The sequence below is a fragment of the Geobacillus sp. CAMR5420 genome (genome assembly GCF_000691465.1).
Lineage (GTDB): Bacteria > Bacillota > Bacilli > Bacillales > Anoxybacillaceae > Geobacillus > Geobacillus thermoleovorans.
This window is the reverse complement of record NZ_JHUS01000063.1, coordinates 1-54,831: the sequence shown is the minus strand read 5'-3', so window position 1 is coordinate 54,831 and position 54,831 is coordinate 1. Positions and strand designations below refer to the sequence as shown.

67 protein-coding genes and 1 riboswitch (1 of these 68 only partly in view) are annotated in these 54,831 nt (G+C 53.8%); of the genes, 52 read left to right on the top strand and 15 right to left on the bottom strand.

Translation table 11 applies throughout. The features are described 5' to 3' along the window. The 10 genes from DI44_RS01985 to DI44_RS02030 form a co-directional block, all read left to right on the top strand. Positions 1–1,169 carry the 3' portion of an acyl-CoA dehydrogenase family protein gene (locus DI44_RS01985; RefSeq protein ID WP_033026181.1) on the top strand. 616 nt of this gene lie to the left of the window's left edge, so 1,169 of the gene's 1,785 nt are visible here — the last part of the coding sequence; its start codon lies beyond the left edge, outside the window; the stop codon is at positions 1,167–1,169. A gap of 77 nt (positions 1,170–1,246) precedes the next feature. Further along, positions 1,247–1,612, top strand: coding sequence for an arsenate reductase family protein (locus DI44_RS01990; RefSeq protein ID WP_011232475.1), 366 nt, complete (start codon positions 1,247–1,249; stop codon positions 1,610–1,612). Between the two features lie 96 nt (positions 1,613–1,708). After that, positions 1,709–2,092, top strand: a complete 384-nt coding sequence (gene gcvH / locus DI44_RS01995; protein ID WP_011232474.1) for a glycine cleavage system protein GcvH — start codon at positions 1,709–1,711, stop codon at positions 2,090–2,092. A 75-nt stretch (positions 2,093–2,167) separates the two neighbouring features. Further along, on the top strand, positions 2,168–2,404 hold the full coding sequence (locus DI44_RS02000) for a YusG family protein (protein ID WP_011232473.1): 237 nt from the start codon (positions 2,168–2,170) through the stop codon (positions 2,402–2,404). Between the two features lie 98 nt (positions 2,405–2,502). Then, a complete protein-coding gene (locus DI44_RS02005; RefSeq protein WP_011232472.1) occupies positions 2,503–2,862 on the top strand; it encodes a toprim domain-containing protein in 360 nt (119 codons plus the stop codon). Then, on the top strand, positions 2,859–3,176 hold the full coding sequence (locus DI44_RS02010; RefSeq protein ID WP_011232471.1) for a thioredoxin family protein: 318 nt from the start codon (positions 2,859–2,861) through the stop codon (positions 3,174–3,176). The genes DI44_RS02005 and DI44_RS02010 overlap by 4 nt, the downstream gene beginning before the upstream one ends. Positions 3,177–3,321: 145 nt before the next feature. Continuing rightward, positions 3,322–3,669, top strand: coding sequence for a hypothetical protein (locus tag DI44_RS02015; RefSeq protein WP_014196685.1), 348 nt, complete (start codon positions 3,322–3,324; stop codon positions 3,667–3,669). Between the two features lie 73 nt (positions 3,670–3,742). Then, positions 3,743–3,852, top strand: a riboswitch (SAM riboswitch). A gap of 87 nt (positions 3,853–3,939) precedes the next feature. Further along, positions 3,940–4,968: a methionine ABC transporter ATP-binding protein gene (locus tag DI44_RS02020; RefSeq protein ID WP_021321764.1), complete on the top strand. Its 1,029-nt coding sequence runs from the start codon at positions 3,940–3,942 to the stop codon at positions 4,966–4,968. Beyond that, positions 4,958–5,626 (top strand): methionine ABC transporter permease, encoded by a 669-nt coding sequence (locus DI44_RS02025; protein WP_021321765.1) that lies wholly within the window; start codon positions 4,958–4,960, stop codon positions 5,624–5,626. The genes DI44_RS02020 and DI44_RS02025 overlap by 11 nt, the downstream gene beginning before the upstream one ends. Positions 5,627–5,641: 15 nt before the next feature. Further along, on the top strand, positions 5,642–6,493 hold the full coding sequence (locus tag DI44_RS02030; protein WP_014196684.1) for a MetQ/NlpA family ABC transporter substrate-binding protein: 852 nt from the start codon (positions 5,642–5,644) through the stop codon (positions 6,491–6,493). 127 nt (positions 6,494–6,620) lie between these two features. On the opposite strand, the gene DI44_RS02035 is transcribed toward DI44_RS02030, so the two are convergent. After that, positions 6,621–6,812, bottom strand: coding sequence for a hypothetical protein (locus DI44_RS02035; RefSeq protein WP_014196683.1), 192 nt, complete (start codon positions 6,810–6,812; stop codon positions 6,621–6,623). Positions 6,813–7,392: 580 nt separating this feature from the next. Here DI44_RS02035 and DI44_RS02040 point away from each other — a divergent pair. From DI44_RS02040 to DI44_RS02070, 7 genes are all read left to right on the top strand, one after another. Continuing rightward, positions 7,393–7,755: a carboxymuconolactone decarboxylase family protein gene (locus DI44_RS02040; RefSeq protein ID WP_031205993.1), complete on the top strand. Its 363-nt coding sequence runs from the start codon at positions 7,393–7,395 to the stop codon at positions 7,753–7,755. A gap of 254 nt (positions 7,756–8,009) precedes the next feature. Then, positions 8,010–8,789, top strand: a complete 780-nt coding sequence (gene sufC, locus DI44_RS02045) for a Fe-S cluster assembly ATPase SufC (protein ID WP_014196681.1) — start codon at positions 8,010–8,012, stop codon at positions 8,787–8,789. Between the two features lie 17 nt (positions 8,790–8,806). Next, the gene (gene sufD / locus DI44_RS02050) at positions 8,807–10,117 is read left to right on the top strand and encodes a Fe-S cluster assembly protein SufD (protein WP_014196680.1); all 1,311 of its coding nucleotides are present in this window, start codon (positions 8,807–8,809) and stop codon (positions 10,115–10,117) included. Further along, positions 10,114–11,334, top strand: a complete 1,221-nt coding sequence (locus DI44_RS02055; protein ID WP_021321769.1) for a cysteine desulfurase — start codon at positions 10,114–10,116, stop codon at positions 11,332–11,334. The genes sufD and DI44_RS02055 overlap by 4 nt, the downstream gene beginning before the upstream one ends. Then, on the top strand, positions 11,324–11,773 hold the full coding sequence (gene sufU / locus DI44_RS02060) for a Fe-S cluster assembly sulfur transfer protein SufU (protein WP_013144310.1): 450 nt from the start codon (positions 11,324–11,326) through the stop codon (positions 11,771–11,773). The genes DI44_RS02055 and sufU overlap by 11 nt, the downstream gene beginning before the upstream one ends. A 6-nt stretch (positions 11,774–11,779) precedes the next feature. Beyond that, entirely contained in the window at positions 11,780–13,177 is a 1,398-nt protein-coding gene (gene sufB, locus DI44_RS02065) for a Fe-S cluster assembly protein SufB (protein WP_011232461.1), read from the top strand. 484 nt (positions 13,178–13,661) lie between these two features. Then, positions 13,662–13,862 (top strand): transposase, encoded by a 201-nt coding sequence (locus DI44_RS02070; protein ID WP_223810853.1) that lies wholly within the window; start codon positions 13,662–13,664, stop codon positions 13,860–13,862. Between the two features lie 836 nt (positions 13,863–14,698). Here the strand turns inward: DI44_RS02070 and DI44_RS02080 are convergent. Beyond that, the gene (locus DI44_RS02080) at positions 14,699–14,851 is read right to left on the bottom strand and encodes a distal tail protein Dit (protein WP_110107825.1); all 153 of its coding nucleotides are present in this window, start codon (positions 14,849–14,851) and stop codon (positions 14,699–14,701) included. 209 nt (positions 14,852–15,060) lie between these two features. Here DI44_RS02080 and DI44_RS02085 point away from each other — a divergent pair, with 209 nt between their 5' ends. After that, positions 15,061–15,960 (top strand): hypothetical protein, encoded by a 900-nt coding sequence (locus DI44_RS02085; protein ID WP_235607694.1) that lies wholly within the window; start codon positions 15,061–15,063, stop codon positions 15,958–15,960. 110 nt (positions 15,961–16,070) lie between these two features. On the opposite strand, the gene DI44_RS02090 is transcribed toward DI44_RS02085, so the two are convergent. Beyond that, on the bottom strand, positions 16,071–16,562 hold the full coding sequence (locus DI44_RS02090; RefSeq protein WP_020278433.1) for a LysE family translocator: 492 nt from the start codon (positions 16,560–16,562) through the stop codon (positions 16,071–16,073). Positions 16,563–16,793: 231 nt separating this feature from the next. Beyond that, on the bottom strand, positions 16,794–16,943 hold the full coding sequence (locus DI44_RS02095; RefSeq protein ID WP_014196672.1) for a homoserine/threonine efflux protein: 150 nt from the start codon (positions 16,941–16,943) through the stop codon (positions 16,794–16,796). Between the two features lie 195 nt (positions 16,944–17,138). On the opposite strand from DI44_RS02095, the gene DI44_RS02100 reads away from it, so the two are divergent. The 10 genes from DI44_RS02100 to DI44_RS02145 all read left to right on the top strand — a co-directional run bounded on the left by DI44_RS02100 (position 17,139) and on the right by DI44_RS02145 (position 26,727). Then, positions 17,139–17,987 carry a DUF72 domain-containing protein gene (locus tag DI44_RS02100; protein ID WP_031205997.1) on the top strand — a complete coding sequence of 283 codons (849 nt, stop codon included), beginning with the start codon at positions 17,139–17,141 and terminating at the stop codon, positions 17,985–17,987. Between the two features lie 19 nt (positions 17,988–18,006). Beyond that, positions 18,007–18,894 (top strand): sulfite exporter TauE/SafE family protein, encoded by an 888-nt coding sequence (locus DI44_RS02105; protein ID WP_021321775.1) that lies wholly within the window; start codon positions 18,007–18,009, stop codon positions 18,892–18,894. A 17-nt stretch (positions 18,895–18,911) separates the two neighbouring features. Continuing rightward, complete coding sequence (locus DI44_RS02110; protein WP_021321776.1) at positions 18,912–20,294, top strand: bifunctional UDP-sugar hydrolase/5'-nucleotidase; 1,383 nt, start codon at positions 18,912–18,914, stop codon at positions 20,292–20,294. Positions 20,295–20,355: 61 nt separating this feature from the next. After that, entirely contained in the window at positions 20,356–20,658 is a 303-nt protein-coding gene (locus DI44_RS02115; RefSeq protein WP_011232452.1) for a DUF1805 domain-containing protein, read from the top strand. 53 nt (positions 20,659–20,711) lie between these two features. Further along, positions 20,712–21,458 (top strand): sporulation protein YunB, encoded by a 747-nt coding sequence (gene yunB / locus DI44_RS02120; protein ID WP_011232451.1) that lies wholly within the window; start codon positions 20,712–20,714, stop codon positions 21,456–21,458. Between the two features lie 634 nt (positions 21,459–22,092). Further along, entirely contained in the window at positions 22,093–23,289 is a 1,197-nt protein-coding gene (locus tag DI44_RS02125; protein WP_025039318.1) for an ABC transporter substrate-binding protein, read from the top strand. 105 nt (positions 23,290–23,394) lie between these two features. Next, positions 23,395–24,273 (top strand): branched-chain amino acid ABC transporter permease, encoded by an 879-nt coding sequence (locus DI44_RS02130; protein ID WP_011232449.1) that lies wholly within the window; start codon positions 23,395–23,397, stop codon positions 24,271–24,273. 16 nt (positions 24,274–24,289) lie between these two features. Further along, positions 24,290–25,264, top strand: coding sequence for a branched-chain amino acid ABC transporter permease (locus DI44_RS02135; protein ID WP_021321780.1), 975 nt, complete (start codon positions 24,290–24,292; stop codon positions 25,262–25,264). Further along, positions 25,239–26,018: an ABC transporter ATP-binding protein gene (locus DI44_RS02140; RefSeq protein ID WP_021321781.1), complete on the top strand. Its 780-nt coding sequence runs from the start codon at positions 25,239–25,241 to the stop codon at positions 26,016–26,018. The genes DI44_RS02135 and DI44_RS02140 overlap by 26 nt, the downstream gene beginning before the upstream one ends. A gap of 1 nt (position 26,019) precedes the next feature. Beyond that, a complete protein-coding gene (locus tag DI44_RS02145) occupies positions 26,020–26,727 on the top strand; it encodes an ABC transporter ATP-binding protein (RefSeq protein ID WP_021321782.1) in 708 nt (235 codons plus the stop codon). 248 nt (positions 26,728–26,975) lie between these two features. Here DI44_RS02145 and DI44_RS02150 read toward each other — a convergent pair whose 3' ends face one another. Next, complete coding sequence (locus DI44_RS02150; protein ID WP_011232445.1) at positions 26,976–27,965, bottom strand: M23 family metallopeptidase; 990 nt, start codon at positions 27,963–27,965, stop codon at positions 26,976–26,978. Positions 27,966–28,131: 166 nt separating this feature from the next. On the opposite strand from DI44_RS02150, the gene lipA reads away from it, so the two are divergent. Further along, entirely contained in the window at positions 28,132–29,028 is an 897-nt protein-coding gene (gene lipA / locus DI44_RS02155) for a lipoyl synthase (RefSeq protein ID WP_013144325.1), read from the top strand. 122 nt (positions 29,029–29,150) lie between these two features. Here the strand turns inward: lipA and DI44_RS02160 are convergent, their stop codons facing one another. Next, positions 29,151–29,837, bottom strand: coding sequence for a YhcN/YlaJ family sporulation lipoprotein (locus tag DI44_RS02160; RefSeq protein WP_011232443.1), 687 nt, complete (start codon positions 29,835–29,837; stop codon positions 29,151–29,153). 112 nt (positions 29,838–29,949) lie between these two features. Here DI44_RS02160 and DI44_RS02165 point away from each other — a divergent pair, with 112 nt between their 5' ends. Further along, positions 29,950–30,225 carry a YutD family protein gene (locus DI44_RS02165; protein ID WP_013144326.1) on the top strand — a complete coding sequence of 92 codons (276 nt, stop codon included), beginning with the start codon at positions 29,950–29,952 and terminating at the stop codon, positions 30,223–30,225. A 38-nt stretch (positions 30,226–30,263) separates the two neighbouring features. On the opposite strand, the gene DI44_RS02170 is transcribed toward DI44_RS02165, so the two are convergent. Both DI44_RS02170 and DI44_RS02175 read right to left on the bottom strand, forming a co-directional pair. After that, positions 30,264–30,548 carry a hypothetical protein gene (locus DI44_RS02170; RefSeq protein ID WP_013144327.1) on the bottom strand — a complete coding sequence of 95 codons (285 nt, stop codon included), beginning with the start codon at positions 30,546–30,548 and terminating at the stop codon, positions 30,264–30,266. 58 nt (positions 30,549–30,606) lie between these two features. After that, positions 30,607–30,879: a DUF3055 domain-containing protein gene (locus DI44_RS02175; protein ID WP_011232440.1), complete on the bottom strand. Its 273-nt coding sequence runs from the start codon at positions 30,877–30,879 to the stop codon at positions 30,607–30,609. A gap of 98 nt (positions 30,880–30,977) precedes the next feature. Here DI44_RS02175 and DI44_RS02180 point away from each other — a divergent pair, with 98 nt between their 5' ends. After that, positions 30,978–31,415 (top strand): DUF86 domain-containing protein, encoded by a 438-nt coding sequence (locus DI44_RS02180; protein WP_011232439.1) that lies wholly within the window; start codon positions 30,978–30,980, stop codon positions 31,413–31,415. Positions 31,416–31,439: 24 nt separating this feature from the next. Next, a complete protein-coding gene (locus tag DI44_RS02185; RefSeq protein WP_011232438.1) occupies positions 31,440–32,210 on the top strand; it encodes a TIGR01457 family HAD-type hydrolase in 771 nt (256 codons plus the stop codon). Between the two features lie 83 nt (positions 32,211–32,293). Here DI44_RS02185 and DI44_RS02190 read toward each other — a convergent pair whose 3' ends face one another. Further along, complete coding sequence (locus DI44_RS02190; RefSeq protein WP_011232437.1) at positions 32,294–32,791, bottom strand: phosphatidylglycerophosphatase A; 498 nt, start codon at positions 32,789–32,791, stop codon at positions 32,294–32,296. Between the two features lie 295 nt (positions 32,792–33,086). Here DI44_RS02190 and yutH point away from each other — a divergent pair, with 295 nt between their 5' ends. From yutH to thrB, 5 genes are all read left to right on the top strand, one after another. Then, on the top strand, positions 33,087–34,088 hold the full coding sequence (gene yutH, locus DI44_RS02195) for a spore coat putative kinase YutH (RefSeq protein WP_033026205.1): 1,002 nt from the start codon (positions 33,087–33,089) through the stop codon (positions 34,086–34,088). Positions 34,089–34,233: 145 nt separating this feature from the next. Further along, complete coding sequence (locus DI44_RS02200) at positions 34,234–35,208, top strand: D-glycerate dehydrogenase (RefSeq protein ID WP_021321784.1); 975 nt, start codon at positions 34,234–34,236, stop codon at positions 35,206–35,208. Between the two features lie 92 nt (positions 35,209–35,300). After that, positions 35,301–36,599 (top strand): homoserine dehydrogenase, encoded by a 1,299-nt coding sequence (locus DI44_RS02205; protein WP_011232434.1) that lies wholly within the window; start codon positions 35,301–35,303, stop codon positions 36,597–36,599. Continuing rightward, entirely contained in the window at positions 36,599–37,660 is a 1,062-nt protein-coding gene (thrC, locus tag DI44_RS02210) for a threonine synthase (protein ID WP_021321785.1), read from the top strand. Before DI44_RS02205 ends, thrC begins: the two co-directional genes overlap by 1 nt. Further along, entirely contained in the window at positions 37,657–38,571 is a 915-nt protein-coding gene (gene thrB, locus DI44_RS02215) for a homoserine kinase (protein ID WP_020278449.1), read from the top strand. Before thrC ends, thrB begins: the two co-directional genes overlap by 4 nt. 236 nt (positions 38,572–38,807) lie before the next feature. Here thrB and DI44_RS02220 read toward each other — a convergent pair whose 3' ends face one another. Then, complete coding sequence (locus DI44_RS02220) at positions 38,808–39,050, bottom strand: NifU family protein (RefSeq protein ID WP_011232431.1); 243 nt, start codon at positions 39,048–39,050, stop codon at positions 38,808–38,810. Positions 39,051–39,134: 84 nt separating this feature from the next. On the opposite strand from DI44_RS02220, the gene DI44_RS02225 reads away from it, so the two are divergent. After that, positions 39,135–39,488: a YuzD family protein gene (locus DI44_RS02225; protein ID WP_021321786.1), complete on the top strand. Its 354-nt coding sequence runs from the start codon at positions 39,135–39,137 to the stop codon at positions 39,486–39,488. A gap of 38 nt (positions 39,489–39,526) precedes the next feature. On the opposite strand, the gene DI44_RS02230 is transcribed toward DI44_RS02225, so the two are convergent. Further along, entirely contained in the window at positions 39,527–40,597 is a 1,071-nt protein-coding gene (locus tag DI44_RS02230) for an NAD(P)/FAD-dependent oxidoreductase (protein ID WP_011232429.1), read from the bottom strand. A 171-nt stretch (positions 40,598–40,768) separates the two neighbouring features. On the opposite strand from DI44_RS02230, the gene DI44_RS02235 reads away from it, so the two are divergent. The 4 genes from DI44_RS02235 (at position 40,769) to DI44_RS02250 (ending at position 43,054) form a co-directional block, all read left to right on the top strand. Continuing rightward, the gene (locus DI44_RS02235; RefSeq protein ID WP_011232428.1) at positions 40,769–41,008 is read left to right on the top strand and encodes a YuzB family protein; all 240 of its coding nucleotides are present in this window, start codon (positions 40,769–40,771) and stop codon (positions 41,006–41,008) included. A gap of 133 nt (positions 41,009–41,141) precedes the next feature. Next, positions 41,142–42,014 carry a diaminopimelate epimerase gene (gene dapF / locus DI44_RS02240; RefSeq protein ID WP_014196660.1) on the top strand — a complete coding sequence of 291 codons (873 nt, stop codon included), beginning with the start codon at positions 41,142–41,144 and terminating at the stop codon, positions 42,012–42,014. 151 nt (positions 42,015–42,165) lie between these two features. Continuing rightward, positions 42,166–42,531, top strand: coding sequence for an iron-sulfur cluster assembly accessory protein (locus tag DI44_RS02245; RefSeq protein WP_011232426.1), 366 nt, complete (start codon positions 42,166–42,168; stop codon positions 42,529–42,531). A gap of 220 nt (positions 42,532–42,751) precedes the next feature. Continuing rightward, entirely contained in the window at positions 42,752–43,054 is a 303-nt protein-coding gene (locus DI44_RS02250; RefSeq protein WP_011232425.1) for a LapA family protein, read from the top strand. A 161-nt stretch (positions 43,055–43,215) separates the two neighbouring features. Here the strand turns inward: DI44_RS02250 and DI44_RS02255 are convergent, their stop codons facing one another. Continuing rightward, positions 43,216–44,214, bottom strand: coding sequence for an NAD(P)/FAD-dependent oxidoreductase (locus DI44_RS02255; RefSeq protein WP_011232424.1), 999 nt, complete (start codon positions 44,212–44,214; stop codon positions 43,216–43,218). A gap of 275 nt (positions 44,215–44,489) precedes the next feature. Here DI44_RS02255 and DI44_RS02260 point away from each other — a divergent pair, with 275 nt between their 5' ends. From DI44_RS02260 to DI44_RS02275, 5 genes are all read left to right on the top strand, one after another. Next, entirely contained in the window at positions 44,490–45,713 is a 1,224-nt protein-coding gene (locus DI44_RS02260; RefSeq protein ID WP_013524525.1) for an NAD(P)/FAD-dependent oxidoreductase, read from the top strand. A 119-nt stretch (positions 45,714–45,832) separates the two neighbouring features. After that, the gene (locus DI44_RS02265) at positions 45,833–46,336 is read left to right on the top strand and encodes an NUDIX domain-containing protein (RefSeq protein WP_011232422.1); all 504 of its coding nucleotides are present in this window, start codon (positions 45,833–45,835) and stop codon (positions 46,334–46,336) included. Between the two features lie 124 nt (positions 46,337–46,460). After that, positions 46,461–46,598: a YuiA family protein gene (locus tag DI44_RS19020; protein WP_011232421.1), complete on the top strand. Its 138-nt coding sequence runs from the start codon at positions 46,461–46,463 to the stop codon at positions 46,596–46,598. A 126-nt stretch (positions 46,599–46,724) separates the two neighbouring features. Then, positions 46,725–47,048: a YuiB family protein gene (locus tag DI44_RS02270; protein ID WP_014196657.1), complete on the top strand. Its 324-nt coding sequence runs from the start codon at positions 46,725–46,727 to the stop codon at positions 47,046–47,048. 227 nt (positions 47,049–47,275) lie between these two features. Continuing rightward, positions 47,276–47,914, top strand: coding sequence for a 3D domain-containing protein (locus tag DI44_RS02275; RefSeq protein WP_011232419.1), 639 nt, complete (start codon positions 47,276–47,278; stop codon positions 47,912–47,914). A gap of 17 nt (positions 47,915–47,931) precedes the next feature. Here the strand turns inward: DI44_RS02275 and DI44_RS02280 are convergent, their stop codons facing one another. Beyond that, positions 47,932–48,741, bottom strand: a complete 810-nt coding sequence (locus tag DI44_RS02280) for a cobalamin-binding protein (RefSeq protein ID WP_011232418.1) — start codon at positions 48,739–48,741, stop codon at positions 47,932–47,934. Positions 48,742–48,925: 184 nt separating this feature from the next. Here DI44_RS02280 and DI44_RS02285 point away from each other — a divergent pair, with 184 nt between their 5' ends. The 3 genes from DI44_RS02285 (at position 48,926) to DI44_RS02295 (ending at position 52,331) form a co-directional block, all read left to right on the top strand. Then, entirely contained in the window at positions 48,926–50,419 is a 1,494-nt protein-coding gene (locus tag DI44_RS02285; protein ID WP_031206003.1) for a leucyl aminopeptidase, read from the top strand. A 274-nt stretch (positions 50,420–50,693) separates the two neighbouring features. Beyond that, positions 50,694–51,314 carry a DUF47 domain-containing protein gene (locus tag DI44_RS02290; protein WP_011232416.1) on the top strand — a complete coding sequence of 207 codons (621 nt, stop codon included), beginning with the start codon at positions 50,694–50,696 and terminating at the stop codon, positions 51,312–51,314. 18 nt (positions 51,315–51,332) lie between these two features. Continuing rightward, entirely contained in the window at positions 51,333–52,331 is a 999-nt protein-coding gene (locus tag DI44_RS02295) for an inorganic phosphate transporter (RefSeq protein WP_021321790.1), read from the top strand. A 109-nt stretch (positions 52,332–52,440) separates the two neighbouring features. Here the strand turns inward: DI44_RS02295 and DI44_RS02300 are convergent, their stop codons facing one another. Then, complete coding sequence (locus tag DI44_RS02300; RefSeq protein WP_021321791.1) at positions 52,441–53,049, bottom strand: biotin transporter BioY; 609 nt, start codon at positions 53,047–53,049, stop codon at positions 52,441–52,443. A 183-nt stretch (positions 53,050–53,232) separates the two neighbouring features. On the opposite strand from DI44_RS02300, the gene DI44_RS19245 reads away from it, so the two are divergent. After that, positions 53,233–53,391, top strand: coding sequence for a hypothetical protein (locus DI44_RS19245; protein WP_021321792.1), 159 nt, complete (start codon positions 53,233–53,235; stop codon positions 53,389–53,391). Positions 53,392–53,468: 77 nt separating this feature from the next. After that, complete coding sequence (locus tag DI44_RS19510) at positions 53,469–53,627, top strand: hypothetical protein (RefSeq protein WP_227412624.1); 159 nt, start codon at positions 53,469–53,471, stop codon at positions 53,625–53,627. Positions 53,628–53,885: 258 nt separating this feature from the next. On the opposite strand, the gene DI44_RS02305 is transcribed toward DI44_RS19510, so the two are convergent. Then, positions 53,886–54,831: DDE-type integrase/transposase/recombinase (locus tag DI44_RS02305; RefSeq protein WP_033026180.1), on the bottom strand; the 946-nt coding region annotated here is incomplete at its 5' end.

Sequence of the window (54,831 nt, the reverse complement as noted above, 5' to 3'; positions counted from 1 at the left end):
CGTTCATCGTGGAACGCGACTTCCCGGGCGTTTCAACTGGTCCGGAAGAAAAGAAAATGGGGATTAAAAGCTCGTCGACAAGAACGCTCATTTTGCAAGATGTGCCGGTGCCGAAAGAAAACGTGCTCGGTGAAATCGGAAAAGGCCATGTCATCGCCTTCAACATTTTGAACATCGGCCGCTACAAGCTTGGGTTAGGGGCGGTCGGCGGCGCGAAGCGGGCGCTTGAAATCACGCTCAAATACGCCAATCAGCGCCAGCAATTCAAACGGCCGATTTCGCAGTTTACGTTGACGCAGGAAAAATTCGCGACGATGGCGTCGCGCCTGTATGCCGCCGAAAGCTCGGTTTACCGCACGGTCGGCTTGTTCGATGAACGGATGAGCCTGCTTGATGCGGAAAAGGCGAAAGATGGCAAAGAAGTGGCGAAATCGATCGCCGAATATGCGATCGAATGCTCATTGAACAAGTTTTTTGCCACGGAAGTGCTCGATTACATCGTGGATGAAGGCGTGCAAATCCACGGCGGGTACGGCTTTATGCAGGAATACGAAATTGAGCGCGCCTACCGCGATTCGCGCATCAACCGCATTTTCGAGGGGACGAACGAAATCAACCGCCTTCTCGTGCCGGGCATGTATTTGAAAAAGGCGTTAAAAGGCGAGCTGCCGCTCTTCCAAAAAGCGCAGCAGCTTCAGGAAGAACTGATGATGATGGCCGCCGAAGAGCCGGGGACGGGCGCGCTGGAACAAGAGAAATACTTGGTGCGCAACGCGAAAAAAATCGCCTTGATGGTCGCCGGTTTAGCGGCGCAAAAATACGGCCAGCGCATTGAAGAAGAGCAAGAAGTGCTCGTCAACATCGCCGACATCGTCTCGAACATTTATGCGATGGAATCAGCGCTTTTGCGCACGGAAAAAGCGATTCAGGCGAGCGGTGAGGAGAAAAACAAACAAAAATTGCTGTACACGCAAATTTTCTGCCAAGAGGCGTTCAATGAAATTGAAGCCCATGCGAAAGAAACGCTCGTCGCCGTCGAACAAGGAGACACGCTGCGGATGATGCTCGCCGCTCTCCGACGGCTGACGCGCCATACGCCGATCAACGTGATCGCGAAAAAACGCGAAGCGGCCGCCGCGCTCATTGAAGCCGAACGGTATATTGTGTGATAATGGGAAGTGCCAGGCGTTTGCCTGGTGCTTCTTATTTGTTTGCCACACAGCGGAAATGAAAGGGAGGAGTGAAGATGGCGCTCACGCTCTATTGGTATCCAAAATGCGGAACGTGCCGGAAGGCGAAAAAATGGTTGGATGAACACGGCATTGAGGTGCAAACGGTGCATTTGGTCGACGAGCCGCTGACGAAAGAGCAGCTCGCCCGTTTGCACCGTCAAAGCGGGCTGCCGCTCAAAAAATTTTTCAACACGAGCGGGATGAAATACCGCGAGCTTGGCTTGAAGGACAAGCTCGACCGCGCATCGGAAGACGAGATGCTCGATTGGCTCGCCTCGGACGGGATGTTGGTCAAACGGCCGATTTTGACGGACGGCGAGCGGGTCGTCGTGGGCTTTCGCGAACAAGAATACGAGGCGTTTTTCGCGGCGGGGACATAAAAAATTTTTTGCAAAATCGGGTGAATTCAGTGAGTTTTTGCGGAAAATCGGTTATGATGAAAAGGAATATACATTTTGTCGCAATGGAGGGATACGATGAACACGCCGAAAGAACTTCGCTATACAAAGGAGCATGAGTGGGTGCGCGTGGAAGGAGAGAACGTGCGCATCGGCATTACGGATTACGCCCAATCAGAGCTTGGCGACATCGTCTTTGTCGAGCTGCCGGAAGTCGGCGCAGAGGTTACGGCGAACGAGCCGTTCGGCAGCGTTGAATCGGTGAAAACGGTCTCGGAATTGTATGCGCCGATCAGCGGCACGGTCGTTGAAGTGAATGAGGCGTTAAATGACCATCCGGAGTACGTGAACGAATCGCCGTATGACAAAGCGTGGATGATCGTCGTCAAACCGAATGATTTGAGCGAAATCGACAATTTGTTGACGGCGGAACAATACGAGGCGATGATCAACGAAGGATAAACGTTCCTGCAATCTTCGCTTCGATTCGGGCACTCTATACATACCGGAATTTGATTGAAAAAAGGGGTGCTCGCGATGGCGCTGCAAACGACGCGCATAGATGTCACGGACCGGATCATCGGCAAACTGAACGGCCGCTCGCTGGAGTTGTACGAGGAAGGAGAGCTCATCGGGCGCCTTCCGCTTCCGGCGGCCGTCCCGTTGAAAAAGGGGTATACCGAACAAAACGGAAGAATTTACAAACAGGTGACCGCTACCGTTGAGCCGGACCAAAAATATGTCGATTGCGACGGGGAAGCGGGCTGGTGTTGAAAGGCAACGGTGGATGGCCGTTGCTTTTCATTTTCAACATTTGGCCGGCGCAAGACATACAATAATAGTATCCTCATTTGAAGTTAGGTGGGTCGGACATGCGACGCGTGGAAAAAGTGATCATCGTCGAAGGGCGATCAGACAAGCAAAAAGTGGCGGCGGTGCTGAACGAACCAGTCGTCATCGTCTGCACAAACGGCACGATCAGTGATGCGCGCCTTGAGGAGCTGGCCGATGAGCTGGAAGGATGCGATGTATACGTCTTGGCCGATGCCGATGAGGCGGGAGAAAAATTGCGCCGGCAGTTTCGCCGCATGTTTCCAGAGGCGGAGCATCTTTACATTGACCGGGCGTATCGCGAAGTGGCGGCCGCTCCGCCTTGGCACTTGGCGCAAGTGCTGTTGCGCGCTCGTTTCGACGTCCGCATCGAATCGCTCATGAGGGGAAGAGGCGAGTGAAAGCGATCGACCGAAACGATGTCATGCGAGTGGTGGAAGTCGAGCCGCTTCTGGCCCTTTACTTGTATACCCCGCTGTGCGGCACGTGCCAGCTGGCGCGGCGGATGCTCACGGTGGTGGAGCAGTTGTTTCCGGCGCTGCCGTTTTACGAAACGGACATCAACTATATCCCTGAGCAGGCCGTTGCGTGGAAAATTGAAAGCGTTCCTTGCCTGCTTCTTTTTAGGGACGGAACGGTCGCAGGCAAGTGGTATGCCTTTCATTCCGTTCCGTATTTGTACGAAGTGATTCAAGCCTGCTTGCCGTCCCGATGATTCGCCTTTTTTTGACGCTGTTTGACACATTTCTTGGGAAATGACAAAAACGGCGCTCGTTCGTCAACGGGTTGTCGAGATTTTTGTAAAGGATTTCTCCTCTTCAGGTGGAAGTGAAAAAAATAAAAATGGGGAGGGGATATCCATGGAAATGCGTGAATTAGTTGGGCAGTTCGTGGAACGGATGCAAGTGTTGCGCCATTTGGTGCCGATTTTGCCGGATGAGCAGCTGTATGTTCGGTTTGAAAGTGATGACGAAACCGCCTTGCTGTTGATCGGCAAGGAATCAGCCGCTAGAGGGATGGAAAACGATGAACGGAAAACATTGACGGTGCGCGGTTCCAAAGAGGCGCTCGCGTCCCTGCTGAACGGCGAACTGAAGCTGCAGCAGCTCGTCCGGCTGCGCGAAGTGCATGTATCGGGAAGCTTTCGTCATCTGTTGCTGCTTGAGTCGCTCCTCCATTTGGCTAAGCCTTATCGGGACGTCGGATAAAAAAGATGTTGACACGCTTCGACAGACAATGATACAATCACATTCGTAGTCAATTGAATAGGCGATTGTTGCGCTCTTATCAAGAGAGGTGGAGGGATGTGCCCAATGAAGCCCGGCAACCGTCAGCGCATGTGCTGAAATGGTGCCAATTCACACAAAGCGGCCTGCTTTGAGAGATAAGAGACGGAATGGTGCACAATACCTTTCTGTTCTCTGCGGGCAGAAAGGTTTTCTTTTTGCGCTCTGCCGCTTGGGGAGGAAGGTGAAACGATGATTACACTCGAACAAGTGACGAAAATCTATCAAGCGGCCAACGGTTCGGTCACAGCCGTCGACAATGTGTCGCTTGAGATTCGCGAAGGAGAAATTTTCGGCATTATCGGCTACAGCGGCGCTGGGAAAAGTACGCTCATCCGCTTGCTCAATGGGCTCGAGAAGCCGACGAGCGGCCGGGTGGTCGTCGCCGGGCGCGATATGACGCGCGTGAAAGGGCGGGAGCTGCGCAAGGCGCGCCAAGAAATCGGGATGATTTTCCAGCATTTCAACTTGCTTTGGTCTCGCACAGTCAGGGAAAACATTGCCTTTCCGCTTGAAATTGCCGGCGTCCCGAAAGAGGAGCGGAACAAGCGGGTGGATGAATTGATCGAGCTTGTCGGCCTTTCCGGGCGCGAGGATGCCTACCCGTCGCAGCTGAGCGGCGGGCAAAAGCAGCGGGTCGGCATCGCCCGGGCGCTCGCCAACAACCCGAAAGTCTTGCTGTGCGACGAGGCGACATCGGCGTTGGACCCGCAGACGACCGATGCGATTTTGGACTTGCTCGTTGACATCAACAAGCGTCTCGGGCTGACGATTGTGCTGATCACCCATGAAATGCACGTCATCCGCAAAATTTGCGACCGCGTTGCGGTGATGGAAAGCGGCCGAATCGTCGAGCAAGGCGAAGTGTTGCATGTGTTCCGCAACCCGCAGCAGCCGATTACGAAACGGTTCGTCAAGCAGCTGATCGAGCCCGAGGAGACGGAAGAGGCGATTTCCCATTTGTTTGGCCAATACCCGAGCGGGCTGATCGCGCAGCTGACGTTCGTCGGCGCGGCAGCCGGAAAGCCGCTCATCAGCCAGGTCGTGCGGCAATTTGCCGTCGATGTCAACATTTTGCAAGGGAAAATTTCGCAAACCCATCAAGGCGCCTATGGGGTGCTGTTTGTGCACCTCGACGGGGCGAGGGATGAAATCGACCGGGCGCTTGACTATATTCAACGCCAGCAGGTGGCGGTGGAGGTGATTCACGATGCTCGCTAACCTCCTGCCGAACGTGCAATGGGAGACGGTGTGGGCGGCGACGGTCGAGACGCTGTATATGACGGGAGTGGCGGTGGCGGCCACTTTCGTCCTCGGAATCGTTCTTGGCTTGCTTCTATTTTTGACAGCGAAGGGCAACCTATGGGAAAACCGGTTTGTCAATACCGTGGTTGCGGCGTTTGTGAACATTTTCCGCTCTATTCCGTTTATTATTTTGATCATTTTGCTCATTCCGTTTACAACATGGCTCGTCGGGACGATGCTTGGCGCCAATGCGGCGCTGCCGGCTTTGGTCATTGGGGCCGCGCCGTTTTACGCCCGCATGGTCGAAATCGCTCTTCGCGAAATTGATAAAGGCGTCATCGAAGCAGCCCAAGCGATGGGCGCCTCAACGTGGACGATCATTTGGAAAGTGCTGCTGCCGGAGTCATTGCCGGCGCTTGTCTCCGGCATTACGGTGACGGCGGTGTCGCTCGTCAGCTATACAGCGATGGCTGGAGCCATCGGCGCCGGCGGGCTTGGGAACTTGGCGTATTTGGAAGGGTTCCAGCGCAACCATAACGATGTGACATTTGTCGCAACCGTATTGGTGTTGGTCATTGTATTTATCATTCAGCTGATCGGTGACTTTGTCACTTCGAAAATCGATAAACGATAAAGGGGGAAACAACTGATGAAGAAATGGTTGGGTGTGTTGCTCGCCGCCATTCTCGTGCTCGCTTTGGCGGCATGCGGCGGCAACAATAACGACAGCGCGGAAGGCGGCAAAGACGGCAAATTGGTGAAGTTGAAAGTCGGTGCGTCGAACGTGCCGCATGCGGAAATTTTGGAAAAAGCGAAACCGATTTTGAAGAAAAAAGGCATCGACTTGGAGATCATTACGTTCCAAGATTACATCTTGCCGAACAAAGCGCTGGCTGAGAAGCAAATCGACGCAAACTATTTCCAACACATTCCGTATTTGGAATCGCAAAAGAAAGAGTACGGCTATGATTTCGTCAACGCCGGCGGCATTCATATCGAGCCGATCGGCTTATACTCGAAAAAATACAAAAGCATTGAAGAACTGCCGGACGGCGCGACGATCATCATGAGCAACTCGGTCGCCGACCATGGCCGCATTTTATCGATGCTGCAAGAAAAAGGGCTCATTAAATTGAAACCGGGCGTCGATAAAACGAAAGCGACAGTCAATGACATCATCGAAAATCCAAAGCATTTAAAATTTAAGGCCGATGTCGACGCCGGGCTTCTGCCGCAAATTTACAAAAACGGCGAAGGCGATGCGGTGCTGATCAACGCCAACTATGCGCTTGACGCCGGTTTGGACCCGGCGAAAGACCCGATCGCCGTTGAGTCGCCGAAAAACAATCCGTATGTGAACATTATTGCGGTGCGCAAAGGCGATGAAAACCGGAAAGAAATCAAAACGCTTGTCGAAGTGCTGCAATCGAAAGAAATCCAAGATTTCATTAAAGAAAAATACCACGGCGCCGTCATTCCAGCGGCGGAAAACAATCAATAACGGGAGCGTTTCGCTTCCGTTTCTTTTTTGTCCCCAAAAAGCCGCTCCCCTTAAACGAAAAGAAAGCAGCAAAGGTTAAAACGATTCTGAATCCGAGGGCGCCGCGGCCGACCTGTTTCTCCGCTCTTCATCGGCCGTTCAAACGCGCCAGTACGGCGGCGAGCATAACGATGATGACGCAGTTTTGCAGGACGATCACAGCCGTTAAGCTGAAGGCGCCGTCTCCCTGTTCACCGAGGGTGTTGCCGATGATGATCCACGTCAAAAACGAAGCGAAAGCGGCTGTTAAGGCAAAGACAACCCAACGAATCAATCGCATTTCCCCCTTTTGTATTGATGATGGAAGTTGAACAGAACAGGCGGTTTTCATCATGACGTTCCATCTATGATCGCGAAACGGTGGTGTTTCCACACCCTTTCAATACCATTCGTTGTTTAATTTCGTTTTCCTTCATCCTATTTCGCGCAGGAGACTCCCACTTCAACGACCAAAGGGAGTAAGTGGGAGAGGAATGCTCGTTCCCCCTTTCTTTTGTGTATGATAGAATAAAGACGTGGAGAAAACTGTTAAATAAAGGCACTCCAATAACGGTTGCTCGATGTATGGAGTTGGTTGCAGGAAACGTTGTTACATTTAAACAACGATCGTAGGTCCGTCTGTTGTGTGTGGAAGCCAAGTTCTGCCAACAGACACACCGAGTGAATCCGTAACGATGCAGGCATGACCTGCGTCGTTGGGTAGTCGTCAACCTGCCCCCTGATGCAACCCCAAGTCAAGGAAGGAGGACGAAGTCCGTTTGCACTTCTGGGGAGTTGCAAGCCCCCACTTCAAGCGTTAGCGAAGTGGGGGTAGTTGACGCATACTAACAGCAGAAACGAACAAAGGGAGGAAAATGATGATGAACAACGGAACACATGCATCGGTCGAATCCGCGCTTCATCGCTACAAAGAGGGAATTGGGGCGTTCACCAAAAAACTTCCGAATGTGGCCGAGCGGTTTAACGCGTTTACGGAAGCGTGCTTTGCCGAGGGAGCGCTGTCAAAAAAAGAAAAACAATTGATTGCCCTCGGCATCAGCTTGGCGGCGCAAGACGAGTATTGCACGATTTACCATACGAAAGGATGCCTTGACGAAGGAGCGTCGGAACGGGAAATTTTGGAAGTATGCGCGGTGGCGGCCGCGTTTGGCGGCGGGGCGGCGATGAGCCAGGCGGTGACGCTCGTGCAGGAATGCCTCCGCGAGCTGCGGACAGCCCATTAGACTCCGGCAACGGGGTCTTTTTTTTTGCAAAAGCTCGTACAAACAGCCCGTTTTCGTGTAAAATATAAAAAGCGCTGTCCCTTTTTCCTGTTTTTCTCCGTTTAGTTGCGTCTACATAGTGAAAAAGGGGGCGGAATAGTTGCGCATATTTTTCATTTGTTATAAGATTGTAATGAGAATAAAATGAGAATGAGCGTCCGCTGGGTCAACAGCGAGCGATGACTATTTTCAAGCAGAAATTGGAGGTATGCTGCATGGCAGTGTTGACGATTCAAAATCTCCACGTTGCGGTGGAAGGGAAAGAGATTTTAAAAGGGGTTGACTTGGAAATCAAAGGCGGGGAAATCCACGCCATCATGGGTCCGAACGGAACGGGGAAGTCGACGCTGGCATCGGCCATTATGGGCCATCCAAAATATGAAGTGACAGAAGGATCGGTGACGCTCGACGGCCAGGATGTCCTTGAGATGGAAGTCGACGAACGGGCGCGCGCCGGCCTGTTTTTGGCGATGCAATACCCAAGCGAAATCAGTGGAGTGACGAACGCCGACTTTTTGCGCGCTGCGATCAATGCCCGGCTTGGCGAGGGCAACGAAATTTCGCTCATGAAATTCATCCGCAAGCTCGATGAAAAAATGGCGTTTCTCGAAATGAACCCGGATATGGCGCACCGTTACTTGAACGAAGGATTCTCGGGCGGGGAGAAAAAGCGAAATGAAATTTTGCAGCTGATGATGCTTGAACCGAAAATCGCCATTTTGGACGAGATCGACTCCGGATTGGACATTGACGCGCTGAAAATTGTCGCCAAAGGCGTCAACGAAATGCGCAGCAGCGAATTCGGCTGTTTGATCATCACTCACTACCAACGGTTATTGAACTACATCACGCCGGATTACGTGCACGTCATGATGCAAGGGCGCATCGTCAAATCCGGCGGTCCGGAACTGGCGCAGCGGCTTGAGGCGGAAGGGTACGACTGGATCAAAAAAGAGCTTGGCATTGAAGACGAAACGGTCGGACAAGAAGCGTAAGCGTTAGGAGGAGGATTATGGCGACAGAAACGAAAATCCCATTCGATGAAACATACATCCGCACGTTCTCAAGCGGGCGCGGCGAGCCGGACTGGCTGACGGCGCGGCGCCTTGAGGCGCTTCGGCTGGCGGAGCGGCTGCCGCTTCCGAAACCGGAGAAGACGAAAATCGACAAATGGAATTTCACCGAGTTCGCCCGCCACACGGTCGACAGCGCGCCGTATGATGGTCTTGACGATTTGCCGGAAGCGGTCAAGGCGCTCATCGAGGCGGGCGAAGGAACGAAAAACTTGTACGTGCAGCGCAACCATACGCCGGCGTACGTGTCGCTGTCCGATGAATTAAAAGAAAAAGGCGTCATTTTCACCGACATCTTCACAGCAGCGCGCGAGCATGGCGATTTGCTGAAAAACTATTTGATGACGGCGGTCAAGCCGGATGAGCACCGCCTTGCCGCGCTCCATGCGGCGCTGCTCAACGGCGGTGTGTTTGTCTATGTGCCGAAAAACGTGGAGATTGAAACGCCGCTTCAGGCGGTCTATATTCAAGACGAAGACGATATCGCCTTGTTCAACCATGTCATCGTCGTGGCGGAAGACAACAGCCGCGTCGTGTTTGTCGAAAATTATATATCGGCAAGCCGCGAAGGAAACGCGGTCGTCAATGTGGTTGCCGAGGTGTTTGCCCAAGCGAACGCAAGCGTCTTTTTCGCCGCTGTCGACCATTTGGCCAAAGGCACAACGACGTATGTCAATCGGCGCGGCATCGCCGGGCGCGACGGACGGATCGAATGGGCGCTCGGGCTGATGAATGACGGCAACACGGTCTCCGAGAACATCACCCGCCTTGTCGGCGACGGCTCGTTCGGCGATACGAAAACGGTCGCGGTCAGCCGCGGCGAGCAAGTGCAAAACTTTACGACGAGCGTCATTCATTACGGAAAGCATACAGAAGGCCACATTTTAAAACACGGCGTCGTCCGCGACAGCGCGACCTCGATTTTCAACGGCATCGGGAAAATTGAGCACGGCGCGTCAAAATCAAACGCCGAGCAGGAGTCGCGCGTCTTGATGTTGAGCGAAAAAGCGCGCGGCGATGCGAACCCGATTTTGCTCATTGATGAAGACGACGTCATGGCGGGCCACGCGGCATCGGTGGGACGCGTCGATCCGATCCAATTGTATTACTTAATGAGCCGCGGCATTCCGAGACGCGACGCGGAACGGCTCATCATCCACGGCTTTTTGGCGCCGGTCGTCGAGGCGATTCCAATTGAAGGCGTGAAAAACCAATTAATTGAAGTGATTGAAAGGAAAGTTCAATCATGAATGTAAACGACATTCGCGCGTTGTTTCCAATTTTGCATCAGGACGTCAACGGCCATCCGCTCGTTTATTTCGACAGCGCGGCGACATCGCAAAAGCCGCTGCCGGTGATTGAGGCGCTTGACCGCTATTACCGCGAGTACAACTCGAACGTCCACCGCGGCGTCCATACGCTCGGGACGAAGGCGACGGACGCGTACGAAGGCGCGCGCGAAAAAGTGCGGCGGTTTTTAAACGCCCAATCGGCGCAGGAAATCATCTTTACGCGCGGCACAACCGCTGCGCTCAACTTGGTCGCTGCAAGCTACGGGCGCGCCAACGTCAAAGAAGGCGATGAGATCGTCATCACGTACATGGAGCATCACAGCAACTTGATTCCGTGGCAGCAGCTGGCGAAGCAAACGGGGGCGACGTTAAAATACATTCCAATGCAGGAAGACGGCACGATCGATCTGCGCGATGTCGAGGCGACCGTCACCGAAGCAGCGAAGATTGTCGCCATTGCTCATGTATCGAACGTGCTTGGGACGATCAACCCGGTGCGGGAGATCGCCCGCCTCGCCCATGAGCGCGGGGCGGTCGTCGTCGTCGATGCGGCGCAAAGCGCTCCGCATATGAAGGTCGATGTTCAGGAACTTGATTGCGATTTTCTCGCCCTTTCCGGCCATAAAATGTGCGGGCCGACGGGAATCGGCGTATTATATGGCAAAAAGAAATGGCTTGAGCAGATGGAGCCGGTCGAGTTCGGCGGCGAAATGATCGATTTTGTCGAGCTGTACGACTCAACGTGGAAAGAGCTGCCGTGGAAGTTTGAAGGCGGCACGCCGATCATCGCCGGGGCGATTGGCCTTGGGGCGGCGATCGATTTCCTTGAACAAGTCGGCTTGGACGCCATCGCCGCCCATGAGCACGAGCTGGCGCAATATGCGCTTGAACGAATGGCGGACATCGACGGCGTCACCGTCTATGGCCCGAAAGAACGGGCGGGGCTTGTGACGTTTAACATCGAAGGGGTGCATCCGCACGATGTGGCGACCGTTTTGGACGCAGAAGGGGTCGCCATCCGCGCCGGCCACCATTGCGCCCAGCCGCTCATGAAATGGCTCGGCGTGACGGCGACCGCCCGGGCGAGCTTTTACCTTTACAATACGAAAGAGGAAATCGACCGGTTCATCGCCGCATTACAGAAAGCGAAGGAGTACTTCAGCCATGTCTTCTAACCATCCGTTGGACCAGCTTTACCGCCAAGTCATTATGGATCATTATAAAAACCCGCGCAACCGCGGGGTGCTTGAGGGCACGAACGTCGATGTCAACATGAACAACCCGACGTGCGGCGACCGCATCCACTTGACGATGAAAGTTGAAGACGGAAAAGTCGCCGACGTCAAATTTGAAGGGGAAGGCTGTTCGATTTCGATGTCGTCGGCGTCGATGATGACGCAGGCGATCAAAGGGAAAACGGTGGAAGAAGCGCTTCGGCTCGCCCACATTTTTTCCGACATGATCCAAGGGAAAGAGTACGACGATTCCGTCGACCTTGGCGACATCGAAGCGCTCCAAGGCGTTTCCAAGTTTCCGGCCCGCATCAAATGCGCGACGCTCGCGTGGAAAGCGCTCGAAAAAGGGCTGCACAATCATGAACATGAAGGAAGGTGAACCGAGATGGCGAAAAAAGCACCGGAAATCGGTGAATACAAGTACGGCTTCGTCGACAAGGACGTCTCCGTCTTCCGCGCCCAGCGCGGCCTGACGCGTGAAGTCGTCGAAGAAATTTCGCGGATGAAAAACGAGCCGCAATGGATGCTCGAGTTCCGCTTAAAAGCGCTCGACATCTTCTACAGCAAACCGATGCCGCAATGGGGCGGCGACTTGTCAAGCCTCGATTTCGATGAAATTACGTACTACGTCAAACCGACGGAAAAATCGGGCCGCTCATGGGATGAAGTGCCGGCGGAAATTAAAGCGACGTTCGATAAATTAGGGATTCCAGAGGCGGAACAAAAATATTTGGCCGGCGTCTCGGCGCAATATGAATCCGAGGTCGTCTACCACAACATGAAAGAAGACCTCGAAAAACTCGGTGTCATCTTTAAAGACACCGACTCGGCGCTGAAGGAAAACGAAGACTTGTTCCGCGAGTATTTCGCCAAAGTCGTGCCGCCGACGGACAACAAATTTGCGGCCTTGAACTCGGCCGTCTGGTCGGGCGGTTCGTTCATCTACGTCCCGAAAGGCGTCAAAGTCGATACGCCGCTTCAGGCGTACTTCCGCATCAACTCGGAAAACATGGGGCAGTTTGAACGGACGCTCATCATCGTGGACGAAGGGGCGCACGTCCATTACGTCGAGGGCTGCACGGCGCCGATTTACACGACGAACTCGCTCCATAGCGCGGTTGTTGAGATCATCGTCAAAAAAGGCGCGTACTGCCGCTACACGACGATCCAAAACTGGGCGAACAACGTCTTCAACTTGGTGACGAAGCGCGCCGTCTGCGAAGAAAACGCGACGATGGAATGGATTGACGGCAACATCGGCTCGAAGCTGACGATGAAATACCCGGCCGTCATCTTAAAAGGCGAAGGGGCGCGCGGCTTGACACTGTCGATTGCCATCGCCGGCAAAGGGCAGCACCAAGACGCCGGGGCGAAAATGATTCATCTGGCGCCGAATACGTCGTCGACGATCGTCTCGAAGTCGATCTCGAAACAAGGCGGCAAGGTGACGTATCGCGGCATGGTCCATTTCGGCCGCAAAGCGTCCGGCTCGCGCTCGAACATCGAATGCGATACGCTCATTCTCGACAACCAGTCGACATCGGATACGATTCCGTACAACGAAATTTTAAACGACAACGTGTCGCTTGAACACGAAGCGAAAGTGTCGAAAGTGTCGGAAGAGCAGCTGTTCTACTTGATGAGCCGCGGCATTTCCGAGCAGGAAGCGACGGAAATGATCGTCATGGGCTTCATCGAGCCGTTCACGCGGGAGCTGCCGATGGAATACGCGGTCGAGATGAACCGCTTGATCAAATTCGAGATGGAAGGAAGCATTGGGTAAGCTTGATGAATCAAGGGTGGAGCGTTCGCTTGGGGGTGCTTCCCCCACAAAACGCCCACATGATCGACGCAGGGCAAAACAAGGGAGCGGCCGGCGCTTATTCTCTCCGGTGGTCTCTGGAAGCGTCAAGGCCGCCCTGCAGGCCATTTCCTCCCTCATGGGAGCATGTTTTTAGGGGAGCGCTCTTTTTTGGGCGCTCCCCTGTCATTGATTTCAAATGCCAGGCGGCTCTGTTCAGCCGTGTACGATCTCTCGGCTTAGTAGCCTTTTTAGGCGTGAAGTTAGCAGCCATGTATTAAAAACATGGATTTTATTCATTTTTCCCGATAGGGACTACGAAAGAGATGTTTAAGTTAAGTGCAACTTTTTATTGACAAATAATTTTTTTCTACAATTAAACTGTAGATGAGCATTTTTCACTACAATAATTTCTATGGTTAAAAGAGACAAACAGAGACCCTCTTACACGATGCGGAACTGTTTTTTGACTACATCAATGGTCATATCCTCCTATTCGCCACAGCTGAACCCGATCGAGCACTTGTGGAAATGGCTGAAAGACACCGTCATTGCCAATGTGTTTCATCAAGATCGAAACGATATCGCCCAAGCCATTGCTCGGTTTATGGATGACATCCATGAACGCCCGGAGGAAGTGCTGCAACGCTTGGGGTGTGCAGGATGACTGAGAAACTCACTCTTCATGTTGTATGTATATACTTACATTCTACAGGAAAGGTGCTCTTTTTTCTATGATGTGGATGGGGATTATCGGTTAATCAACACGCCTGAAAAAAGAGGTGTTCAACAGCAACAAGAAAAAGGCATGACTAATCTAAATCATTATAAGGTAGGTGGCATTTTATTTTTATGAAACTTATATTTTCTGGAAAAAGTGGAATATTCATAAAGGTTCTCTTGTTAGTTATTTCATGGTTTATTATTTTATTCAGCTTGATGATTCAAAATTCTGATGCGTTCATTTATTGGTTTAATCCAAGCGTAGTATCCATTAGCGATGAAAGGTATTTTTATACTTTAGTGCCTACCTTTTTTAATATTCTACTTTTATTTTTCCAAATTAAGTTTTTGGGGGTTAGAGAGAGAAAAACAACTATCTACAAAATCTTGTTTGTTACGCTTGTCATTAATACTATATTGTTTTTATATTATGCTATTTATCAATTTTTTGGATAAATCCAAAAACAATTATTGGCGTGTTAACACAACATGTACATGGCAAGCGAGGTGTTTTCTTAATCCGCCAGTGATGTGTGATTTACTTATTTTTCCTATGGGTGCAAGTAAGATATGATCTAAAATCGTCAAGTACAACTTTTGTTAAATAGCCAAATTATTTATTGAATAACAGTATGAGTAACATCATTGCTTGATTTTGCAATATTTCGCCAACGCTCTGAACGAAATCTTTCAATGTTTGATGGATCGCATTGAAACCTTATACGAATGCTTGGATACAAGTAGAGGCATTTCATGATTATCTTGTTGACAAAAAAGGTTTCAACAGTTATGAAACTTGTCCGACTCGTCTTCGAAGATGAGTGGCTTTGGCTCTCCCTTGTTTAGCTTCCCAGCCAAGAAACGTTTCAGTTCAAAAAACGAAAGACCGCTTGCTCGGTGAACCGGTTCCGGTGGTTGAACCGGCACTGGCATGATTTCGAGCAAATAGGCTAATAATGGAGGTAACAAGCTTGTCACTCCTTCTTTGTTTTGGCTGTTGAGTGTGTGGTTACCTCAATGATGGCCGAAAACAATGGGGGTGGCAAGCTTTTTTTCTTCCGACCGTTGAAACTCAAGGAAAAACCGTGAGTGTGGAGGATAAACTTTTGACAATACCTTACGGTGAAGAGGGTGGCTTATCATTGAAACGGATCCTCCGTTATGTTTTGTTGTGTACAATGCTAGCTGGCTGCGATCATCAGGAGATGAATTTACAGGCTCATCATTTGGATGCAAAAAGACAAGGTTTTGATCAAGAAGAGATAGAAAATCTCATTAGAGAGCCGGAAAACGCCAATAAAGTCAACCGACAGCTCAAAAACAAGGAGGCTGCGGCTTTCTTTCGGCTGGGGATGACGAAAGAAGAGATTCGTCACTTGGATCGGGAGGAGATGGATTTTTTTCGCGCGAGAAGTGCGGCGAATCAATGGCATGAGCTCGATGAACAAACGGTGAAGGAGATTTTCAAGAAACAGGCGGATCATCCAATGATCCGATGCCATATCGAGAAACAGAAATTATGCACCGCGTCCACGATTTACACCGATCAAAAAAAGAACATCATGGAATTGACCATATCCGTTTCCTTGTTAAGTCGAGAAGAGCATCGATATGCCGTCGTCTTGTCGTATGAATGGCTTATCGATCCGAAAGAAAAGGAGACGGATTTTTACGGGATTTTGACGACTGAAAATGCGGTTGTCGATTATCATCAGCTTTATAGCTCCTACAAGACGTATCGGGATGCGTCTCACGTCAGCATACAACATAGTAGGAAACCTTACCAATCTTCTGTTGTAGGGTATATGATCAAAAATTCTCTGCACAAGGAAAACAACCGCCACTTTGGATATGTGTATTCTGAAATTGTCCCTTCGGATCACGCGCAAACGTATATGGATGTTGAGGGATTTTATGTTCATGCTAATCGGACATGGAGAGAAAAGGATTTGTTTTCTTTCCAAGATGTTTATAACTGGAATGAAAAGGCTGACGCGGTGATGTTCAAGTCTCCGGTGATCCGAATCTCCATCCGGCCGTGATGAAGCGGGATGGAATGTTTTGTTTCGAGGGAGCGCTCTTTTTTGGGCGCTCCCCTGTCATTGATTTCAAATGCCAGGCGGATCTGTTCAGCCGCGCTCAGTCTTCCTGTTTAGCGCTGCACTTTTTCAAGCGCCAATTTGATGCCGAACCCGATCATCACCGCGCCCGTGATGCCTTCAATCCATTTCTTCGTTTTCGGCCGCTTCATGAAGTCGCTGATATAATGGATGAAGGAAATGTAAAACAAAAACCATATCGCGGTCATCGCCGTATAAGCCGCCCCCATTAGGAGAAACGGAGCGAAGGAGTGCGCGCCGGGCGCCACGAACTGCGGCAAAAACGTTAAGAAAAAGGCCGCCACTTTCGGATTTAAGAAATCGGTCAGAAACCCTTGCTTGAAGCAGGCGGTATGTTCTCCTCCTCCTCTGATGTCCGTTTCCACACTGGGGGCTTCGCCTTTTTTCATGACCCCATATAATGCCTTAGCGCCTAAATACGTTAAGTACACAGCACCCACATACTTCAGGATCGAAAACAGCAAGGCCGATTGCATAATGACGGCGGAAAGCCCGAGCGACGCCGCGGCGGTGTGGAGAAACAAGGCGCAGCAAACCCCTATATAGATGCAATTTAAAGCTTTAACATTTTTCGTTTTGACCGGTCATTTCATCCAACTGTCGAGTGACCGAACAACACCGCTTAAAGACCCATGAATGGGTCTTTAAGCGAGTCGTTGTTCGGTCTTCCGTCACGCCTTAGCGTGACGGAGGCAAGCCTACGGCTTGCCTTCGACAGTCAAAAATGGATGAGCCACTTTTCCGTCAAGGATATGTTAAACGATTTCGTTGCATCTATATAGTGCGGTTTTCAAGCCGCCGATCTTCCCTGCGGAAATGGTGTTTTTGGTCACCACCGCTGTGTCGGGGCCGGGCAGCACAATCAAAAATATCGATAAGAGAAGAAACGGGTACAGATGGATCATTGGACAGCCCTCCCATTGTCAGAATGTTTCGATGGGTATCATTGTATCGCAATCGTTCCTCGATTGTAAATTATGGATGTTATGAATCTATGAACTGCCATTGCCCTTGATGGTGCGGCGGTCATTTTTATTTCGCGCCGCCCGCGCTTATGGTATAGTGAAGATAGCTGGAAATCGAACGAATTGGTGATCGTGATGATTTACATCGGACTGACTGGTTGGGGGGATCATGACAGCCTCTATCCGCCAGGTCTTGCGGCGAAAGACAAGTTGCTGGAATACGCGGCCCATTTTCCGACGGTCGAGGTCGATTCGTACTTTTACGCCATTCAGCCGCGTTCGAACGTGGAAAAGTGGATTCGCGAGACGCCGCCGTCGTTTCAGTTTATCGTGAAGGCATACCAAGGAATGACCGGGCATGAGCGCGGCCCGATTCCGTATGAAAGCAAGGAAGCGATGTTTGCCGCGTTTTTGGACTCGATCGCGCCGTTTCAGGAAGCGGGGAAGCTGGCGATGGTGCTGTTTCAGTTTCCGCCGTGGTTTGACTGTCGGCGCGAGCATGTGGAGTACTTGCGCTGGGTGAAAGCGCGGATGGGGGAGGTGCCGGCGGCGCTCGAATTTCGGCACCAATCGTGGTTTTCGCCGCGCTTTTATGACAAAACGCTTCGCTTTATGGAAGAGGAAGGGTGGATTCACGCGATTTGCGACGAGCCGCAGGCGGGGGAAGGGTCGGTGCCGACCGTTTTGCATCCGACCGACCGGGAAAAGACGCTCATCCGCCTGCACGGACGGAATGTCCACGGCTGGAACAAGGCGACGGCCGGCGAGAACTGGCGGGCGGTCCGCTACTTGTATCGATACAACGAGCGCGAGCTGCGCGAGTGGGCGCGCCATATCGAGGCATTAAAGCAAAAAACGAAACAAATTTACGTGCTGTTTAACAACAACTCCGGCGGCGATGCCGCTGACAACGCCAAACAATTGATCGATTTGCTTGGCATTGAGTACACGGGCCTGGCGCCGCGGCAGCTTGGTTTGTTTTGAAGCGGGGGGGAGAGACAAAATGGCGTATATGTTGCTTTTTTTGATCGGCTTTATCGCGGGGACGGTGGGCAGCTTGGCCGGCCTTGGCGGCGGGGTGATCATCGTGCCGGCGCTTCTGTTTTTCGGCGCGCTCGGCTGGCTGTCGGCGGTGACGCCGCAGGTCGCGGTCGGCACGTCGCTTGTCGTCATTATTTTCAATGGCTTATCGTCCACATTGTCGTATATGAAAGACAAAATGGTCGACTATCAAAGCGGCTTGCTCTTTTGCCTTGGCAGCGTTCCCGGGGCGGTCATCGGCGCTTGGGTGAACAATACGCTGAGCGCCGCTCATTTTTCATTGTATTTTGGGCTGTTTTTAATCGCCATGTCGCTCTTTTTGTCGCTGAGTCAAAAGAAAACGAAGCGTTCGGCTGACGAGACGGCGGCGGCGAAAGAAAACGGGGTCGAACGAACGGCGGCGGAGCAGGCGCGGCCGGCGCCGTGGTGGAAACGGCGTGTTGTGCGAACGTACACGGACCGAAACGGTGAGGTGTTCACATACGGCTATCAGCCGCTCATGGCGGTCGCCATCGCGTTTGTCGTCGGCTTTTTCGGCGGGTTGTTTGGCATTGGCGGCGGCTCGCTCATGGTGCCGGCGATGATCGTGCTGTTTCGCTTTCCGCCCCATGTGGCGGTCGCCACGTCGATGTTGATGATTTTTTTGTCCTCGCTCGTCGGCTCTCTCACCCATGTCGCGATGGGAAACGTGCAATGGTCGTTTGCCCTGGCCCTCATTCCTGGGGTGTGGATCGGGGCGAAAACCGGAGCGTGGATCAATAAGCGGATGCCAAGCCGGACGCTTGTCGTCGTGCTTCGGATGGTGCTCGTTTTGCTTGGCCTTCGGCTTGTGATCGAAAGTTTTTCGTAACCAAGGAGGCTTGCGCATTGAAGCAAACCGTCTATATTTATCATACGAACGACGTGCACAGCCATTTTGAACATTGGCCGCAAATCGCCCGCTTTTTGTCAGAACGGAGAAGGGAGCATCGCGCGCGCAACGAGGCGATGCTTTTGTTTGATGTGGGCGATTTTCTCGACCGCGTGCACCCGATTACCGAGGCGACGCGTGGAAAAGCGAATGTGGACTTATTGAACGATCTTCACTATGATGCGGTGACGATCGGCAACAACGAAGGGATCACCCTTGATCATGATGAACTGGATACGTTGTACGAACAGGCTCGGTTTCCGGTCGTTGTCGCCAATTTGTTTCGCCGCGATGGCGTGCGGCCGCATTGGGCGTTGCCGTATGTCGTCATCCCGGCGACGGAGACGTTTCGCATTGGGGTGGTTGGCGCCACCGCTCCGTTTTCTCACTTTTACGAGCTGCTCGGCTGGAAGATCGTTCCGCCGTTTGACATGTTGGCAGCGGCGGTGGAGGAAGTGAGGCAAAAGGCCGATTGCGTCGTTGTGCTGTCTCATCTTGGGGTGAATGAGGATGAAAAAATCGCTGCGACGATCCCAGGCGTGGACATTATTTTAGGCGCTCACACCCACCATGTGTTTCCAGAAGGAAAAACATTGAATCAAACACTGCTTTGCGCGGCGGGGAAATACGGAAAATATGTTGGGGTGGTCAAGCTGGAGATTGACCAAAACCGGCTGTCCAGGGCATCCGCGACGGTCGTGGATGTCGAACCATTGCCCCGCTCCGAGGCGGTCGAGCGCCATCTTGTTTGTCTTGAGCAGGAAAGTTTGGCGCGGCTTGAAGCGGAACAAGTCGCCGTGCTCCATGATGACTTGCCGCTTGACTGGTTCGCCCCGTCGCCGCTTGGGAATTTGCTTGCTTCCGCTTTGCGTGAGTGGTGCCAAGCGGACATCGGCATGGTCAACGCCGGCGTGCTGCTTGCGCCGCTTGCGAGAGGACCGGTGACGAAAAAAGATTTGCATCGCATTTGCCCGCATCCGCTCAACCCGTGCAAGGTGAAGCTGCGCGGCGCGGAGCTCAAAGAGATTATCCTTGAGGCCAACACGGAACGGATGAAGCATTTGCAGTTTAAAGGGTTTGGCTTCCGCGGCGAAGTGATGGGGGAAATGGTGTACGACGGCGTGGACATCGAGGCCGGGCTCGAGGAGGACGGTCAATGGCATATCCGCCGCATTATGATCAACGGCGAGCCGCTCAATCCCGAGCGCACGTATGAGGTGGCGACGACCGATATGTTTGCGATCGGCCACTTTTATCCGCAAATTCAGCGGGCGGCGGAAAAAACGTATTACATGCCGGAGTTTTTGCGCGATCTTCTCGCTTGGAAATTGGCCCAATAGGCAGGCACTTCTTTTTCCATGCTTCATACATTGGAGTATGGAAAGGAGAGTGACTGCGGCGATGGTCGAAGTGAAGCCGATCATCATTGACGGACATCCGTTTATTGCTGTGTCCGTCCAGCTGCCGAAAACGAATTTGTTGGCGGTGGCGGGTGAAAAAGGGTACATTATGTGCGGAGCGCTCGATGTGGCGCTGTTGAATGAGAAATTGCGCGATCGCGGCATTATCGCCGGGCGGGCGGTCGGGGTGCGTACGATTGAACAGCTGCTCGAGGCGCCGCTCGAATCGGTGACAGTCGCCGCTTTGGAGCTCGGCATTGAAGAGGGAATGAAAGGAAGAGAGGCGCTGTTGAAAATGCGGTGAAAAAATCCCTCCTTGCAAGCATACATATAGCTTGTAAAGGAGGGATTTTCATTTTGTTGCGCCCCCGATTCGTGCGGAAGGGGCCGCTCCCGTTCCGCTATGTGTTTTTATTGACGTTCGTTTTTTTTATGTTCTCGACGGCGGTAAGCCTTTGGATTGTCAATAAAGGCATTAAGCCGGTGCTCATGGAGATTGCGGAAACGGAAACGAAGCGGATTGCCAACTTGGTGATCAATAACGCCATTGAGCAGCAGTTTCAAAAAGACAACCCTGAATTTCGGCAGCTGGTCACGGTTCAAAAGGACGAAAGCGGCAAAATTGTGTCGGTCGATTTTGACACCGCGGTGATCAATCGCATCTTATCGGAGACGGATGATCATGTGATGGAAAGCTTAAAGGCGGCGACAGAAGGACGGCTTGAACGGATGGTCCTTCCCGAAGTCGAGTCCGGAACTGGAAACAGCCGCGGCATCATTTATTACATTCCGCTTGGAAAAATCACGGATAATGCCCTCTTGGCCAACCTCGGCCCGCGCATTCCGGTGCAGTTTCAGATCGTTGGCAATGTCGACTCGGAAGTGACGAAAGAAATTCGAGCGTATGATATTAACAGTTTTTTTATTGAAATTGATATTCATGTATCGGTCGACATCCAAGTCGTCATTCCTTTTGCATCGAAAATTTCCAATGTGACAACAGATATTCCAGTTGTGATGCGCTTTATTCCGGGAGAAGTGCCGCAATTTTACAACAAAAACGGCGGTCAAGTCGGCCCGTCCATCCAGCTTCCGAAGCGGTAGTGGGAAAGGCTGTCAATGCGCGCCTCTAAAAGGCCGGCGACTGTCATCTTCCTAAATCGATCGTTCTCGTTCGACTGTCGAAGGCAAGCCAAGGCGTGACGGAGGATCGAACAACCGCCTGCTTCACAGACCCATATATAGGTCTTTAAGCGGCGTTGTTCGGTCGCCCGACAGTCGATCAAATACTCGGGTAAAAGCTGCAAATGGCAAAGCTTCAAATTGCATCTATATAGTTCCGTTAGGTTGACGGGTGCCCGCGTCAGCCGTTGGGAATGGTTTTGACAGAAACATGGAAATGTTATGCAAAAAAAGTGTTCTTCCCGGCGAAGGGGCTTTGGCTGTTTCTCTGGCGTTTGTCAAGAGGAAACAGCTTTTTTTGTTTTTCAAATAGAAAACAACTAGACGAGTTGGTTCGAATTTTGTAATATTATATTAAATTGAAAATAGTTTTATTATTTACATAGCAGTTTGAGAGGGGGAATGAACGGCCGGCATCGGAAGGCATGCATCAGTTTGCGGCGCCATCCGGCGCGGCGCACGAGCGCACAAGGCAGACGGACTCTATCGATATAGTATGCAGAAAAAGGTGTGCGCTCTGGTGACAGAACATTTTGAACAATGGGGGGAACAAGAAATGAAGAAAAAAAGAGCAGCAGGTGTCTTTTTCTCATTGATGCTGACGGCGGGTCTTTTGGCCGGCTGCGGCGGCAACCAGCAAGGAGGCAGTTCTTCAGGCGGAAACAGCGGCGGAGGCGGGGGCGGCGATGTGATTAAAATCGGCGCCAACCTTGAGCTGTCCGGCGGGGTCGCGTCATACGGCCAGTCGATTGCGGAAGGGCTCGACTTGGCGCTTGAGGAAATCAACAAAGAAGGAATCAACGGCAAAAAGCTGGAGTTGGTGAAAGTCGACAACAAATCGGAAGCGGCCGAAGCGACGAACGGCGCGATCAAGTTGATCAGCCAGGATAAAGTCGTCGCCATCATCGGCTCGGCGACGAGCACGAACACGCTCGCTCAAGTGCAAGTCGCCAACGACAATAAAGTGCCGCTCATTACGCCGACAGGCACGAACCCGACGATCACGAACAAAGACGGCAAAGTGAACGAGTTCGTCTTCCGGACGTGCTTTATCGACCCGTTCCAAGGGACGGTGGCGGCCAAATTCGCCTTGAACGAACTGAAAGTGAAAAACGCGGCGGTGTTGATCGACAGCTCGAGCGACTATTCGAAAGGGCTGGCCGCTTCGTTTAAAGACGCGTTCACGCAAGGCGGCGGCAAAATTGTCGCTGAAGAGGCGTATGTCGCGAAAGACACCGATTTCCGTGCGACGCTGACGCGCATAAAATCAAAGAATCCAGAGTTCATTTTCCTGCCGGGCTATTATGAAGAAGTCGGCCTCATCGTCAAGCAGGCGCGCGAGCTTGGCTTGAACGTGCCGATCATGGGCGGCGACGGCTGGGATTCGCCGAAGCTGGTCGAGATCGCGGGCAAAGACGCGTTGAACAACACGTACATCACGAACCATTATTCGTCGGGCGACCCGGATCCGAAAATTCAAGAGTTTGTGAAAGCCTTTAAAGCGAAATACAACAAAGCGCCGGATGCGTTCAACGCGCTTGGCTATGATACAGCCTACTTCCTGGCCGACGCCATCAAGCGGGCCGGCAGCGCCGATCCGGTGAAAATTAAAGACGCGCTGGCGCAAACGAAAGATTTGCAGCTCGTCTCCGGCACGCTGACGCTCAATGAAAACCATGACCCGGTCAAATCGGCGGCCATTTTGGAATACAAAGACGGGCAGCAGCAATTCAAAACGAAAGTGAATCCGTAATGAAAGGCTGGATGGATGCATGGACGGGGGAGGCCCCTAAGGGGCGCCCTCCTGTCCGGCATTTCTTTTGGTCAACGACGAGTTTTCGTTAAGGAGCGTGCGATCATGGAACTCATTCAACAGCTGGTCAACGGCATTTCGCTAGGCAGCATTTATGCGCTCATCGCTCTTGGCTATACGATGGTGTACGGCATTGTTCGGCTCATTAACTTCGCCCATGGCGACGTCTTTATGGTCGGTTCATTCGTCGGTTTTTATGCCGTAACGATGCTTGGTGTCGGCTTTTTCCCGGCGCTTTTGCTGGCGATGGCCTCTTGCGCCGTGCTTGGGATGATCATCGAGCGGATTGCCTACAAGCCGTTGCGCAATGCGGCGCGCATCGCAGTGCTCATTACGGCGATCGGCGTATCGCTCTTGATTGAGTACGTCACGATTTATTTGCGCGGGGCCCAGCCGGAAGCGTATCCGAGCACGCTGCTGCCGGATCGGAACTTGAAGCTGTTTGGGGTTGTCATCAGCAGCCAGTCGCTGTTCATCCTCGGCACGTCCCTCGTTTTGATGATTCTTCTTCAGTTCATCGTTCACCGGACAAAAATCGGGAAAGCGATGCGCGCTGTTTCCCATGATGCGGAAGCGGCCCGGTTGATGGGAATCAACGTCGACAACACGATTTCGGCCACGTTCGCCATCGGTTCAGCGCTCGCGGGGGCGGCAGGCGTTATTTTCGGCATTTATTATACAAAAATCGAGCCATTGATGGGCATTCTTCCCGGATTGAAAGCGTTTGTCGCCGCCGTGTTGGGCGGAATCGGCATCATTCCGGGAGCGATGGTCGGGGGGCTTTTGCTTGGCGTCATCGAATCGCTCGTCAGCGGGCTCGGCTACTCGCTTTGGCGCGACGGAGTGGCGTTTGTCATTTTAATTCTCATTCTCATTTTCCGGCCGGCCGGATTGTTTGGCAAGAACGTACGAGAAAAAGTGTAAAGGATGGTAGGGGACAATGGCAACTTGGAAGCGGACTCGTGGATTTTGGGTTTCCGTCATACTGGCCTTCGCCTTTTTCGCTGTTGTCGAGTGGCTGATTGCAAGCGGGACGCTCAATGTGTTTTACGTCAACACGCTCTTTTTCATGGCGATCAACGTCATGCTGGCGGCGAGCCTTCACTTGATCATCGGCATCACCGGACAGTTTTCGATTGGACATGCCGGCTTTTTCGCCGTCGGCGCTTACGCTTCAGCCGTCATGACGATGAAGCTAGAGCTGCCGTTTGCGGTCGGCGTCTTGACCGCTGGGGTGGCGGCGGCGCTCGCCGGCCTCATCATCGGCGTGCCGAGCCTGCGTTTAAAAGGCGATTATTTGGCGATCGCCACGCTCGGCTTTGGCGAAATCGTCCGCATTGCGCTCTTGAACATCGATTACGTCGGCGGGGCGAGCGGCATGACGGTGACGCATATGACGACATGGCCATGGGTGTTCGCCTGCTTGTTTGCCACGATTTTGGTGATCGCCAACTTCACGAACTCGACGCACGGGCGGGCGTGCATCTCGATCCGCGAAGATGAAATCGCCGCCGATGCCATGGGGATCAACACGACGTATTACAAAGTGGCGGCGTTTGCGATCGGTTCGTTTTTCGCCGGCATCGCCGGAGCGCTGTACGCCCATCACTTTTACATCATTCAGCCGTCGAACTTCGGCTTTTTAAAATCGTTTGACATTTTGATTTTCGTCGTGCTCGGCGGGCTCGGCAGCCTATCCGGCGCGGTGGTGGCCGCGGTGCTGCTGACGATCGTTTCGACGTTCTTGCAAAACTATCCGGAAACGCGGATGATCATTTACAGCATCGTCTTGATTTTGGTGATGCTGTACCGTCCAACCGGGCTGATGGGGACGAAAGAACTATCTTCGCTCTTCAAATGGCGGAAGGCAGCGCAGGGAGGAATGAATCATGGCGGCAAAAACACCGTTGCTTAAGGCAGAAAACGTCGGCATCCAGTTTGGCGGGCTGAAGGCGCTCTCCGGTGTGACGATGGAGCTGCATCAAGGGGAGCTTGTCGGGCTCATCGGCCCGAACGGCGCGGGGAAAACGACGCTGTTTAACTTATTGACGGGCGTGTATGTGCCGACTGACGGGCGGATTATGCTTGACGGCGAGACGTTGAACGGACTGCCGCCGTATAAAATTACGCGCAAAGGGATCAGCCGGACGTTTCAAAACATTCGCCTGTTCGGCGAGCTGTCGGTGCTCGACAACGTGAAAGTCGCCTACCATGCGCACGCCCGCCATTCGATCGCGAGCTCCATTCTCCGCCTCCCGTCCCATTTCCGCGGGGAAAAGGAAATGGAAGAAAAGGCGATCGAGTTTTTGAACATTTTTCAGCTTGACGGCGTCATGCACGAGAAAGCGAAAAACTTGCCGTACGGCCAGCAGCGCCGGCTTGAGATCGCCCGGGCGCTGGCGGCGCAGCCAAAAGTGCTTTTGCTTGACGAGCCGGCCGCCGGCATGAACCCGCAAGAAACGAAAGAATTGATGAACTTGATCGCGTTTATCCGCGAACGGTTTGCGTTGACGATTTTGTTGATCGAACACGATATGTCGCTTGTGATGGGCATATGCGAGCGCATTTACGTGTTGGACCACGGCCAATTGATCGCCCACGGCACGCCGGAACAAGTGCGCAGCAACCCGAAAGTGATCGAGGCTTACCTTGGCGAGGAGGTGTCGTGACGTGTTGAAAGTGGAGGCAATCGATGTGTTTTACGGCAACATTCATGCCTTAAAAGGCGTATCGCTTGAGGTGAACAAAGGCGAGATCGTCACGCTGATCGGGGCGAACGGCGCGGGGAAAACGACGCTTCTGAAAACCATTTCCGGGCTGCTTAGGCCGAAAAACGGCGACATCGTGTATGAGGGAGCCTCGATCGCCGGCAAGGCGGCGCAGACGATCGTCAAGCAAGGCATTTCCCACGTGCCGGAAGGGAGGCGCGTTTTCGCCAATATGACGGTCGAGGAAAACTTGGAGCTCGGCGCGTTTTTGCGCAAAGACAAAGAAGGCATTCAACAAGACTTTGCCAAAGTCTTTCAGCTGTTCCCGCGCCTTGAGGAGCGGCGCAAGCAGCTGGCCGGCACGCTTTCGGGCGGCGAGCAGCAAATGCTCGCCATCGGCCGCGCGCTCATGGCGCGCCCGAAGCTGCTCTTGCTTGACGAACCGTCAATGGGGCTCGCGCCGCTTTTGGTCAAGACGATTTTCCGCATCATTCAGGAAATCAACGAGTCGGGGACGACGATTTTGCTTGTCGAACAAAACGCCCATATGGCGCTCTCCATCGCCCATCGCGCCTATGTCCTTGAATCGGGGCGCGTCGTCTTGTCGGGAACGGCGAGCGAGCTGCAGGCGAGCGAGCAGGTGAAGCAGGCGTATTTGGGCGGGCATTGAGAAGCGATAGGCGGAAGAACGTCAGCGGAAAGCCGTTTCGGACGGTTGTGCCGCCGTGGAAAAAAGGCTGATTCCAACTTGGAGATCAGCCTTTTTCCGTCATTGCCGTTTCGGCCGGCGAACGCCGGCTGGGATGGACGGACGGGAAACATCGGCGTCCGGGACGTCTCTGCTCTTGAAAAAACATGCCGCTGATTTGGGCGGCTGGCGTTGGCGGAGAGAACCCCGTCGCGCCGGCCCCCGCGCGGCTAGCGGCGCCGTTGTTGCCGCTCGGCCCGCTCCCATGCTTTTAAGTGCGGGTACGGGTCAAACGCCCATTCGGTATAGCCGTTGTCTTTGTACATGCCGTAGTGAAGATGGGGCGGAAATTTCCCCGCCGTGCCGGGCGGACCGTAGCCAGAGCTGCCGACCGAACCGATGATCGTCCCCGGCTCGACGATTTGCCCCTCGCGAAGATCGGCGGCGAAGCCGTTCAAATGGGCAAAGTAGTGGTACGTGTTGTTGATGTCGCGGATGCCGATGCGCCAGCCGCCGTATTTGTTCCACCCTTTCAGCTCGACGATGCCGTAGCACGTCGAGCGCACCGGAACGCCGTAGCCGGCGAAAATGTCGGTTCCTTCATGAATGCGCCGCCCGCCCCAGCCGCGCGCATCCCCCCATGTATCGCGGTAGCTGTAATTGGCCCCTAGCGGAAGCGGAAACACGTGGTTGTCCAATTTCAACGTCTGATACTTTTTATAAATTCTCGCCTTTCCTAAAATCAAGTCGACGGTTTTGGCGCGTTGGTAATAGTTCCAAAGCGCGATTTTGATATGGCGGTGATCGATGCCGTACGTCTGCAAATAGCGGGCCATGGCCATGATCACATCGTCATCGTCATCCGCCCGCGCATAGCCGTCGCCGTCTCCGTCCACGCCAAGGCCGCCAAACTGGGAGATGGTGAACGGGTCTGTATCATGCGGGTTTTTGTTCAGCGGCCCGGCCCATATTTCCGGCTTCATATAAATGCCGAGAACGCCGGCTGGCTTGGGCAGGTCGCGGCGCACTTGCCGGACGTTTCGCTCATACTGGTCAATGGCCGCAAAGTAATACCACGGGATCAAGGAAACGGCTTCGGCCTTTTTGTACAGCTCCATTCGCTTTTCATACATCGCTTCTTCCTGTTCCGCCGCCGAAGCCGCGCCGGCGGCGATCCACAGCATCGCTGCCGCCGATATGGCGGCAAGCCATCGATGCACGCGTATTCCCCCTTTCCGCCCGTTTCATATGTTTAGTTTGGGGAGAAACGGGAATTTCATAAATGTTAAAAGGAGGAAAATCGTCTGATGGACGATTTTTTTGTGTTTTCCTGCGCTTTTCATTATAATGAGAAATGAACAATCATCGACAAGTGGAGTGAGAACGATGGCGACGAAAGAAGAACACGTCCGCAAGCCGGACTGGTTGAAAATCAAGTTGAACACGAACGAGAATTATATCGGTTTAAAGAAGCTGATGCGGGAAAACCGTTTACATACCGTTTGCGAGGAAGCGAAGTGCCCAAACATTCACGAATGCTGGGCCGTACGGCGGACGGCGACGTTTATGATTTTAGGCAGCGTCTGCACGCGCGCCTGCCGCTTCTGCGCCGTCAAAACCGGGCTGCCGACCGAGCTCGATTGGCAGGAGCCGGAACGCGTCGCGGAATCGGTGCGCATCATGAACTTGAAACACGTCGTCGTCACCGCCGTCGCCCGCGATGACCTAAAAGACGGCGGGGCGGCGGTATTCGCCGAAACGGTGCGCGCCATCCGCCGGAAAAACCCGTTTACGACGATCGAGGTGCTGCCATCGGATATGGGCGGGGTGTATGAAAACTTGAAAATTTTGATGGATGCCCGCCCTGACATTTTAAACCATAACATCGAAACGGTGCGCCGCTTGACTCCAAGGGTGCGCGCCCGCGCGACGTACGAACGTTCGCTTGAGTTTTTGCGGCGCGCGAAAGAATTGCAGCCGGACATTCCGACGAAATCGAGCATCATGGTCGGCCTTGGGGAAACGAAAGAGGAAATCATTGAAGCGATGGATGACTTGCGCGCCAACCATGTCGACATTTTGACGATCGGCCAGTATTTGCAACCGACGAAAAAGCATTTGAAGGTCGTGAAATATTACCATCCGGACGAGTTTCAAGAGCTGAAAGAAATCGCGTTGAGCAAAGGGTTCAGCCATTGTGAAGCGGGGCCGCTCGTCCGCTCGTCGTACCATGCCGATGAGCAGGTGAGCGAGGCGGCGAAAGCGCGGCAGTTGAAAGCGTAACATCCAACGAACGGCACGAAAGCAAGCAAGCGTTGTTTCAGCGGCTGAAAGCATCATCCCGGCCGGATGAACGCGAAGAAACGGTCATGCCTTTCATAAAGAAGGCAGACCGTTTCTTTTCCCTAGCGCCCCGCTTTCGTCGCCCGCGGCGTGCCGTCGCGGAAATCGCGGTCTAATTCATCGTTTGTTTCGTTGATCATTTCGCCGTTTTCATTTTCCCCGTCGCTCAGTTTTTTCCCTTGCGGATATTTCAACATCCGCTGAATCGTCGCATCGAGAATTTGGTCGATGTTGCGCGTGTTCGAATCAAGGCGCCCGAAGCGCTCAATGTCCTTCATCAGCTGCGGATTGTCGGCGACATACACATGGTAGTAGCGGGGAACGACGGAAAGCGCTGTTTTTTTCACTTGATCGGCCGTTTGCTGCCGGTTGTTCGTGTCCGCGTCATACACGACGAGCACTTCCTCATCCGTGACGAGCGTGGCGACGTCTTTGACGCCCGGCAGCTGGGTGCACAATTTGCTGATTAAATCAGCCGCTTTCTCGCGGTTGAAGGACGGCATGTCGTTATAGCCGTTTGCATCGCCGAGGATCGGGCTTTTTTGATGGCGGACGTAGCCGAAGTTGTTCATCGGCGTGTCATCGCCGTTGGGCACCCCGTTTTCATTGTACAGCTCGTTGCGGTCGGTGACATTGATCGTGTTGCCGCTCCGCTTGTAAATATCGGTGTTTTCGTCCTGAGCCGTCTGCGCGCAGCCGGCTAGGGCGACGGCCGCTCCGAACGCAACGGCCAACCATGGTCGTCTCATCGTCAGCACCCCCTTCGCTTTTAGGGTGGCACACGGATGATGGTTTGATGACAGTAATTGATTGGGGGCGATGCATCGTTTATGATGGAAGTGGAAAGGCGAGGTGAGAACAGTGATTTGCATTAACAATCATTGTTACGAACTGGTGGAAAATGTGAAAAACGCCTTTAATGAAGAAGCCTTTCGCGCCCGATATGCGGACATTTTGGCGAAGTACGACTACATTGTCGGGGATTGGGGATACAACCAGCTCCGGTTGCGCGGGTTTTTTGACGACCATAACCAAAAAGCGACGTACGATACGAAAATCAGCACGTTGTCCGAATATTTGTATGAATATTGCAACTTCGGCTGCGCGTATTTTGTGCTGCGCAAGGTGAAACGGTAAGCACGGCAGCCGCCCGCTTGCCGCGAGCGGCTGCCTCGTCATTCGCCTTCGTTGTACGGAAACTGTTCGCTTTGATGCGGATCGTCGTGCGGCGGGTGGGCGGCTGGGTCGCGCCTTGGAATGTTTTGGTGGAACGATTTAAACTCGTAGTTGAAGGCGCTGTAATGCCGCTGGCCTTCCTTCCAAGGCGTGCTTTTGTTTTCGACCGGCGCGTCGTCGCGGCGCGGCGAGCCGTACGGCCCTTCTGGGAACTCTTCAGCGGTCAAGAAATTGCGCTGTTTCTCGACGACGGAAAAATCGGCGTATGTTTCCCGTTCCGCCATTCGTCTCACCTTCCTTCGTTCGTGGGCTGTTTCATAAGATGCCCGAAACCGAGGAAGGTTATGAGAGATACTCCTCCAAAAAGGCGCGCAAATCGTTGGCATCTTGTTCATGAAGCTGGTAAGCGTGCTCGATATAGCCTGGCTCCTCCAAATCGTCGCGCCCGAGAATGGCAAAGCGGTTGCTTTGCAAGTCGAGCACGAGCCACTTCCCGTAAAAACGATCCGTTTCGATGAGCGCCAAATCAAACCGCTGCCGCTCGCCGACAAAGCTGACGAAGCGGACGGCCGCTTCGACGGTGTCGTCGTATAAATAAAACCGTTCACCCATCATTTGAGCCCCTCCTGTTTTTTCGTCTATGTCCATCATAGCAGACAGGCGGCGAAAACGGGAGACAGCAAATCGCACAAAGGAACGAGGAGGGATGACGGATGTATTTTGTCGATCGCAAAAAACTGGAAGAAACGCTCAGCTACATGGAACAAATGCTGGACCGTTACAAGGCCGAGGAGCGATGGGACGAGCCGCTTCGGCAATTGGCGCTCGAACGGATCGCTCATATCGTCATCGAGGCGGTGTTGGACGTCGGCAACGCCATGATCGACGGGTTTATTATGCGCGACCCGGGCAGCTATAACGACATCATCGATATTTTGGCTGACGAACAGGTGATCTCGCCGGCGGATGCTGACCGATTGAAAGCGTTCATTGCCCATCGGAAAATGCTTGTGCACGAATATGCGCGCGTCGATCACGCGAAATTGCTCGCCGATCTGAACGAACATTTGCCGGCGCTGGAGGCGTATCCGAAGGCGGTGCGCGCTTACCTTGAAAACGAGCTCGGCCCGGTGTCGGCGTTTCGCAATTGATGGCGGGAAAGGAGAGCAAATGCATTGAAACGATACAACGGCTACCTCATCGATTTGGACGGGACGATGTACCGCGGCACCGAATGCATCGCTGAGGCGCGTACGTTTGTCAACGAGCTGCACCGCCGTGGCATTCCGTATTTGTTTGTCACGAACAATTCGTCGCGCACACCGGCGCAAGTGGCGGAAAAATTGCGTTCGTTCGGCGTGCCGGCCGAGGAGAAGCATGTGTTTACGACAAGCCAGGCGACGGCGAATTACATTTTTGAAAAAAAACCGGATGCTTCCGTGTATGTGATCGGTGAAGAAGGGCTCCAAACCGCCTTGGCGGACAAAGGATTCCGTTTGGCCGGCGAAGATGCGGATGTCGTCGTCATCGGGATTGACCGGCAAATTACATACGAAAAGTTCGCTGTCGCTTGTCTCGCTGTCCGAAATGGAGCGATGTTCATCTCAACCAACGGCGACATCGCCTTGCCGACGGAGCGGGGGCTGCTTCCGGGCAACGGGGCGCTGACGTCGGTCGTCGCTGTATCGACGCAGGTGAAGCCGACATTTATCGGCAAGCCGGAAAAAATCATTATGGAGCAGGCGCTCAAAGTGCTTGGCGTCCCGAAGGAGGACGTGCTGATGATCGGCGACTATTATGAAACCGACATTTTAGCCGGCATGAACGCTGGCATTGATACGCTTTTAGTCCATACGGGCGTTACGACAAAAGAAATGCTCGCCCGCTACGAACGGATGCCGACGTATACGGCTGATTCACTTTTGGAATGGCTTGACCGCTTGTAAACAACGCCGCTTTGCCAAAAAAGGCAAGGCGGCGTTTCATGTTGCTCGGCGCGGATGGAGGGCGCGCATGGGCGGAGCCGGCGTTACTCCGCATTGGCGGCCCGATGCGCCAGGCGGCTTGACGCCGCTGCGGCGATGGCGCCGACAATGTCGTCCAAAAACGTGTTGCATTTGCCGGTCGATTTATCATTTAAATATTGCAAAATGCCCGGTTTTTGCTTATCGATATATCCGTAGTTCGTAAACCCGATCGATCCGTACACATTGACGATTGACAGCGCCAAAATTTCGTCGACGCCATACAGCCCTTCATCGCGGCGGATGATCGACTGCAGCGGTTCATCGAGCCGACCGTCTTCGGCGAGTTTATCCAATTGGATGCCGGTTAGAATCGCATTTTGCACTTCGCGTTTCGAAATGACGCGGTTGACGTTTTCGATGCACTCCTCCATCGTTAAATCGGGATGATATTTTGATTGCAAGTAATAAACGAGCTCCGCAATTTTTTCCACGGTCACCCCCCGTTCCTCAAGCCAGCGCCGAGCCGTTTGTTCCAGATTGTTCATAATGAATTCGCTCATGAACTTCACCTGTTTCTTTTAGAAAGTCGTTTTCTATATATATGTATCATGTCATAAATAAGTCCGTCATATAAAGAAAAATGCTCATCGGCTTTTTTGGCGCCCGCTGTCATATATAAAAAGTAGCCCTCTTTTTCCGCGGCCATGCGTTGGCTGATCAACATAGGCGCGTGAATGGGGCCGTTTCATGCTGGAGCGGAGGCGGAATCGGCTCATTGATGGGGCGGCGATGAGATGAAGGTGTGGAACGAGCGGAATGACTGGTTTCGGCAAAAAGGAAAAAGGAGGCGCGGCGATGGAAGAATGGGTGCGTGAACAGTATGGCATGCGCGTCGAGAGGTTGGAGCGAAGCGGACGGCATGCGGCCTTTTGGCATCGGCAGGAGCGTTTTTTGCTCGTTCCCGCCGATGGGCAAAGCGAAGCGGAAATGGAAGAGCGCCAGCAAATGAGCCGCTATTTGCGGGCAAAAGGAGTGGACGGCGTCGGAGAACTGGTCAAAACGACGTCCGGAACGTATATCACTTCCTATAATGGACAGCCGTTGGCGCTCGTTCGCGCTCCGCTTCCGGCGGCTCGCTTTCGTTCGCTCGGAAGGGAATTGGCGGTGATGCATGAATGCGGGAGAACATGTCCATGGCCGATCGTCGCCTGCCGGCGCATCGGCCAATGGCGGGAGCTGTGGGCGAAGCGGATCGATCAAATGGAGGCGTTTTGGTCGAGCAAGCTCGCTTCCGGGCCGTCGTCGCTGTTTGATCGTCTGTTTATCGAATCGTTCCCGTATTATTTAGGCTTGGCGGAAAACGCGGTGCAATACGTGGCGGACACGGAGATTGACGAAGAACCAGGGCGCATCGATTACGCGGCATTTTGCCATGAGCGTCTCCCCGAGGCGAAGTGGGTTGGGGGGATCGAAGCGAAGCTGCCGACCGACTGGGTGTATGACCATTGCGCCCGCGATTTGGCGGAATGGGTGCGCCATTTGTACGAAAAGAGCGGACTTGGCTGTCAGCGGGCGGTGCGGCAGTTTTTTCAAGAGTATGAACATGCGGCGCCGCTGTCGCCGTTTGCTTGGAGACTCGTTTACGCCAGGTTGTTGTTTCCGCTTTCCTATTTTGAATGTGTCGAGGCATATTATATCGCTGTGGATGAGAGCGAACGGACAAGGCGGGAGGGGGAGTTGCGGCGCTTGCTCGATCGATCGCATGAATATGAACGATTTTTGGCCGCGTTTGCCAAGATCGCCGGCATCTCGAACCGCATCCGCCTGCCGGCGGTCGAGTGGCTGCCGCCGGCGTAACGCAGGGAAGACAGCTTCCCGCTTTTTTTTGGCCCAAACGAAAAAACGACCGCTTCCCTGCCGTTAAACCCTAAGGACAACTTCCCGTTTTTTTTCGGCCAAAGTTGTGATAAGATTTAGAAAAAACGATGCGGGAGGCTGCACCATGACGAAGCCGTATGTATTCATTACGCGAAAATTGCCCGAGGACGTGGTCGCGCCGCTTTTGGCCATCGCTGAAGTAGAGATGTGGCCCCATGAAGATATGGCCGTGCCACACGATGTGCTCGTGGAAAAGGCGAAACGGGCGACGGCCATCTTGCCGATGGTGTCTGATCCGATCGATGAAGACGTCTTGTCCGCCGGTTCGGCGCTCCGAGTCGTCGCCAATATGGGCGTCGGCTACGATAACATTGATGTAGCGGCGGCGGCCCATCGAGGCATTCTCGTTTGCAATACACCCGATGTATTGACCGATACGACGGCCGATTTGACGTTTGCGCTTTTATTGGCCACCGCCCGCCGCCTCGTGGAAGCGGCTGAATTTTTGAAGGAAGGAAAATGGAAAAGCTGGAGTCCGTTTTTGCTTGCGGGCGCCGATGTCCATCATAAAACGATCGGCATCGTCGGCATGGGGAACATCGGCCAGGCAGTGGCGAAACGGGCGAAGGGGTTTGACATGAACATTCTGTATTACAACCGCTCCCGCCGTCCGGAGGCGGAAGAGAAGCTTGGCGCCGTCTATCGTCCGTTCGCCGACTTGCTTTCAGAGAGCGATTTTGTCGTCTGCTTGACGCCGCTCACCTCCGAGACGCGCCATTTGTTCAACCGCGAGGCGTTCCGGCAAATGAAGAAGTCCGCGATTTTCATTAACGCGGCGCGCGGAGCGGTCGTCGATGAACAGGCGTTGTATGAGGCGCTGGTCGGCGGGGAGATCGCCGCGGCGGGATTGGATGTATTTGAACACGAGCCGGTCGCGGCCGATCATCCGCTCGTTTCGCTTCCGAACGTCGTCGCCTTGCCGCATATCGGCAGCGCCACGTACGAAACGCGGCGCGCCATGATGACATTGGCGCGCGACAATATCATCGCCGTGCTCGAAGGACGGCCGCCGCTGACGCCTGTGAACCGGATCTCATAAAAATTTTCATTGCCAAATGGCCGATCGTCTTTTATAATGTCTACTATAAAAATACAAATGTCTACTGTACGTAAACAGAAGGGGCGGGAATCATGGAAAAACCAATTTTGGTCGGATTGTTAGGATTAGGAACGGTCGGGAGCGGCGTGGTCAAAATTATTGAAAACCATCAGGAAAAGTTGATGCATCAAGTCGGGTGCCCGGTGAAGGTGAAAAAAATCCTTGTCCGGGATGTACAGAAACCGCGTGATGTCGCCGTTGACCCGTCGCTCCTTACGACGAGTGCGGCTGAGGTGATTGACGATCCAGACATTGATGTCATCATCGAAGTGATGGGCGGCATTGAGGAGACAAAAGAGCTGCTATTGCGGGCGCTGCGCCAAGGGAAGCATGTCGTGACCGCCAATAAAGACTTAATGGCCGTCTACGGGTCGGAGCTGCTTCGGGTGGCGGCGGAATACCGCTGCGATTTGTTTTATGAAGCGAGCGTCGCCGGCGGCATTCCGATTTTGCGCAGCTTGGTTGACGGCTTGGCGTCGGACCGGATTACGAAGCTCATGGGCATTGTGAACGGGACGACGAACTACATTTTGACGAAAATGTCGCAAAACGGCGCTTCCTATGAGGACGTGCTCGCTGAAGCGCAGGCGCTCGGGTTTGCGGAAGCCGATCCGACGTCAGACGTCGAAGGGCTGGATGCGGCGCGGAAAATGGCGATTTTGGCCCGCCTTGGCTTTTCCATGGACATCGACTTGGACGATGTGCAAGTGAAAGGCATCACTCAAGTGACGGAGGAAGACTTGAACTACGGGAAGCGGCTCGGCTACACGATGAAATTGATCGGCATCGCCCAGCGCGACGGGCAGAAGGTCGAGGTGAGCGTCCAGCCGACGTTTTTGCCGGATTCGCATCCGTTGGCGTCCGTGCACAACGAATACAATGCGGTGTACGTATACGGCGAAGCGGTCGGAGAGACGATGTTTTACGGGCCGGGGGCCGGGAGCTTGCCGACGGCGACGGCGGTTGTCTCCGACTTGGTCGCGGTGATGAAAAATATGCGCCTTGGCGTCAACGGCCGCTATGCCGTCGCGCCGCAATATGAAAAGCAGTTGAAGACGCCGGCGGAAATTTTCTCGAAATACTTTTTGCGCATTCATGTCAAAGACCAGGTCGGCGCGTTTGCCAAAATTACGACGCTGTTTTCCGAGCGCGGGGTGAGCTTTGAGAAAATTTTGCAATTGCCGCTGAAAGAGGATGGCCTAGCGGAAATCGTCATCGTTACGCATGACGCCTCGCAGCAAGACTACGAAGACATTTTGCAGCAGCTCGGCGATTTGGAAATCGTCGAACGGGTGCAAAGCTCGTATCGAGTGGAAGGAGAGAAACGGTAATGGCATGGAAAGGACTGCTTGACGCCTACGGCGATTTTTTGCCGCTCTCTGCGGCGACGCCGAGGCTGTCGCTTTGCGAAGGGAATACGCCGCTCATCCCGCTGCCGCGCTTGTCGGAGGAGCTCGGCATTGCGCTCTATGTCAAGGTCGAAGGGGCGAACCCGACCGGTTCGTTTAAAGACCGCGGCATGGTGATGGCGGTGGCCAAGGCGAAAGAGGAAGGAAGCCATACGATCATCTGCGCGTCAACTGGCAACACGTCGGCGTCGGCGGCCGCCTACGCGGCGCGCGCCGGCATGCGCTGCCTCGTCGTCGTTCCGAACGGCAAGATCGCCCTCGGCAAGTTGGCGCAAGCCGCCATGTACGGCGCGGAAATTTTTGCGATTGACGGCAACTTTGACGAGGCGCTGAAGATGGTGCGCCGGTTGAGCGAAACGGCGCCGATTACGCTCGTCAACTCGGTCAATCCGTACCGGATCGAAGGGCAAAAAACGGCGGCGTTTGAAGTGTGCGACCAGCTTGGGCGCGCCCCGGACGTGCTCGCCATTCCAGTCGGCAACGCCGGCAACATCACCGCCTATTGGAAAGGGTTTAAGGAGTACCATGAAGCGAAAGGAACGGGCCTGCCGCAAATGCGCGGCTTTGAAGCGGAAGGAGCGGCGGCGATCGTCCGCAACCGGGTGATTGAACAGCCGGAGACGGTGGCGACCGCGATCCGCATCGGCAATCCGGCGAGCTGGGACAAAGCGGTCGAGGCGGCGAGCGAGTCGCGCGGGAAAATTGATGAGGTGAGCGACGCAGAAATTTTGGCCGCCTACAAGCGGCTCGCCCGGACGGAAGGCGTTTTTGCCGAACCGGCGTCATGCGCGGCGATCGCCGGGGTGATCAAGCAGCGCGAACGGAACGAAATCGAACGCGGCAGCCTCGTCGTCGCGGTTCTCACTGGCAACGGATTGAAAGACCCGGCCATCGCCTTGGAGACCGCGGCGATCGAACCGATCGTGCTGCCGAACGATGAACAAGTTGTCTTGGAGCATTTGCAAGGGGTTGTCCGGGCATGAAAGAAGACGAGATGTTGAAGATCGTCGTTCCGGGAAGCACGGCGAACCTAGGTCCAGGATTTGACTCGATTGGGCTCGCGGTCAATCGCTATTTGACGCTTGACGTCCGCTTGGCGGATGCGTGGTCGTTTGCGCCAAAGACAGCGGAAGTGAGCGGCATTCCGCGCGGGACGGACAATTTGGTGTATCAAGTGGCGGCGGAGACGGCGCACGTTTACGGCCGCCGGCTGCCGAGCTGTGCAGTCGATGTGTACAGCGACATTCCGTTTACGCGCGGGCTCGGGAGCAGCGCGGCGGCGGTCGTCGCCGGCATTGAGCTCGCCGACGCGCTGATTGGGCTTCAGTTGCCGCGCGAGCAAAAGATGGAATTGGCGACCCGATACGAAGGACATCCGGACAATGTCGGCGCCTCGTTGTACGGGGGGCTTGTCATCGGCTGCTGCCGCGAGGCGGGCGTGGATGTCGTCCATATTCCACAATTGGATGTGGAGCTTGTCGCTATTATTCCGGAGTATGAACTGGAAACGAAAAAAGCGCGCGGGCAGCTGCCGGAACAATGGCCGAGAGAGCGGGCGGTCGAGGCGAGCGCCGTCAGCAACGTTCTCGTCGCCGCGTTGCTCACGAAAAACTGGGAGCTTGCCGGCCGGATGATGGCCGCCGATCTGTTCCATCAGCCGTATCGGAGACAGCTCGTTCCGGAACTCGAGCGGGCGGAGGCGCTCGCTCTTGAATACGGAGCGATCGGTGCGGCGCTGAGCGGAGCGGGGCCGACGGTGCTCGTCTTTGCCGAACCGGGCCAAGGAGAGCGGCTCGCGCGCCGGCTGCGCCCGCATTTTCCGACGTGCGAAATCGCGCGTCTTTCCGTCGAGCCGCGCGGCAGCCGCGTCTACAAGCTGGCGCTTGAAGCTTGAACCTTCTTGGGCGCCGGCGCGAACAGAAGTCCGTTCAGCGGCCTGGCCGTTTCGCCGCCGCGCTTGGGAGCGGGCGAAAGATATGACGGTTTTCCTTGCACAATTGGAAGGAAACGAAAACGGAGAAGCGCCCGATCAGGCGGGTTGTGGCTGCCCATCACCAGCCTTCCCGTCGGCTCGCCGCCCCGCTGGCGATAAAAAAATCCGAACAGCGGCCGCTGTTCGGATTTTTCATATTAAAACACTTGTTCCACTTCGACGACGCCCGGCACTTCTTCAAACAAGGCGCGCTCAATTCCGGCTTTGAGCGTAATCGTCGAGCTCGGGCAGCTGCCGCACGCGCCGAGGAGGCGAAGTTTCACGACGCCGTCTTCGACATCGACGAGTTCGCAGTCGCCGCCGTCGCGAAGCAGGAACGGACGCAGTTTATCTAAAACTTCTTGCACTTGTTCTTTGATTTCTTGATCCGTCATTTCCATCGACTCCTTTCCTTAGTTTTTATTATAATCATAGTGACAAAAAAAATCTAATGATAAATTTTGCTTTTGCAAAGGGTGACAACGATGACATTCAAGCCGGTTGAAATTTGTGTGTACGGGGCCGACGTCATTTGCCCGGCATGCGTGCAGCTGCCGTCGTCGAAAGAAACGTACGAGTGGCTCGAGGCCGCGCTGCGCCGCAAGTATCCGGATCAGCCGTTTGTGATGACGTACGTCGACATTTTTGCGCCGCCGGCCGATGACGAGGAGAAGCGGGAGCTCGCTCAGACGATCGTCGAAGAAGATTGGGTGTATCCGGTCGTGGTGATCGAAGGAAACGTCGTCGCCGAAGGCAACCCGCGGCTCAAAGCGATTTGTGCAGAAATGGAAAAAATCGGGTATCAACCGTCGACGCCGGAAGGGAAAAAGGCGGAATGAACTCCGCCTTTTTCGCCGAATAAGGGCCAGTTGTGCTGTCAGTACCCATGGTGATGCTTGTACATCCACAAAATGCCTGATTTCAACAAACGCGGCACCCGGCCGGTGAGCGGGCGGTCGGCGAGCAAGCCGAAGCCGTGCTTTTTGCCGAGCGAGCCGAGAATGCCTTTTAATTTGATCGGCGGGAATTCGCTCGGTGGTTCTTCGCCGTTCCACCGCTTTTGCAGCACTTGGACGATTTGCTCGGCTTGCGCTTCAGCGAGCTGGGCGCTCGGGGAATGCGGCAGGCTCGCACAGTCGCCGACGACGTAGGCGTTTTCATAGCCGGGGATGTGATGGCGCTTCGTCAGCACCACGCGGCCTTGCTTGTCCTTTTCGACATTCAGTTCGCGGACGACGCGGTTGGGCTGAATGCCGGCCGTCCAGACGATGACGTCGCACTTGACCGGCTCGTCGTGGTTGTACAAGACGCCAGGTTCGACTTTCGTGACGTTGGAGTTGCGGACGATTTCCACCTTGTGTTCAACGAACCATCCTTCCACATAATCGCTCAACCGTTTCGGAAACATCGGCAAAATGCGCTCACCGCGGTCAAACAGCTTGATGTGCAAGTCCGGACGGCTCTCCGCCAGTTCGCTGGCCAGCTCGACGCCGCTCAATCCCGCGCCGACGATGCCGACCGTCGCTTTCGGCGGCAAATTGTTCAGCGCTTCATAGGCGGCGCGCGCCTTATCGATCGACTGGATGCTGTACGTATGCGCCTCGGCGCCCGGCACCCCGTGGTATTTGTCTTCGCAGCCCAATCCGATCACGACATCATCGTAGCGGACGCTGCTCCCATCCTTTAAATGGACGAGCTGCTGGTCGAGATCAATCGAGACGACTTCGCCGAATTGGTACACAAGCTGCGGATGTTCCGGAAACGGGACGCGGATGTGATGGTCGCTGACCGTTCCCGCGGCCAAGGCGTAATATTCCGTTTTTAAACAATGGTACGGAACGCGGTCGATGAGGATAATATGAATGTCGTTTGGCAATTCGTCCGGGAGGAGGCGCTGCAAAATGCGCATATTGCCGTATCCTCCGCCAAGCAATACAAGTTGTCTCATCGTGAAAAATCCCCTTTTGTCGAGTTTCTAAAGCCGACAATGCCATAGAAAAGTATAACGAAATTGTGACAAAAGAACAATCATTTTTCCGCTTCCTCGATCGAACGAGCATGTTCATTGACGCCGCGCCGGAAAACCGCTACGATGGGAAGCAGGAAGGTGAACATGCGCATGATGTTGCCAATCATCGAATTTTGCATCAGCAACTTAGCCAGCGGGTCGTACAAAGCAATGGAAATGTTGGAAAAGGATCCGAACTTGGACATCATTGAATACAGTTGCTTAAGCTATTGCACACGCTGCGCGGAAACGCTGTTTGCGCTCGTCAACGGCGAGTTTGTCAGCGGCGAAACGCCTGAGCAGCTCGTGGAAAATATTTATCGGCATCTCGAGGAAAACCCAATGTTTTAACGAAAAAAGGAGGATGTCCGCGATGCGGCATCCTCTTCAATGTATAATGAAAAAACGGGGGATATTCCCATTGTGCCCAGGAGATGCCGCCATTATACATGCGAAGCGCAAAAAATGTTCAGGAGGGAGTCATGTGCGTTCTTTTTCGTTTACGAAAATGCATGGATTGGGTAATAGCTACATATACGTTGATCTGTTCCGGGAAACATTGCCCGAGGAGGAGCTGCCGGCGATCGCCCGCAGCGTCGCCGATGTCCACACAGGCATCGGCTCCGATGGCTTGATTCTCATTTGTCCATCGGAGAAAGCGCCAGTCAAAATGCGCATTTTTAACAGCGATGGCTCGGAAGGGAAAAACTGCGGCAACGGCTTGCGCTGCGTGGCGAAATACGCGTACGAGCACGGCATCGTCAGCGACCGCACCTTTTTGATTGAAACGCTCTCCGGGCTTGTCGAAGCCCGTGTTGCAGTAGCAGATGGCGAAGTGACAAGCGTGACGGTCGATATGGGCGAGCCGCGCCTTGAGCGGAGCGCCATTCCGATGCTTGGTCCGGAAGCGGAGCGGGTCGTCGCCGAGCCGTTTGCCATCGCTGGGGGCGAATATGAAATTACGGCGGTGTCCATGGGCAACCCGCATGTGATCTTTTACGTTGATGACATCCAAAAAGCGCCGGTGACGACGCTTGGCCCGCTCGTGGAAAAGGACCCGCGCTTTCCGGAAGGGGTGAACGTCGAGTTTGTCGAAGTGGTGAACGAGCGCGAGCTTCATTTCCGCGTCTGGGAGCGCGGCTCCGGCGTGACGCAGGCGTGCGGGACCGGAGCGTGCGCGGCGGTCGTCGCTTCGGTGTTAAACGGCAAAACGGTGCGCGGGGAGGAAACGGTCGTCCATTTGGCCGGCGGCGATTTAACGATCGTATGGGGGCACGACGGGCGCGTGCGCATGACCGGTCCGGCGGAGACCGTGTGCACCGGCGTTTATTACTATCGAGGCGGGCGGAACGGTTGAGCATCGAAAGGCGAAGGCGGTATACTATGAAGTAAGATCGGAATCATTCAAGGGATTCGCCCCATCTGAGCCGTCGGGTGAAAGCGGGCGAACCTGTCGAAAAACGGCCAAGCTGTTTGGCCAGTGTCAACCGTTAAAGGAGGGATCATGGATGGCAGAGGCAGTTATTACGCTGACAGAAGCGGCAGCGTTTCAAATCAAAGATATGATGAAAGAGCAGGAAGAAGAGGGCGCGTACTTGCGCGTCGGCGTCCATGGCGGCGGCTGCAGCGGGTTGTCGTACGGCATGGGCTTTGACCATGAGCGGCGTGAGGATGACATCGAATTTGAGCAGCACGGCATCAAAATTTTGGTGGACCGCGACAGCGCGCCGATTTTGCGCGGAACGGTCATCGACTATAAACAGTCGCTGCTTGGCGGCGGGTTTACGATCAACAATCCGAACGCCATTGCGACATGCGGCTGCGGCTCCTCGTTCCGCACAGCGACCAATGCCGGCACGCCGGAGCAATGCTAAGCAGGCGGGATGACGTCCATCTGCCTGGCAGAGGAAAACGGCCTGCCTTGCCGTGACGTCGGGCTCTTGAGAAGGCCGGTTTTCGCCGCACGGCCGGTTGAAAACGCGGGCGTGTACCGACTGGCGAAATGTTGGAAGGGTGGTCTTTCCCTCACGAAATTGGGGAAAACGGCCGCGCTCCAACATCGGCCTTTTCGGGAGCGCCAAAGGAGGAGAAACGATGAAAGGACAAATCAATGTCATCTTGGCGCTTGTCTTGGCGCTCATTGTGGCGCTGCTGGCGGTGGCGAATGTCGAGCAGGTGACGATCCATTATTTAGTCGGCGAAACCCGCTTGCCGCTCATTATCGTCATTTTAGGTTCGGCCGTCCTTGGCGGCCTTGTCGTCGGCATGCTCGGATGGGTGCGTTTGTTCAGCCTGCGCCGGCAGGTGAAGCTGCTCGAGAGAGAGCGGGAGGAATGGACGAAAAACAAGGCTGGGAATACTGATGGCGAGTCGGTTTCGCTGGAGCGAGAGGGATGAGGCATGAGTATGGCGCCCCCAACAAAGAGGGGCGCCTTTTGCTTGAAAAACGGGTGTGGACGGGGCGGGCTATATGAATGGCTCCAATCAGTCGGGATGCGGCGTTAAGGCGAAATGCCGAGCGCCCCTTCGCTTCCGCTTGTTTTCCCGACGGAGCGCCATTAAAACAGCGATGTCGAGTGCGCCGGCTGCATCCGCGCCGTCGGGTCGATGTACGTTTTGGCGCTGCTGATGGCGATCGGCGCTTCGCCAAAGCCGCAGGCGATCAGCTTGATTTTCCCGTCGTACGTGCAAATGTCGCCCGCCGCATACACGCCGGGGATGTTCGTTTCCATCCGCGAGTTGACTTTGATCGCATTTTTTTCGATGTCAAGCCCCCAGTTTTTGATGGGGCCAAGCGAAGAAATAAAGCCGTAGTTGACAATGACGGCGTCGACATCGATCGTTTCTTTCGTTCCTTCTTTCACATGCTCGAGGATGACTTGGCGGATGGCGTGTTCATCGCCGACGAGTTCAACGGGCACAAACGGCGTTTTCACTTGCACGCTGGACTTCTTGAGCTGCTCGACGCTATGTTCATGGGCGCGGAATTTGTCGCGGCGATGCACAATCGTGACGCTTTGGGCGATCGGTTCGAGCATGAGCGACCAGTCAACAGCCGAGTCGCCGCCGCCGCAGACGAGCACGCGCTTTCCGGAAAACTGCCCCAAGTCGTTGATGAAGTAATGTAAGTTTTTTCCTTCATAGCGGGAAGCGCTTTCGATTTCGAGCCGACGCGGCTGAAAGGCGCCGTTTCCGGCGGTGATGATGACCGTTTTCGAATAATGGATTTGTTGATTGGTGACGAGTTTAAACGTTCCGTCCTCCTGCTTTTCGAGCGTGTCGACCGACTCGTTCAGGCAGACGGTCGGCGAAAATAGGTCCATCTGCTCTTTCAGCTGGTTGACAAGCTCTTGGGCGCGCACTTTCGGAAATCCGGCGACATCATATATGTATTTTTCCGGATATAACGCGGCCAGCTGCCCTCCAAGCTGCGGAAGGCTTTCGATAATTTTGACTTTCATTTGCCGCAAGCCGCCGTAAAACGCGGCAAACATCCCGGTCGGCCCGCCGCCGATAATGGTGACATCGTAGACGTTGCGATCTTCTTTCACCGACATCCCTCCCTGCGCGAAGTCATGGCATTACAAGTTTATCTTACCATAAATGGGCGTGGTTATAACGATCCTTTTTGTTGGACGAACAGAAAAAAAACTTGAAAAGGGAAAGAAAAAGGACTAATATGTTTTGTGGAGAGATTGTTAATTTTTTGTGACAGTCCCTCGACATTTTTTTGGCGGTTAACGTGAATTATTTCACAAACTTCGCTCAATAAAAACGGGGGCGGCCGCAAAAGCTATAACAAATGAATGAGAAAAAATGAAAAAGGGTGGAAGTGATCCAGGTGAGAAAACCAAACGTTGTCATTTTAGGCGCTGGCTATGGCGGGTTGATGACGACCGTTCGCCTGCAAAAGCTCATCGGCGTGAACGAAGCGAACATTACGCTCGTAAACAAGCACGATTACCATTATGAGACGACATGGCTTCATGAGGCATCGGCTGGGACGCTGCATCATGACCGCGTTCGCTATCCGATCAGCGATGTCATCGACCGGAACAAAGTGAAATTCATCCAAGATACGGTGACGAAAATCATTCCAAACGAAAAGAAAGTGCTGCTTGAAAACGGCGAGCTGACGTACGATTATCTCGTCATTGCCCTTGGGTTTGAATCAGAAACGTTCGGCATCAAAGGGTTGAAGGAATACGCATTTTCGATCGCCAATGTCGACGCCGCGCGGCAAATCCGCGAACATATCGAGTACCAGTTTGCGACGTACAACGCAGAAGAGGAAAAGAAAGAGGAGCGATTGACGATCGTCGTCGGCGGGGCGGGATTTACCGGCATTGAATTTTTAGGCGAGCTCGCCAACCGGATGCCGGAGCTGTGCCGCGAGTATGACATCGACCCGCACAAAGTGCGCATTATTTGCGTGGAGGCGGCGCCAACGGCGTTGCCGGGCTTCGATCCGGAGCTCGTCGAGTACGCGGTCAGCCAGCTTGAGCGCAAAGGAGTCGAGTTTCGAATCGGCACGGCGATTAAGGAATGCACGCCGGATGGCATCATTGTCGCTAAAGGTGATGATGTCGAGGAAATTAAAGCCGGCACGGTCATTTGGGCGGCCGGCGTGCGCGGCAGCCGCGTCATCGAGGAATCTGGGTTTGAAGCGGCGCGGGCGCGCATTAAAGTGGACCCGTACTTGCGTGTCCCGGGGCATGAAGACATTTTCGTCGTCGGCGACTGTTCGCTCGTGATTGATGAAGAAACGAACCGCCCGTATCCGCCGACGGCGCAAATCGCCATGCAAGAAGGCCAGCTGTGCGCGAAAAACTTGGCGGTGCTCATCCGTGGACAAGGGGAGCTGGAGCCGTTTAAGCCGGATATTAAAGGGACGGTTTGCTCGCTCGGCCATGATGATGCCATCGGCGTCGTGTTCGGCAAAAAGCTGTGGGGCGCCAAAGCGAGCTTCATGAAAAAAGTGATTGACAACCGCGCCCTGTATTTGATCGGCGGTTCGTCGCTTGTGATGAAAAAAGGCAAATTTAAATTTTTCTAATCGATTCAAAAAGCTCCCGTGATGGCGGGAGCTTTTTGTATGGCAACGAAACAGGGATCCGCCGCTCGATTGTCGAAATACAAACGGTGCATAACGATAGGGAGAAAAGGATGAGGACGATGGACAACAAACGAGGAAACGTTTGGATTGCGGCGGCCGGACTGGTCATAAACGAGAATGGGGAATGGCTCGTTGTCAAGAAAAAATACAGCGGGCTAAAAGGCAAATGGTCGCTGCCGGCCGGGTTCGTCCAGCCGGGGGAAATGCTCGATGAGGCGGCGGTTCGGGAAGTGAAGGAAGAAACGGGGATCGACGCCGAACCGGTCGCGCTTCTTGGCTTGCGCACCGGCGTCATCGCTGGGGAGATCAGCGACAATATGGCGATTTTTCTGTTGCGCCCGCTCTCGCGCGACATCGTCGTGCAGACGGATGAGCTGTATGCCGCCGCGTTTTTAAGCAAAACGGCGCTTCAGAATGATCCGAACACATCAGGCTTGCTTCGCTATTTGTTGGCGCTCGAGCCGCTTGATTCCCTTTCTCTGCATGACGGACTCAATCCCGGCGATCCGTTCGGCTACACGAAATACCGCCTTTACTTTGAATCATCAAAATTGAAAGAATAGTCAAGAAAATAAAAGCGATCGAAAGATGTATCCGCTTACACGAACGAAAATGGGGGAGAATCGCTGTTTGTTTTTACAGAAAATTTTGATATATTAACAAGAAAAGAAACGGAGGGGAACATCGATGACAAAAACATTGACAATGAACGACTGCCCGTACTGCGAGGGGCATGGATACGTTCAGCTGCTTTTGGGCGGATCGGAAACGTGCTACAGTTGCCAAGGAACGGGAAGCGATCACGAAGAGGATGACGATCATTGACGTTCGTCTGAAGACATGAAACATCGTTTGGAACCAATCAGGCGATCATGAAGAAGAGAACGAACATTGACGGTCATCCGCCCGATCCAGTACACTGAAAACGGGTGTACGGGAGGTGAAGGGCGGATGCAAATGAGTTTGCCGGTTGTTTTGATTTCGATGGTTTTATTTTTTGTGTTGTTTTTTGGCATTGGGTTTTTGGTGAATATGTTGCTGCGCATGACATGGATTACAGCGGTCTGCTTTCCGTTGATTGCGGTTTTCATTATTGATGATGTGCCGTTGACGCGCTATTTCACCGCACCGTCCGAGGCGTTCGCCGCGCTCGGCCGGAAAATCACTTCGCTGGCGGCGGCGGATCTGTTGATTTTGTCAAGCGGATTTGCCGGCGCTCTTTGCGCCGGATGGGCGATCCGCACGCTGCGGGCGAAAGGGTATCAAATGTTTTAGAGCGTCTCTGCCTTGGGCAGGGGCGTTTTTTTTGTGAACAGCGCTGATGAGCGCCCGAGCGGATCACAACGTCGGTTCGTGTATGTTTTTGGCAAAACGCACAAGCTTTGCGCTCGGGTTTCACAATGAGGTTGTTCATGGACGGTTTTTTCGTTTTTTGTCTCATTCGCAATGAATATTTCGATTTTGGATGGAGATAAATAGAGGTGTGAGAGGAGTTGAGAGCATTGAATGGGTTTAGGCAGTTCGTGCGCCGAACCGCGATGACGCTGCTGTTTTTGGCGGCGCTCTTTGCGACATTCGAGTCCGTTTCCGGGGTTGACGCGAAGACGGTTCTCCATCCCTTTCCGAGCGCTTTATCGATGGATCATCAGCCCGTTTGGGGAATGAAAGAGCTCGCGAAAAACGGGGGCCGCTCCGTTTTGCGGCTTGAGGATCATTTTGACTGGTCAAAATATCCTTCCGTTGAAGTGGTCGCCACCGGCTATACAGCCGGCATTGAATCGACCGGGAAAACGCCCGATCACCCTGAGTATGGCATCACGTACTCCGGCGTCCGCGTTAAGCGCGACCTTTATTCGACGATTGCTGCCGATTTATCGATCTTTCCGATCGGCACGATTTTGTTCATCCCCGGATACGGGTTCGGCGTCGTCGCCGACAAAGGCGGGGCGATCAAAGGCCATCGTCTTGATTTATATTACGAAACCGTGGAAGATGTCTATAAATATTGGGGAAAAAGGAAAGTGCAAGTTTACATTATCCAAAAAGGGGACGGCACGCTGTCGGAAGAGGAGTTGAAGCGGCTGAACGAAGATGAAACGATGCAAGTGTTCCGGCAGCAATATTTGGAATCGAAAAGTTAAAGGAGGGCTCCCGCCCGTCAGCCGCCAAGGAGCGGATCGCTGTCGTCAGCGGGAGGAAACAGCGCCGGATGCAAAAGCGGCGCCAATTTTTTTAATCCGACCAAGAGGCGCGGAGACGGACGGCAATAGAGCGCTTCTTCCAAAACATAGATGTTTCCGGTGCGGACTGCTTCGATCTGTTCGGCGTTCGGACGAGTTGTGACCGCTTTTCGGTTCATTTTTTTTGTCTGCACGCCGACCCAAACGAGCAAGATGTGCGACGGATTGCGGGCGAGAACGTCGTCCCATTCCGTTTGAACGCTCGCTTGCGGGATGTCGGAGAAAATGTTGCGCCCGCCGGCGAGCTCACTTAGTTCGCTCAGCCAGTTGGCGCCGCCCGGTGTGAAGATCGGCCGCGGCCACCATTCCCAATAAAGGCGGGCCGGTTCAGCCGATGCGGCCCGCTCGCGATGCCAATCAAGCACGTCATGATAGCGGCGGACAAGTTCGGCCGCTTTTTTCGTTTCACCAAGCGCCTCGCCAAGCCGAAGAAGGTCGTTGGCAATGTCATCGAGCGAATTCGGCGCCAGCACGAGATGCGGGAGCCCGCGCCGTTTGAGCTCCTCGACGTTGCGCTCCATGCCGGGCACGCTTAGGGATGCGACGACGAGATCCGGTTTGAGCGCCTCGACTTGATCCATATCAATGCGCAGATCCGGCCCGACTTTCGGCAGCTGCTTCACTTCCGGCGGCCAGTCGGACGAATCGTCGACGGCGGCGACATCGTCAAGGCGGCCGAGATAGGCGAGCAGTTCGGTGTTGCTTGGACAAAGGGAAACGATTCTCATCAGCGTCGGTCCTTTCTAAATCGTCGTGATGATTACGGATTCGCCTTGCCCTGCGTGATTTCCTGTCCGTTTCAGCTGATTTTTTTGCATGAACGCAAGGAGAGAAAAGTTAGATAGTCGAAAGAATCGCTTTGCTTCGCTATAATGAAGGTGGGAATGAATCAACATGGAAAGGGATGAGACGATGTTTACGGTAAAACCTTTGCCGTCGGTGGAGGAACGGGATGAAGCGCTTGTCGTCGGTTTGTTTGAAGGGGCGAATTCATGGAGCGGCCTTGCCGGCGAATACGATGCCCGTCTTGGCGGACGGCTGTCGGAACTGCAGAAAGAAGGCGATATTTCCGCGAAACGGGGGAGCATCGCCGTGATTCACCCGCTTTTGCCGGCCGGGGCGAAACGACTCTATTTTGTCGGGCTCGGCAAAAAAGAGGAGCTGACGTTTGCGCGGCTGCGCGAGGCGTTTGGCAAGCTGTTCCGCACGTTGAAGCAGGCGAAGCGGACGAAAGCGTCGGTCGCGCTTGACACGTTTACGGCCGGGGACGTCGACGAAAACGAAGCCGCGCATGCGCTTGCCGAAGCGTATTATTTGGCGACGTATGAGTTCCCGGGATACAAGCAAAACAGGCGAGAGCGGGACTATGAGATGAAATCGCTCACCGTTTATACGGGGGCGGACGCAGCGGACATCGAGGCGAGCTTGTTCGTCGGTTCGGTATACGGGAAGGCGACGAACTCGGCGCGCACGCTCGTCAACACGCCGGGGAATTTGCTGACGGCGTCCGATTTGGCGGATTATGCCGTAAAGCTCGCTGATCGATACGATTTTGACTATGAAATTTTGGAGAAAGAAGACATGGAGCGGCTCGGCATGGGAGCGCTGCTCGCGGTCAACCAAGGGTCGAAGCAGCCGCCGAAATTGATCGTGTTGAAATATCAAGGGAAAGAAAAATGGGAAGACGTGATCGCCCTCGTCGGCAAAGGGGTGACGTTCGACACAGGCGGCTACTGCCTGAAGCCGCGCGACAGCATGGTTGACATGAAAACGGATATGGCCGGCGCGGCGGCGGTGCTCGGGGCGATGGAAGCGATCGGCGAACTGCGGCCGGAACAAAACGTGCTCGCCGTCATCCCGGCGACTGACAATATGATCAGCGGCGAGGCGTTCAAACCGGATGATGTCATCACATCGCTGTCAGGAAAAACGATCGAAGTCCGCAACACGGACGCTGAAGGGCGGCTCATTTTGGCCGATGCGGTGACTTATGCGAAACAGCACGGCGCCAGCTATATCATCGATGTCGCCACGCTGACAGGCGGAGTGATCGTCGCCTTGGGCACGGACAAAACGGGCGCGATGACGAACAATGAGGAGCTGTTTGAGCAATTGCTTGAAGCGTCGATGGAAACCGGGGAGTTCATTTGGCGGCTGCCCATTACAGAAAACGACCGCGAGCGGGTGCGAAGCAGCAAAATCGCCGACTTGAACAATTCTCCGGGGCGGGAAGGACACGCCATTATGGGCGGGGCGTTCATCGGCGAATTTGCGGAAGATACGCCGTGGGTGCATTTGGATATCGCCGGCACGGCCGCCACAAAGAAAGACGGCGACCTCGGTCCGGCTGGGGCGACAGGCGTGATGGTGCGCACGCTCACCGCGTTTGTCGAGCGGTTTGAATAAAACGAACGCCGGCAGGCTGATCGACAGGCGCTGCCTTGGCGCAGAGGCGCCCAGTGTGAGGGCGGGGTATGCCGGCAGCGAACGAGCCGAAGCGGACGTGCATAGCTTCGGCTTTTGTTTGGCACGCTACTATAGTACATAGCAGGAAAAGCGAACAGAATGTAAATGTAGTGTAAATTTCGTGTAAAGTTTTTTGTTGTCTTATTGTAAATGCTGTGTAAATTGTTACAATAAGTAGCGGTGATTTTGATTTCGCAAATGGAGGGTGTCCGATATGATTTTTTCACCGAAAAAAGACGTTTTCTTCGACATGTTGTTTACGATTTCGGAAAATGTGAAGGAAGCGGCGCAATATTTTGTCGAGTATAAAATTCAAAGCGTAAGCGACTTGAAAGAATTTGCCCGCGTCATGAAAGAGTACGAACGAAAGGGCGATTCATTCATCCATGAACTGGTCGTCCAATTGAACAAAACGTTCATTACGCCGATCGAGCGGGAAGACATCCACCAGTTGGCGATGAAAATGGACGATGTGCTTGACGGATTTGAGCAATGTTCAGCGCGGTTTGAAATGTTTTCGTTCACGGACATCGATGAACATATGGTGAAGTTTTTTGACTATATTTATCAAAGCACGATTGAAATTGTTCACGCCCTCGAACTGCTTGCGAACAAAAAATTGCTCGATATGCGCCAACATGCCATTAAAATCAAGGACTATGAAACGAAGTGCGACGAAATTTTGCGCGCGTCGATCAAAAACTTGTTTGTGACGCAAAAAGACCCGATTAAAATCATTCAATACAAAGAGCTTTACGAAATGTTGGAAGAGATTGCCGACAGTTGTGAAGATGTCGCCAATACGTTAGAGACGATTATCATGCGCAACGCATAAAAAGGGGACGCTGTGTTTATGGATACGATCCTGATTTTAACGATCTGCATCGTCATTTTCGCATTGGCGTTTGACTTTATCAACGGCTTTCACGATACGGCCAACGCCATTGCCACATCGGTGTCGACAAGGGCGCTCACGCCGCGTCAAGCCATTATTTTGGCTGCGACGATGAACTTTATCGGCGCGCTCACCTTTACCGGCGTCGCAAAAACGATTACGAAAGACATTGTCGATCCATTCACCCTTGAGAACGGTTCTCTCGTCATTTTGGCAGCGCTGGTTGCTGCCATTGCCTGGAACTTAATTACGTGGTATTATGGCATTCCGAGCAGCTCGTCGCATGCACTCATCGGTTCGGTCGCTGGGGCAGCCATTTCCGCCGCTGGCTGGGATGTAATCCACTACCAAGGTTTTCTTAAAATTTTGGAATCATTGATTATTTCTCCATTTTTGGCGATGGGTGTTGGGTTTGTCATTATGAGTTTGTTTCGTTTCTTATTTAAAGACGCCAATTTAACAAGAACAACCAAAGGGTTTCGTCTATTTCAAGTTGTAACGGCTGCATTGCAGGCGTATACGCATGGAACGAATGACGCCCAAAAAACGATGGGCATCATTACGATGGCGCTGATCGCTGCCGAAATGCACCACTCAGATGTCGTGCCGGAATGGGTGCGCATTTCTGCCGCCTTAGCCATGGGATTGGGGACGGCTGTCGGCGGATGGAAGATCATCAAAACGGTCGGTGGAAAAATTATGAAAATCCGCCCTGTCAATGGGGCGGCAGCGGACTTATCCTCGGCGCTCGTCATTTTTTCCGCCACGTTGTTGCATTTGCCAGTCAGTACGACGCACGTCATTTCCTCGGCCATCATGGGGGTCGGCGCCGCCCAACGGGTGAAAGGCGTCAAATGGGGCGTCGCCCGCCGCATTGTGCTGACATGGATCATCACCTTGCCAGTGTCAGCGTTGATTGCTGGGTTTGTGTACCAGGTTCTCCGTTTATTTTTCTAACGAATGAAAGAGGGTGTCCCAACAGATCGGGACACCCTTTCTTATTGTTTTTCCTATGTTGTGTTTTGTTTAAGGAAAATTTCCCTTTTGGGTCAGACTCTTTTCGTGTTTAGGCCGCCGAACGGTCCGCGGCGGAGGAGCGTCCGATCGCCCGGCAAATCCTTGGGGCGATCAAGCCGGCGACGATCGACAACAAAATGTCTTTCGGCAGCGGGGCAAGCATCCAGCCCCACACCATGCCGTACGAAAGCCCTTCCGGCGCTTCCGCCCATAGTTTGTACGCCATGTACATCCAGTTCGTGCCGATGACATAGTTGATGACCATGCCAACGAGTGCGGCGGTGACGAAACGAGCTTTTGACGCCGGCTGCGGGCCGCGGTTGATGACCCATCCGGTCGCATAAGCGGCAACGATAAACGAAAGAATGAAGCCAAATGTCGGTTGGAAAATCATCGACAGTCCGCCGTTGAATTTGGCAAACACCGGCACGCCGGCGAGGCCGACGAGCATGTACACAATCATCGCCACCGCACCGAGCCGCCGCCCGAGCACCGCTCCGGCCAAGACGCAGAAAAACGTCTGCAGCGTAATGGGAACACCGCCGACGACAAGAAACGGCGCCCACGACGTAATGTTCGCCCCGATGGCCATGAGGGCGACAAACATAGCGACAAAGGTGATGTCGAGGGCCCGAAAAGCAGGACGTTGGCGATTCATATGTAAACCCCCTTTTCTCTTGTTGTTAACAAAATCGTACTGAATGATCATTTGACTGTCAATACTTTTTTATGAGAAGGCGGGAGGCGGGGACGGAAATCATATAATTGACGGATGGAGGAGCAAACTAGACAAAACGGCGGCTGTCATCGCGGCCGCATGGACGAGGAGGATCGCTGCTCTATGGAACATGTCATGCCGGAAAAGGAAGTAAAGCAGGCCAGCAAGATGGGAGCCCATGAGGATCTGATTCACACGAGCCAAAACGACGAAGGGTATGACTTGCGCACCCCGGCGGAAATCGGGGCTCGGCAGCCGATGGATGAAAACGGCAATTCGTGAAGGCAGCGAAGGATTGGGCGCAGATGGACGGGAAAGAAAAAAGTCTTGGATAGCTTCGCGCCGCGAGAAGGCCGGTGATGGATGGAAACAGATCGCAGGCCTTAATTACTTTGCCATTAGAGGGATCTTGTCATGCCGATGACATGCTGCCGGCTCGGATGCCGTGCTCGTTTTTCAATGGTTTTTTCGGCATGAAAAGAATAGAAGAAAATGAATTTATTGATTTTTATGAATAAATACCTATTTTTGATATGGTAATAAAGTTCCTTTTTTTTTTTTTTTATTTCCAGTAAGATTTTAATTGTAAATATATAGTTTGTTTACCATAACGTGTACTTGGTAAGGGACTGAGGTAGCGTCAAAAGTTCTATGAAAAACCCACACAGACCATCCCATCGAGCATCGTGAGGCATGTGGGGAGCCGGATTCGTCCTTGGCCAACACCCGCCACAAAGGTGCGAAAGGGTTGTCAAGGGCGACGGGGACAAAAAAAGTTAGGCCGCCTCTTGTTGGAGAAACGCTTGTGCCATGGCGATGAACTTCGTCCACCGGGCCGGCATATGCGGCAGCTCGGCGAGCTCCGGAATGACGACCGGGACCCGGCCTTCGAGCGCGCTATGCGGGCGCAGAAAGTTGAAATACGCCACAAACAGCGTCACAAAGGACACCGAGCCCTCTTCCGCGCCGAACCCATGGGTCGGGCGGCAGTTGCCTTTAAAGGTCCGGTTGAATCGCTCGATGATTGGCTTGAGTGGACGGAACTCTTCGGACACCGGGTCCTCATGGGCCAGCCCGATCACCTGGCGGATGTCAAACGAAATCCCGTGATGGGCGAAGAAGTGCTGCGCCAGCAGGTAAATGGGATTGCCGTCGACGACGAACGACAAGTCGTCCGGGATGGATGGCCGCTTCCGCAAGACATCATTGATGGCCTTGATGGCCGAGAGCGTGTCCCGATTGGGCGAGACGCGATACGACAGCACGATCTTTTTGACGGCATCGAATAGAAAGAACATGTAATGCCAGCGCCCTTTGACGCGAATATACGTCTCGTCTCCGCAGAACGATCCGGACAGCTCGTACGGGAATCGGTCGACAAAGGGCTTGATCCAAAGCGCGGCGCTGTTGGCGTAGTTGAGCACCGTCTGATGGGAGATCGACACGCCGTGGATATCCTTCATGGCGGCTGCCGTCATGCGGGAAGACATTCCAAAGTTGACATGGTACGTCAACACCAGCCCCAGAATGTGCGGCGACACAGCCAGCCGGGACAAATCGACCTTCGGCTTGATGGGTGACGAGGAAGCCAACGGTAGAAAGTCAAACAAGAACTCTCGAAACCAATACCGCACCTTGAAGGCTTGAGGATCCTGTTTGAAACGTTGGCGCTCCTTCTTCGTCATCCGTCGAAGGTTGGCCCGGTAAAACGGGCAATCGTTG

What these genes read in the sequence shown, in the direction of transcription:
- DI44_RS01990 (WP_011232475.1), top strand. Translation starts at nt 1,247, where the DNA reads ATGGCGCTCACGCTCTATTGGTATCCAAAATGCGGAACGTGCCGGAAG.
- gcvH (WP_011232474.1), top strand. Translation starts at nt 1,709, where the DNA reads ATGAACACGCCGAAAGAACTTCGCTATACAAAGGAGCATGAGTGGGTG.
- DI44_RS02000 (WP_011232473.1), top strand. Translation starts at nt 2,168, where the DNA reads ATGGCGCTGCAAACGACGCGCATAGATGTCACGGACCGGATCATCGGC.
- DI44_RS02005 (WP_011232472.1), top strand. Translation starts at nt 2,503, where the DNA reads ATGCGACGCGTGGAAAAAGTGATCATCGTCGAAGGGCGATCAGACAAG.
- DI44_RS02015 (WP_014196685.1), top strand. Translation starts at nt 3,322, where the DNA reads ATGGAAATGCGTGAATTAGTTGGGCAGTTCGTGGAACGGATGCAAGTG.
- DI44_RS02020 (WP_021321764.1), top strand. Translation starts at nt 3,940, where the DNA reads ATGATTACACTCGAACAAGTGACGAAAATCTATCAAGCGGCCAACGGT.
- DI44_RS02025 (WP_021321765.1), top strand. Translation starts at nt 4,958, where the DNA reads ATGCTCGCTAACCTCCTGCCGAACGTGCAATGGGAGACGGTGTGGGCG.
- DI44_RS02030 (WP_014196684.1), top strand. Translation starts at nt 5,642, where the DNA reads ATGAAGAAATGGTTGGGTGTGTTGCTCGCCGCCATTCTCGTGCTCGCT.
- DI44_RS02035 (WP_014196683.1), bottom strand. Translation starts at nt 6,812, where the DNA reads ATGCGATTGATTCGTTGGGTTGTCTTTGCCTTAACAGCCGCTTTCGCT.
- DI44_RS02040 (WP_031205993.1), top strand. Translation starts at nt 7,393, where the DNA reads ATGAACAACGGAACACATGCATCGGTCGAATCCGCGCTTCATCGCTAC.
- sufC (WP_014196681.1), top strand. Translation starts at nt 8,010, where the DNA reads ATGGCAGTGTTGACGATTCAAAATCTCCACGTTGCGGTGGAAGGGAAA.
- sufD (WP_014196680.1), top strand. Translation starts at nt 8,807, where the DNA reads ATGGCGACAGAAACGAAAATCCCATTCGATGAAACATACATCCGCACG.
- DI44_RS02055 (WP_021321769.1), top strand. Translation starts at nt 10,114, where the DNA reads ATGAATGTAAACGACATTCGCGCGTTGTTTCCAATTTTGCATCAGGAC.
- sufU (WP_013144310.1), top strand. Translation starts at nt 11,324, where the DNA reads ATGTCTTCTAACCATCCGTTGGACCAGCTTTACCGCCAAGTCATTATG.
- sufB (WP_011232461.1), top strand. Translation starts at nt 11,780, where the DNA reads ATGGCGAAAAAAGCACCGGAAATCGGTGAATACAAGTACGGCTTCGTC.
- DI44_RS02080 (WP_110107825.1), bottom strand. Translation starts at nt 14,851, where the DNA reads ATGCCAGTGCCGGTTCAACCACCGGAACCGGTTCACCGAGCAAGCGGT.
- DI44_RS02095 (WP_014196672.1), bottom strand. Translation starts at nt 16,943, where the DNA reads ATGATCCATCTGTACCCGTTTCTTCTCTTATCGATATTTTTGATTGTG.
- DI44_RS02100 (WP_031205997.1), top strand. Translation starts at nt 17,139, where the DNA reads ATGATTTACATCGGACTGACTGGTTGGGGGGATCATGACAGCCTCTAT.
- DI44_RS02105 (WP_021321775.1), top strand. Translation starts at nt 18,007, where the DNA reads ATGGCGTATATGTTGCTTTTTTTGATCGGCTTTATCGCGGGGACGGTG.
- DI44_RS02115 (WP_011232452.1), top strand. Translation starts at nt 20,356, where the DNA reads ATGGTCGAAGTGAAGCCGATCATCATTGACGGACATCCGTTTATTGCT.
- DI44_RS02125 (WP_025039318.1), top strand. Translation starts at nt 22,093, where the DNA reads ATGAAGAAAAAAAGAGCAGCAGGTGTCTTTTTCTCATTGATGCTGACG.
- DI44_RS02130 (WP_011232449.1), top strand. Translation starts at nt 23,395, where the DNA reads ATGGAACTCATTCAACAGCTGGTCAACGGCATTTCGCTAGGCAGCATT.
- DI44_RS02135 (WP_021321780.1), top strand. Translation starts at nt 24,290, where the DNA reads ATGGCAACTTGGAAGCGGACTCGTGGATTTTGGGTTTCCGTCATACTG.
- DI44_RS02140 (WP_021321781.1), top strand. Translation starts at nt 25,239, where the DNA reads ATGGCGGCAAAAACACCGTTGCTTAAGGCAGAAAACGTCGGCATCCAG.
- lipA (WP_013144325.1), top strand. Translation starts at nt 28,132, where the DNA reads ATGGCGACGAAAGAAGAACACGTCCGCAAGCCGGACTGGTTGAAAATC.
- DI44_RS02160 (WP_011232443.1), bottom strand. Translation starts at nt 29,837, where the DNA reads ATGAGACGACCATGGTTGGCCGTTGCGTTCGGAGCGGCCGTCGCCCTA.
- DI44_RS02170 (WP_013144327.1), bottom strand. Translation starts at nt 30,548, where the DNA reads ATGGCGGAACGGGAAACATACGCCGATTTTTCCGTCGTCGAGAAACAG.
- DI44_RS02175 (WP_011232440.1), bottom strand. Translation starts at nt 30,879, where the DNA reads ATGATGGGTGAACGGTTTTATTTATACGACGACACCGTCGAAGCGGCC.
- DI44_RS02180 (WP_011232439.1), top strand. Translation starts at nt 30,978, where the DNA reads ATGTATTTTGTCGATCGCAAAAAACTGGAAGAAACGCTCAGCTACATG.
- DI44_RS02190 (WP_011232437.1), bottom strand. Translation starts at nt 32,791, where the DNA reads ATGAGCGAATTCATTATGAACAATCTGGAACAAACGGCTCGGCGCTGG.
- yutH (WP_033026205.1), top strand. Translation starts at nt 33,087, where the DNA reads ATGGAAGAATGGGTGCGTGAACAGTATGGCATGCGCGTCGAGAGGTTG.
- DI44_RS02200 (WP_021321784.1), top strand. Translation starts at nt 34,234, where the DNA reads ATGACGAAGCCGTATGTATTCATTACGCGAAAATTGCCCGAGGACGTG.
- DI44_RS02205 (WP_011232434.1), top strand. Translation starts at nt 35,301, where the DNA reads ATGGAAAAACCAATTTTGGTCGGATTGTTAGGATTAGGAACGGTCGGG.
- thrC (WP_021321785.1), top strand. Translation starts at nt 36,599, where the DNA reads ATGGCATGGAAAGGACTGCTTGACGCCTACGGCGATTTTTTGCCGCTC.
- thrB (WP_020278449.1), top strand. Translation starts at nt 37,657, where the DNA reads ATGAAAGAAGACGAGATGTTGAAGATCGTCGTTCCGGGAAGCACGGCG.
- DI44_RS02220 (WP_011232431.1), bottom strand. Translation starts at nt 39,050, where the DNA reads ATGGAAATGACGGATCAAGAAATCAAAGAACAAGTGCAAGAAGTTTTA.
- DI44_RS02225 (WP_021321786.1), top strand. Translation starts at nt 39,135, where the DNA reads ATGACATTCAAGCCGGTTGAAATTTGTGTGTACGGGGCCGACGTCATT.
- DI44_RS02230 (WP_011232429.1), bottom strand. Translation starts at nt 40,597, where the DNA reads ATGAGACAACTTGTATTGCTTGGCGGAGGATACGGCAATATGCGCATT.
- DI44_RS02235 (WP_011232428.1), top strand. Translation starts at nt 40,769, where the DNA reads ATGATGTTGCCAATCATCGAATTTTGCATCAGCAACTTAGCCAGCGGG.
- DI44_RS02245 (WP_011232426.1), top strand. Translation starts at nt 42,166, where the DNA reads ATGGCAGAGGCAGTTATTACGCTGACAGAAGCGGCAGCGTTTCAAATC.
- DI44_RS02250 (WP_011232425.1), top strand. Translation starts at nt 42,752, where the DNA reads ATGAAAGGACAAATCAATGTCATCTTGGCGCTTGTCTTGGCGCTCATT.
- DI44_RS02255 (WP_011232424.1), bottom strand. Translation starts at nt 44,214, where the DNA reads ATGTCGGTGAAAGAAGATCGCAACGTCTACGATGTCACCATTATCGGC.
- DI44_RS02265 (WP_011232422.1), top strand. Translation starts at nt 45,833, where the DNA reads ATGGACAACAAACGAGGAAACGTTTGGATTGCGGCGGCCGGACTGGTC.
- DI44_RS19020 (WP_011232421.1), top strand. Translation starts at nt 46,461, where the DNA reads ATGACAAAAACATTGACAATGAACGACTGCCCGTACTGCGAGGGGCAT.
- DI44_RS02270 (WP_014196657.1), top strand. Translation starts at nt 46,725, where the DNA reads ATGCAAATGAGTTTGCCGGTTGTTTTGATTTCGATGGTTTTATTTTTT.
- DI44_RS02280 (WP_011232418.1), bottom strand. Translation starts at nt 48,741, where the DNA reads ATGAGAATCGTTTCCCTTTGTCCAAGCAACACCGAACTGCTCGCCTAT.
- DI44_RS02285 (WP_031206003.1), top strand. Translation starts at nt 48,926, where the DNA reads ATGTTTACGGTAAAACCTTTGCCGTCGGTGGAGGAACGGGATGAAGCG.
- DI44_RS02290 (WP_011232416.1), top strand. Translation starts at nt 50,694, where the DNA reads ATGATTTTTTCACCGAAAAAAGACGTTTTCTTCGACATGTTGTTTACG.
- DI44_RS02295 (WP_021321790.1), top strand. Translation starts at nt 51,333, where the DNA reads ATGGATACGATCCTGATTTTAACGATCTGCATCGTCATTTTCGCATTG.
- DI44_RS02300 (WP_021321791.1), bottom strand. Translation starts at nt 53,049, where the DNA reads ATGAATCGCCAACGTCCTGCTTTTCGGGCCCTCGACATCACCTTTGTC.
- DI44_RS19245 (WP_021321792.1), top strand. Translation starts at nt 53,233, where the DNA reads ATGGAACATGTCATGCCGGAAAAGGAAGTAAAGCAGGCCAGCAAGATG.
- DI44_RS19510 (WP_227412624.1), top strand. Translation starts at nt 53,469, where the DNA reads ATGGATGGAAACAGATCGCAGGCCTTAATTACTTTGCCATTAGAGGGA.